This window comes from Paraburkholderia caffeinitolerans (genome assembly GCF_902859945.1).
GTDB lineage: Bacteria > Pseudomonadota > Gammaproteobacteria > Burkholderiales > Burkholderiaceae > Paraburkholderia > Paraburkholderia caffeinitolerans.
In genome coordinates this window covers 115344-162383 of sequence record NZ_CADIKL010000015.1, presented here as the reverse complement: position 1 = coordinate 162383, position 47040 = coordinate 115344, and the positions used below count along the sequence as shown (strand labels likewise).

Sequence of the window (47040 nt, the reverse complement as noted above, 5' to 3'; positions counted from 1 at the left end):
CGCCCGCCGCGCCGCGCGCGGCGCCGCCGACTCGTTCACCGCCGCCCACGGCCGGACCGGCAGGCGGCGGTGGCGCGGCCGCCACGTGGGTGGGATCGATGCCGGTATGGCTCTTGGCCCACGAGTAACACGCGCCTTGATCCTTCTGCTGCTGCGCCTGGCTCTGGCCCTTCGCCGGGTAGATGATCGGCGCGGCGCTCACCACGCCGGCAGGCAGCAGTCCCGCGACAAAGACCACACGGATGAGGCGTTTCATACACAGGCTCACGATGCCTCCCCGGTCGAATACCAGGTAGAACGAACTATGATCGGACGAAAAAGACGGCGCTCGCGGGTATCGCCGCTGGCGCATGCCCGGCTATCTCGCCGCGACGGCCCGCCATGCGCGGCGGGTGCGACACCCGCTGTGTCCTCAGCATGGGATGGCCGCCTGACCGGAGCAATCGGACCAAAGTCCTATTGGCGCACGCGCCTGCGCCGCTCAGAGGGCCGGAGGGCCAGACCTGTCCCGATCAGAATGCGTGGCGCATCCCCGCCGCCACCGCCACCTGGGTCTGCGTCGACGACGGCGAGAGCGTGTTGATCATCGCGTGCGACAGCACCGAACCTTGCGGCGCGCCGTGCACGTTCTGATAAACGCCTTCGACATAGAAGTCGGTGCGCTTGCTGATGGCGTATGCGGTTTGCAGCATCGCCGTGTTCCAGCCCGGGGCCGAGCCGTTATAAGCGCCGTGCGTGTACGTATAGGCGCCCGAGACCGTCCATGCCGGTGTAAGCGCATATTTCAGATTGGCTTCGTAGTTGTCCAGACGCAGCGAACCGCCAAGCGTTCCCGCCGACGCATCGCCCGCGCCCAGATACGTGCCCGAGCCGAACGCGAACACGCCTGCCGCGTTGTCGATCTGCGTGTGGCTCCACACAAGGCCGGCCGTGACCGGGCCATAGGTATAGTTGCCGCCCAGCGACCAGATGCGCTGGCGCTGCGCGATGAAGTCCGCGCTCGTGTCGCCCGTGGTGATCGCGCCACTGCCGTTGCCGGGGCCGTTGGCCTGCAGGTAGCCCGCCGCGAGATTGACCGGCCCTTGCGCATACGACACCGCAAAGCCGTACGCCCGGTTGTTGGCGAAGTTGCCGGCCTTGTTGCTGAACGCGTACATGGTCTCGAACGTGAGGCCGTTCCACGTCGGGCTCGCATATTTGACGGTGTTGTTGAAGACCACCGAGTTGGCCGAGAGATTGTCGTTTTCGAACGGATGGCCGGCCAGGCTCCCGCCCCACGTGTTCCATTCCGCCGTGAGCGGGCCCACGAGGTCGTTCATCACGTCGAACTGGCGGCCGAACGTGAGCGTGCCGTACGGGTCGCTTTGCAGGCCCACCCATGCCTGTGAACCGAACATGCTGCCGGCAAACGCCTGGGCGCCGTTATTGATCATGAAGCTCTGCTCGATCTTGAACAGTGCATGGAGACCGCCGCCGAGGTCTTCCGAGCCCTTGAGGCCGAACACCGAGTTCTGCGTCGGGCTGCTGCTGAGCTGCCAGCTGCTGTGGCCGAGCTGGTTATTGGTGTAGACGAGGCCTGCGTCGATCAGGCCATAGAGCGTCACGCTGCTTTGCGCATGCGCCGCTCCCGCAAATGCGCCGGTCAGTGCAAGGGCGATTAGCGATTTCTTCATGTTCGATGTACTTGTGGTCTAAAAAATAGACCGCGCATCATACGGGGTGGCGGATAGAAATTGCGCTCAAATTGAAGGCGGCGTTGCGCGGAAAGAACACCGCGCAACGCGCGCAAGCTCATCGCCCTGCGTCACAGCACTGAGTCACAGCACGGCGTCACAGCACCGCGACCACCTTCACGTCGCTGCGATCCGCCGAAGCCACCACCTTGCCATCCACACGCCGGAACGTGAGCGTCACCGCGGCGTTGCCCACGCGCAGATCGCCCACTTCGAGCCAGTCGATGCCTTCTGGCAGCATGGGCTGCTCGACGCGCACTTCGTGGCGCGCCGCGTCGATGCTCACGCCGAGGCACGCTTCGAGCATCATGAACGGCGATCCCGCGGCCCAGGCCTGCGGCAGACACGCCACCGGATACGCGGTGGGCGGCTCGCCGCGGCGTTGCGGGAAGCCGCAGAACAGCTCGGGCAAGCGCATATCGAACGTGACAGCGGCTTCGAACAGCGCCTGCAACAGGCGCACGGCCGCTTCCTTGCGGCCGTAGCGCGCGAGCCCGCGCGCGCACAGCGCGTTATCGTGCGGCCAGACCGAGCCGTTGTGATATGCCATCGGATTGAAGCGCGCCTGGCCCGCCGCCAGCGTGCGCACGCCCCACCCCGTGTGAAACAGCGCCGATTCGAGCACGCCGGCCACGGCGCGCCCGCGTTCGTACTCGGGCAGGCCGAAGGCGAGCAGATGCCCCGCGTTCGACGCGAGCACGCGGCACAGCTCGCCGTGGCCGTCGAGCGCGATGCCGTAGAACTCGGACTCCGCCATCCAGTACTTGTCTTCCACGCAACGGCGAATTTTGTTGGCGCGGCCCGCATAGCGCACGGCGTCTTCAACGAGGCCGCGATGGGTGGCGAACTTCGACATCGTCTCGAAGGCTGCGCTCGCGTAGGCCTGCACTTCGACCAGCGCGATCGGGCCGTCGGGGAAGCGGCCGTCCGCATGGAACACCGAGTCGTGACTGTCCTTCCAGCCCTGGTTCGCGAGGCCGCCCTCCGACTCGCGCTTGTAATCGAGCAGACCGAGCGGATTGCGCTCGCATACGCCCGCGACCCAGGCCGCCGCGCGTTCGAGCGCGGGCCAGAGCTCGTCGATGAGCGCCATGTCGCCGGTGCGCTCCGCATAGGCGCCCGCCAGCACGACGAACAGCGGTGTGGAATCCACGCCGCCGTAATAGAGCGCGAACGGCACTTCGCCCGTGGCGGCCATTTCGCTCTTGCGCATCTCGTGCATGATCTTGCCGACTGACGCATCGCGAAACGCCGAGTCCTCCAGCGCCTGATGCGCCGCGAGGAAGCGCAGCACGCCGCTCGCGAGCGCGGGCGTGAGCCAGAGCGTCTGCAGCGAAGTGATGATCGCGTCGCGGCCGAACGGCGTGGAGAACCACGGAATGCCCGCATAGGGATACGGGCCCGTGGGCAGATCGGTGGTGAGCAGGCCGAGGTCGGCGATCGAGCGGTTGATCCACGCATTGAAGAGCGGATTGCTCGAACGCACATGCGCCGCCGCGCGGCGGCGCTCGCGCATCACGATGTGCGCGTCGACCAGCGCGGCGCGCACGGCTGCGCGGCCCACGCGCATTTCCTTGGAATCGGCGAGGCAATTCGGCGTCTGGATGATGCCCGCGCTCAGTGCACTGGGCGCGGCGCCGGCGAGCGGCTCCACTTCGATGGCCACCGAGAGGTAGACCGACACGCAAGCCTGCGCGGGCAGCGCCACGGTGAAGTCGGCACGGTCGGCGAACAGCTTGTCGGGCGTGGGCGAGAATTCGATGCGCACGCGCCGCGCGACTTTATCGAGGCCGATATATTCGAGCCGCACCTCGCCGTCTTCCACGCGCGGCGGCGCGATCGTGCCCTGCCGCTCGCGCTTCAGCCCGCGCACTTCGAACATGTCGCGGAAGTCGCTCGCGAACGAGATCGACAACGGCACGACCGCTTCTTCGGTCCCGTAGTTCGTGAGCTCGATGGCCTCGGTCATCATCGTGCCCGAGAGCACGCGCTCGCGCTCGACGTGAATCACGCCCTCGGGCGTGGTCGAGCCGCCGAGCGGCGGCAGCGGGCGGTTGGTCAGATGCGCGGTGAATGCGGTGTTGTCGCTGCTCACGCTGCCCGAGAGCAGCGAGGGCCTGCGCCCGCCGAAGGTGAGACGCAGCGACGACAGCACGCGCGTATCGTTGACGAAGAGACCATCGTCCACGCCCGTGATGTCGCCTTGCGGGTCGTTGACGATGAAGGTGTCGCCCGACTTGAGCACGTGCTGGTCCGCACTTGCGATCTCGGGTGTTTCAGGCGCGATAAATGCGCCATCGCTTTCTTGAACGGGATGGTCCACGCCGCCCTCGCGGGTGACGCCGCCGAGTGATTCGGGATCCTGCATCGCGTGCCTCCTGGTCGGTTCGCGCTTGCTCGATTGGCATGATTGGCTCGATTGTAGTAGCTCGAGCAGTAATCGTACGAAAGCTTTGTCCGACCAGAAGTCCGACCAGAACGCCGCGGGTTCACCGCGGCATTACGCAAGAATCTGCAAAAATCAGCAAAAATCAGCGCGTGGCGATCGGCGTGGCCTCGCGCGAGGTTTCGCCCACGAAGAGCTGACGCGGACGGCCGATCTTCTGCTCGGGGTCGGCGATCATTTCGTTCCACTGCGCAATCCAGCCTACCGTGCGCGCCATCGCGAAGATGCAGGTGAACATCGCGGTGGGAATGCCCAGTGCGCGCTGCACGATGCCCGAGTAGAAGTCGACATTCGGGTACAGCTTGCGCGACACGAAGTATTCGTCTTCCAGCGCGATCTTTTCGAGCGCCATGGCGAGCTTGAACAGCGGATCGTCGTGCAGGCCGAGCTCGTTGAGCACTTCGTGGCACGTTTCGCGCATGAGCTTCGCGCGCGGATCGTAGTTCTTGTAGACGCGGTGGCCGAAGCCCATCAGCTTCACGCCCGAGTTCTTGTCCTTCACCTTCGCGATGAATTCGGGGATGTTGTCGACCGAGCCGATCTCTTCGAGCATGTTCAGCGCGGCTTCGTTCGCGCCGCCGTGCGCGGGGCCCCACAGACACGCGATACCCGCCGCGATGCACGCGAACGGGTTCGCGCCCGACGAGCCCGCGAGACGCACCGTCGAGGTCGAGGCATTCTGCTCGTGGTCCGCGTGCAGGATCAGGATGCGGTCGAGCGCGCGCACGAGCACGTCGTTGACCTTGTATTCCTCGGCCGGGTTCGCGAACATCATGTGCATGAAGTTCGCGCTGTACGAAAGCTCGTTGCGCGGGTACACGAACGGCTGGCCGATCGTGTACTTGTACGCCATGGCGACGAGCGTCGGCAGCTTCGCGATCATGCGGATCGCCGACACGTCACGGTGCTTCGGGTCGTTGATGTCGAGCGAGTCGTGATAGAACGCGGACAGCGCGCCCACCGCCGCCACCAGAATCGCCATCGGATGCGCGTCGCGGCGGAAGCCGCGGAAAAAGAAGTGCATCTGCTCATGAACCATCGTGTGGTTCGTGACCATCGCAACGAATTCGTCTTTTTGCTGTTGCGTGGGCAGTTCGCCCTTGTACAGCAGGTAGCAGGTTTCGAGGAAGTCGGCGTTCTGCGCGAGGTTGTCGATCGGGTAGCCGCGATAGAGCAGCTCGCCCTTGTCGCCGTCGATGTACGTGATGGCCGAGTTGCACGCCGCCGTCGACATGAAGCCCGGGTCATACGTGAACATGCCGGTCTGAGCGTAGAGCTTGCGGATGTCGATCACGTCCGGGCCCGTCGTGCCCTTGTAGACCGGCAGTTCGACGCCTTCTGCGTGGCCGGGGATCGTGAGTGTGGCGTGGGTCGTTGCATCGATCATGACTTGTCCTTGCTTTGGGTATTTCCGGTCGCTCATTGACAAAACTCGCTGCGACCGCATGCCGCATTTTACGGCGCAGCGCAGCATTGATTGATAGCGACACCAGCAACAATGCCTCTCCAGCTCAGCAATATTGCAGGCTTTCAACAGGCTTAACATCGATTATTGCAACAATATTTTGCCTGTGCAGCGCAACATGGGCCCGTTCCGCTCTGAGATACTGCCTCGCATGCCGCGGCCTCTCCGGTCGATACGCACAACATGATGAGGAAGGAACAGATGAACATTTCGGTCGACACCCTGTTCGCGGAAGACGAGCTTGCAGAAGACGCCGCCGTCACCGCGCTCAATCACCAGGACATCGTGGTCGCGCTCTCAGCGGCGCTTGCATCCGAACGCGTGGCGGTGCTCCACATGCTCTACCCGCGCACCGACGCGCGCACGCACCGCAGCCTCGACGCCCTCGTCGACGTCCTGCACGGCCACGGCCTGCATGAGGTCGCGAAACTCGTTGCGCAGGAAGCGCACTACCTCGTGTTCAAGGATCCGGTGAAGGCATGGAAGGCCTTTCACGAGATCCGCAACGACTCGCTCGCCATTGGCGTGCATCTCTACTACGCGGGTCTCGTGGGCGAAGCGGCCGAGCATAAGCTCGACGCGCATGCGCACGGCCGCGACTAAGTTCGGACTGCCATATTTCCGGAAATTCGCTGATAAGGCCGCGCTGGGACCACCCTGCGCGGCCTGGCTCGCAAGCGAAGTCAAGCGAAGCGCTAACGCTATCCCAGCGCCCGCACCAGCGCGTCGCGCCCGAGCATCGCGCCTTGCGGCGTAATCGTGTGGCCCACGCCCGGCAGCGCGAACGCCGCCACGGCAAAGCCCGCGTCGCTGAATGCGATGGCGGCGCGCTCCAGTTCCATCACCGGGATCACTTCATCGTCCTCGCCGTGCACGAGCGTGAGCGGCGTGCGGCTCTTCGCGACCACCGGCGTGGCAAGACGTCCCGCGTAGGCGACCACGGCCGCCGCTCCCTCGGGCTGCGTCGCCGCGTGGTAGAGCGACATAATCGACCCTTGCGAGAAACCGACCAGCGCGAGGCGCTCGAAACCGAGCCCCCAGTGCGCGAGCTCGTTGGCGAGGCGCTGTTCCAGCACCGGCGCCGCCGCCTCCACCCGCGCGGCGCGGTTGGTCTCGTTCACGTCGCGCAACGTGAACCACTGCCGTCCGCCAAAGCCGCCGTCGAACGGCTCGTGGCCGTCGAACGAGGCGAACGCGACGCCGGGCAGCGCGTCGCGCCAGGCGTCGGCTAGCGGCATCAGATCGCGCGCATTGCTGCCCACGCCGTGCAGCAGCACGACGATCGCGCGCGCCGCGCCTTCGGCCGGCGCGAGACGCCAGCCGCCATCGAATGGTTCCCAGCTCATTGTCTTGCTCCCCTCTGGTCTTACCGCCTTTTTGCCAACGCTCCCGCCAGCGCACTTGCCAATAGACCGGCTTGACGCCAGCATACGCCGCCCTTGCGACCCGCGTATGTCCGCCCGCGGGACCGCCCATCAAACGAAAGGCAAGTGTAATGGCACTAGCGGTAGCGCGGCCGGACGATGTCCCTGCGCCGTCTGGGGATGCTTCCACGCCCGCCCATGCCGTGGCGCGATTGCAGGTATCCTTGCCGCAAATCCGGTCCGCCGCGCGAGTTACGCGCGGCCCCGCTGCCCTTGAATTCGCGGAGAAAAAGCTTGAGCCAGCCCGCCGCTCCATCGTCCTCGCCGCCACCCGCGCCGCCGCCCCTCGAAGGCGGCAAGCTGATCCTCGCGACCATCGCCGTCGCGCTCGCGACCTTCATGAACGTGCTGGACAGCTCGATCGCCAACGTGGCCATCCCGACCATCTCGGGCAACCTGGGCGTCTCGGTGGACGAAGGCACCTGGGTTATCACGGTGTTCGCGGCGGCCAACGCGGTTTCGATTCCGCTCACGGGCTGGCTCACGCAGCGCTTCGGCCAGGTGCGCCTGTTCGTGGCGTCGATCCTCGCGTTCGTGGTCGCTTCGTGGCTGTGCGGCGTCGCGCCCACGCTGCCGATCCTGCTGGTCGCACGCGTGCTGCAGGGCGCGGTGGCGGGACCGCTGATTCCGCTCTCACAAGCCATCCTGCTCGGCTCCTGGCCGCGCGATAAATCGGCCACCGCGCTCGCCTTCTGGGCGATGACCACCACAGTGGGCCCGATCGCGGGCCCCGCGCTCGGCGGCTGGATCACCGATAGCTACAACTGGTCGTGGATCTTCTACATCAACATTCCGGTCGGCATATTCGCCGCCTCGGTCACGTGGTCGATCTATCGCCATCGCGAGTCGGCCACGCGCAAGCCGCCCATCGACGTGGTGGGTCTGGGCCTGCTGATCGCGTGGGTCGCCTCGCTGCAAATCCTGCTCGACAAAGGCAAGGACCTCGACTGGTTCGCCTCGCCCGTGATCGTGACGCTCGGGGTGACCGCGCTCGTGAGCTTCGCGTTCTTTCTCGTGTGGGAGCTCACCGCGGAGCATCCGATCGTCGACCTGCGGCTCTTCAAGCAGCGCAACTTCCTGGGCGGGACCATCGCGATCTCGGTGGCCTATGGCGTGTTCTTCGGCAATCTGGTGCTGCTGCCGCAGTGGATGCAGGAATACCTGAATTACCGCTCGGTGGATGCGGGCCTCGTGACCGCGCCGCTCGGCATCTTCGCGCTGCTGCTGTCGCCCGTGGTCGGACGCATCCTGCCGCGCACCGACGCGCGCATGATCGCGACGGCGGCGTTCGTGCTGTTCGCCGTGGTGTTCTTCATGCGCTCGAAGTACGTGATCGAGATCGACACCTGGCATCTCGTGCTGCCCACGCTGCTGCAGGGCGTGCCGATGGCGCTGTTCTTCGTGCCGCTCACGGCGATCATCCTCGCGGGGCAGCCGTCGCAGCGCATTCCCGCCGCCGCCGGGCTGTCGAATTTCGTGCGCGTGTTCTGCGGCGCCGTGGGCACGTCGATCGCGACTAGCGCATGGAACAACCGCACGATCCTGCACCACGCGCGCCTCACCGAGCAGGCTTCGGTCAACAACCCGGTCTTCACGCAGTCAATCGCTCAGACGCAGGCCGCGCTGCATCTGAGCGAGCCCTCGGCGCACGCGCTGTTCGATTTTCAGCTCTCGACCCAAGCCGCGATGATGGGCCTGAACGACATCTTCTATATCTCGGCGATCATTTTTCTCGCGATCATTCCGCTTATCTGGATCACGAAGTCGACGAAGGGTTCTGGGGGTGGCGGCGCGGCAGGCGCGCATTGAACCTGCCGCATTGAGCGTGGCACACTTGCCGCCTGGGTCGCGCTACGCGAACCGCTGCGGCAAATAAGGCCTGGGATCGGTGAAAGGCGTCTCGCCCATGATCTGCTCCGCGACGAGCCGCCCCGACACCGGCCCCAGCGTAAGCCCGTGGTGGTTATGCCCAAACGCGAACCACAGCCCCGCATGACGCGGCGCGGGCCCGAGCAGCGGACGCATATCGGGCGTGCATGGACGCATGCCCATCCACGGCGTATCGTCTAGCCGCTTGCCGAGCCCGAACATGGGCCGCGCCACGCGCTCGGCCGCATCGAGCTGCGCGTAGTTCGGCGGCCGCCCGCGCGCGGCCAGCTCCACACCGGTGGTGAGCCGCAAGCCGCGCTTCATGGGCGCGACCACATAGCCGTTCTCGATATCCACCACAGGACGCGTGAGCGGCGCGTCGGCCTCGCTCGCGTAGTGCATGTGGTAGCCGCGCTTGGGGAGCAACGGCACACGGTAACCGAGCGGCCCCGTCACGAGATCCGACCACGGCCCGAGCGCCACGACAGCCAGTTCCGCCGATAACGGCCCGTTGTCGGTTTGGACTTGCCAGCCGCTGCCCTGCGCGCGCAGCGTGAGCGCATCGCCCTTCGCGAACGTCCCGCCCTCACGCAGGAACAACTGCGCGTAGCCTTTCACGAGCGCACCGGGGTCGGCCACGCTGGCCGGATCCATCCAGTGCAGCCCGCCGGCATAGCCCGCGGCAAGCGACGGCTCCGCCGCGCGCAGACCCGCCGCGTCGAGCGCCGCCATGCGCAGCCCATGCTGCGCAACCACGCGCTGCGCGTCCTCGCGCTCGCGCTCGAACTGTGCGGGCGAACGGTACGCCTCGATCCACCCAACCGGACGCACGAGCGGGCGCAACTCCGTTCTTGCAATCAGCGCGTCATGCTCGGCGACGCTGCGCTCGATGAGCGGCAACATATCGCGCGCCGCGCCCGCCAGCCGCGCCGGCGCCGACTCGCGCCAGAACGTCGCGAGCCAGCGCGCGTACGCGGGCAGCGAGCGCACGTCGTAGCGCAGCATGGTCGAGTCGTTGCGCATGAGCCGCAGCAGCATGCGCCAATCGCGCGGAAAGCCATACGGCACCACCGACGACGCCTCGATCAACCCCGCGTTGCCGAAGCTCGTTTCCTCGCCGGGTTCGCGTCGGTCGACCAGCGTGACGCGCACGCCGCGCGCCTGCAGATGCAGCGCAACGCTCACGCCGACGATGCCCGCGCCCAGCACGATTGCGTCCTTGCTCATGCGGCTCCTCTGGAAGTCCTGGATGGGGTGCTGGCGCGCATCACTTCGCAATGATGTCGCGGCCGAAATACTTCATCGACAATTTGGTAAGGGTGCCGTCCTTGCGCAACGCATCCAGCGCCGCGACCACCTTCGCCTTGAGCGCCGCATCGTTCTTGCGCATGCCGAAGCCGGTGCCCTCGCCGAGCGTGGCGGGGTCCTTGAGCGGCGCGCCCGCGAAATCGAAGTCCTTGCCTTGCGGCTTCGACAGAAAACCGTCGGTGGCAGTCTGCACTTCCTGGACCGCGCCGTCCAGACGGCCCGCGGCCAGATCCGCAAAAATCTGGTCCTGATTCTCATACGTGACGATCGACACGCCCTCGGGCGCCCAGTGCTTGCGCACATAGTCTTCCTGCGTCGACCCTTGCAGCACGCCGATGTGCTTGCCCTTGAGACTCGCCGGCGTGGGCTGCAGCCCCGCGCCGCGCTTCGCGACCATCTGGATCGGCATCACGTAGACGGCCGGCGTGAAGTCGATCTGCTGACGCCGCTTGTCGGTGATGTTCATCGCCGAATTGATGGCGTCGAACTTGCGCGCCTCGAGCGCCGCAATCAGGCCGTCGAAGCTGTTCTCCACCCACACGCACTTCACCTGCATGCGCTGGCAGACCGCGTTGCCGATGTCGATGTCGAAGCCCTGCAACTGGCCCGACGGCGTCTTGCTCTCGAACGGCGGATAGGCCGCCTCCACGCCGAAGCGCAAGGTCTGCGCGCTCTGTGCATACACCGCGCCCGCCGTCATGCCGAGGCCCGCGCCAAGCAAGCCTGCCAGGCCCGCAAGACGGACCGCTCGCGCGTAGCGAATCATCTTCGTGTTCATCGTCGTCACCATAGTCGTCAGGAGGTCGGGCCGAGTCGTTCGTGAAGAAGTCCCGCGCCACGATGCGAATATAGACGAAAAATAAAAATAAAGTCTAGAATGGACAAAAATGTCCACATTCGGAATCGCTGGTGGTCCCCACGCTGGGTCTGCGGCGCAGGTCCCGAATCACTCATGGAGCACAGCATGTCTGAAACGTCCCTTCCCGGCGCGAACGCCGCCGCGCCTATGCTCGCGCCGTTCATCGCCGACGCCGCGCAGGTGCGCGCCGCGCTGCCCGATCTCGACGTGCGCGGCGTGCTCGCGCAGATGTTCGCCGCGCTCGGCCGGGGCGAGGCCGTGCAGCCGCCCCAGACGCTCGCGCCGTTTCCGCAGGACGCGGGCGACTTCATCACCTATCTGGGCGTGCTGGCCCACGCGGGCGTGTTCGGCGCGAAGCTTTCGCCCTACATTGCCGGGGTCGCCGGCGCCCAGGGCGCCAAGCCCATCGTCACGGCCTGGACCGCGCTGATGTCGATGCAGACCGGCCAGCCGTTGATGTGGTGCGACGCTGCGCTGCTCACGACCGAGCGCACGGCGGGCACGACAGCGCTCGCCATCGACCAGCTCGCGCCGCGCGCCGCACGCCGCCTCGCCGTGATCGGCGCGGGCGCGGTGGCGCTCGCGCACATTCGCCACGCCGCGCCGCTGCGCGCGTGGGACAGCATTCGCGTGCACTCGCCGGGCCTCGCCAGCGACACCGACCGCGCCGCGAGCGTGCGCGCCGCCGACGCCCGCGTGAGCCTCGCCGCAACGGCTCGCGAATGTGTCGAAGACGCCGACGTCGTGATGCTCTGCACCTCGTCGGGCAAGCCGGTGCTCGCGCTCGACGCGCTCACGAAGCCCGCGCTCGTCACCTCGATCAGCACCAACGTCGCACAGGCGCACGAGATCGATCCGGCCGCGCTGCCCAAGCTCGACGTGTATTGCGACTACCGCCGCACCACGCCAGCGAGCGCCGGAGAAATGGTGCTGGCCGCGCGCGAGCACGGCTGGTCGCCGGACGCGATCGTGGGCGATCTCGCCGAACTCGCGAACGACGCCTGCCCGCGCCCGGACTACGTGCGCCACGTGTTCTTCCGCTCGATCGGCCTCGGTCTCGAAGACATCGCGATCGCTCACGCGCTCTATACGCACCTGCTCGGAGCAGCACGCTCATGAAGAAGTCGCCCGCCTCCCCGAAAACGCCGCGCGAGCGGCTGCTCGAACGCTACGCGCACGTGGCGGACAGCATCACGACGCTGTTCTTCCCGTTCGCCGAAGTGGTGATCCACGATCTCGCGGACCAGACCGTGGCGTACCTGTCGAACAATCTTTCGAAGCGCGAGATCGGCGACGACTCGGCACTCGAAGACGTCGAGGAAACCACACGCAACAAACTGCTGGGCCCGTACGAAAAAGTGAACTGGGACGGCCGGCGCATGCGCTGCGTGAGCACGGCGCTGTTCGACGACGCCGGGCACGCGATGGGCGTCATGTGCATCAACTTCAACATCGCCGCGTTCGACGACATGCACGCGACGCTCGATCTGTTCCTGCGCGGCTCGGGCGTGATCGCCCAGCCCGAGGAGCTGTTCAAGGACGACTGGCAGGAGCGCATCAACACCTTCCTGCACGGCTGGCTGCGCGAGCGCCAGGTGGCGCTCAACTCGCTCACGCGCGAGCACCGGCGCGAGCTGGTGGAGGCGCTGCATGCCGAGGGCGCGTTCAAGGGCAAGAGCTCGGCGAACTATGTGGCGAAGGTGCTGGGCATGGGACGCGCGACGGTGTACAAGCACTTGCGCGAGATGAAGGGCGAAGGGTCGTAGCGATTTGGATCGCGTCTAACGAGACGCCGGACACGCATGCTGCAAACTGGCTGCGCTATCATCGCCTTCCCTGCTCACGCGCGTCATCCGTCAATGGACAAGCCGGACTATCAAGCGATCCTCGAACAGATCCATCGCGACATCGCGCCATGGCGCACCGCCGGCCGTGTCGCCGACTACATCCCCGAACTCGCCAAGGTGCCCGCCGAGCGTTTCGGCATGGCGATCGTCGCGCTCGACGGCACCGTGTACGCGGTCGGCGACGCGCGCGAGCGCTTCTCCATCCAGAGCATCTCCAAGCTGTTTGCCTGCACGCTCGCCTTCCAGTTGCTCGGCGACGCGCTCTGGGACCGCGTCGGCCGCGAGCCCTCGGGCAATGCGTTCAACTCGCTCGTCCAGCTAGAGACCGAGCGCGGCAAGCCGCGCAATCCGTTCATCAACGCGGGCGCGCTCGTGGTCACCGACGTGCTGTGCCGCCGCTTCGTGGGCGCGGAAACCGCGCTGGTGCAGTTCGTGCGCCGGCTCACGGGCGCCGCCGATCTCGACTACGACCTTCGCGTCGCGAGTTCCGAACTTCAGCATGCCGCACGCAACCGCGCGATGGCGCATTTCATGGCGAGCTTCGGCAACCTGCAAATGCCGCCGGAAACGGTGATCGAAGCGTATTGCCGCCAGTGCGCGATCGAGATGAACTGTGTGGAGCTCGCCACCGCCGCACTCTTTCTCGCCAACGGCGGCGTCGCGCCGGTGTCGGGCGAACACATTCTCGACGCGAGTTCCGCCAAGCGCCTGTCCGCGCTGATGCTGACCTGCGGCACCTATGACGCCGCGGGCGATTTCGTCTATCGCGTGGGGCTGCCGGCGAAAAGCGGCGTGGGCGGCGGCATCCTCGCCGTGCTGCCGGGGGAGATGGCGGTGTGCGTCTGGTCGCCGGGTCTCGATGCGAACGGCAACTCGCTTGCGGGGGTGAAGTCGCTGGAGTGGTTGACCACGCGGACGGGGCAGTCGATTTTTTGAGCGGGCTCGCCCCTCGCTCGCACCAAGTAATGCAATCAACTCACGCACCCTCCACCATGCCTTTTGAAATCCGCCCCGAAACCCCCGCCGACATTCCCGCGATCCACGCGCTCACCGCGGCCGCCTTCCTGCACGCGCCGCACACGAGCCACACCGAGCACTACATCGTCGACGCGCTGCGCGCGGCCGGCGAACTCGCGGTCTCGCTCGTGGCAGTGCAAGGGGATGAACTCGTGGGGCACGTTGCGCTGTCCGCCGTGACGCTTTCGGACGGCAGCGCGGATTGGTTCGGTCTCGGGCCGCTGTCGGTCGCGCCTTCGCACCAGAGGCAAGGCATCGGCGGCCGGCTCGTCGAGCAGGCGCTCGACGCGTTGCGCGCGCGGCACGCGGCGGGCTGCGTGCTGCTTGGCGACCCGCTCTACTACCAGCGCTTCGGCTTCACGCCCGAAGCCGCGCTGGTGCTGCCCGGCGTTCCCGCCGAGTATTTTCAGGCGCTCGCACTGCGCGGCAACGTACCGGCGGCCAGCGTGCGATACAGCGAGGCGTTCGAAGCGAGCGCGTAGCGTTGAAACTGCAGTCGGAATTGCGGCGGCGAATCAAAACCCGCGCTCGTCCCACCGCGTGTCCCGCACCTGGACGATGCCGCCCTCCACGCGCACCGCGAATACCGCGACATCCTCATAGGCCGGCGGCCCGAGGACCTTGCCGGTTCTGATGCAAAAGCGCGCGCCGTGCCGTGGGCAGATCACCTCGTCGCCCTCCACCGCGCCGCCGGTCAGCACGCCGCCGTCATGCGTGCAAACGTCTTCGATCGCGTAGCAGGTTCCGTCGAGATTGAACACCGCGACCTGCGCGCCCTCGACATTCACGCTGCGCACCGCGCCCGGCGGAAATTCGGCGTATGGCGCCACGTCCACCCAGTCGGCCATGTCAAAACATCCCCAATTCCAGACGCGCCGCCTCGGACATCCGCGCTCGCGTCCACGGCGGATCCCACACCAGTTCGACCCGCACCGCGCTCGCCCCCGCCACGTCGAGCACGCTGTCTTCCACGATCGACGGGAATGTTTGCGCAACGGGGCACCCCGGCGCGGTCAAGGTCATGCGGATCGACACCTGCCGGGTTTCGTCGTCGACGTCGAGCCCATAGACGAGCCCCAGATCGTAGATGTTGACGGGTATCTCGGGATCGTAGACCGTGCGCAGCGCATCGATCACGCGCGCGCGAAACTCGCCGCCGCTGCCCTGCGCGTCGTCGCGTTCCTGCATGTCATCAGTGGGCTTCATGGTTCGCCTCGCGTCATTCGGTGGATACCGTGTCGCCCTGGTCGCGCAAGGCGGCGCGCAACGTGTGCCAGGCGAGCGTCGCGCACTTGATGCGCGCCGGAAACTCGCGCACGCCGGCCAGCACCGCGAGTTTGCCGAGCCCGGTCGTGTCATCGAACGGCCGGTCGGCGGGCGCCGTCGCCATCGCGTGAAAGCGCTCGAACAGCGCGTCGACCTCGGCCTCCGTGCGTCCCTTGAGCGCCTCGGTCATCAGCGAGGCCGAAGCGGTCGCAATCGCGCAGCCCGCCCCTTCGAAGCCCACGTCCTTGACGATGCCGTCCTCGACACGCAGATACAGCGTGATGCGGTCGCCGCACAGCGGGTTGTACCCTTCGGCCCGGCGATTCGCATCCGGCAGCGCATGGCAGTTCCGCGGCCGCCGGTAGTGGTCGAAAATCGTTTCCTGGTACAACTCACGAAGGTCGCTCATAGCGGGAACAGCTCCTGCACGCGCGCGAGACCATCGACGAGCGCATCCACGTCGGCGCGCGTGTTGTAGAGCGCGAACGATGCGCGCACCGTAGCCGGTACGCCATAGCGCGCCATCACCGGCATCGCGCAATGATGGCCGGTACGCACCGCCACGCCGCATTGGTCCAGGATCGTGCCGATATCGTGGGCGTGCGCGTGCTCCATTACGAACGATACGATCCCCACCTTCTCCTTTGCCGTGCCGATCATTCTCAAACGCGGCACCGCGCGCAACGCATCGCTCGCATAAACAAGCAGATCGGCCTCGTGCGCTCCCGCGACTTCCACACCGATTGCGCTCACATAATCGAGCGCCGCCGCCAGCGCAACCGCACCCGCGATATTCGGCGTGCCGGCCTCGAAGCGCCACGGAATCGTGTTGTACTCGGTCTTTTCGAAGCTCACGCTGCGGATCATGTCGCCGCCGCCTTGCCACGGCGGCATTGCCTCCAGCAGACTGGCCTTCGCGTAGAGCGCGCCGATGCCGGTCGGCCCGTAGACCTTATGCCCTGAAAACGCGTAGAAGTCGCAATCGAGCGCGGCCACGTCCACAGGCAAATGCGCGATTGCCTGCGCGCCGTCGATCAGCACCGGCGCGCCGTGCACGTGCGCGAGTTCGATCAGCCGTGCGATGGGGTTGATGGTGCCGAGCGCGTTCGACGCGTGCGTGATCGCGACCATGCGCGTGCGCGGGTTCAGCATCCGCGCCCAGGCGTCGATGTCGAGCGTGCCGCTGTCGTCGATGGGCACGACCTTGAGCACCGCGCCGGTCTGGGCGCAGACCATCTGCCACGGCACGATATTCGAGTGGTGCTCCATCGCGCTGATGAGAATCTCGTCGCCGGGCCGCACGCGGGGCCGGACATGGCTCTGCGCCACGAGATTGATCGCCTCGGTGGTGCCGCGCACGTACACGATTTCTTCGGCGCGCGCCGCGTGGATGAACCGCGCGATACGCAGGCGTGCGCCTTCATAGGCATCGGTGGCGCGTTGCGAAAGCAGATGCACGCCGCGATGCACGTTCGCATTCGTCTGTTCGTAAAAGCCGCGCTCCGCTGCGATCACGGCCGCGGGCTTCTGCGTGGTCGCGCCGTTGTCGAGATACACGAGCGGCAGGCCGTGCACGCGTTCGTTCAGAATTGGGAAATCGCGCCGCCAGCGCGCCACCGTTTCCTCGTCTGGAATCCGCACGGGTTCGACAGGTTTCATGCGAGCCCCCGCAGATGCTCGCCGCCGGGTACGCGCGCGAGCAGCAGCTGTGTAAGCCGCGAACGCAGCGCAGCGCTATCCACGCGGTCCACGCAGGCGCGCGCGAACGCCCACACCAGCAGCGCCCGCGCCACGCGCTCTTCAATGCCGCGCGAGCGAAGATAGAACAGCGGAGTCTCGTCGAGCTGGCCAACGGTCGCGCCGTGCGTGCATTTCACGTCGTCGGCGTGAATCTCCAGTTGTGGCTTCGTGTCAATCTGCGCATCGCGCGACAGCAGCAGATTGTCGTTGCCCTGATGTGCGTCGGTCTGCTGCGCGTCCCGATGCACGATCACACGCGCGTCGAACACGCCGTGCGATGCGCCATCGAGCACGCCGCGATAATACTCGCGGCTCGTGCCGCGCGGCTGCTCGTGATCGATGCGCGTGTGATGGTCCACATGCTGTCTCGCGCCCACCAGATAGAGGCCGTTCAAATCGGCGCGAGCGTCGGCCGCGTCGAGCCGCGTCGCGATCTGCGTGCGCGAGAGCGCACTGCCGAACGCAAACGAATGCGAAGTGAAGTGGCTCGCCCGCTGCTGCGCAACGTCCACGTCGGCGATATGGAACGCACTGCGCGCCTCCTGCTGAATACGGCAATGCTGGACGTCGGCTTCGCTGTCCGCGACGATCTCGGTGGCGGTGTTGACGAAATACGGCTCATCGGCGATTCCGGCGAACTGCTCGACGATCGCGCAGCGCGCGCCCCGCTCCGTCAACACCACATTGAACGGGTGCATCGCGAGGCCTGCTTCGTCGGCGAAAAAGAGCACGTGAAGCGGCGCGTTCATCACACCGTGTTCCGGCAGCATGACCACGTAGCCGTCGCTGAGGAATGCGCCGTTCAGCGCCGCGAAGCCGTCGCGAAACTCGCGCCGCGCCATCACCGCATGGAGCCGCCCCGGCATGTCGCGTATCGCCTGGCGCAGGCTGCCCACATAGGCGCCCTCGGGCACATCGGCAAGCCGGGAAAACGTCGGCACGCAGCGGCCGTTCACGAACACAAGACGGTTCGCGGCTTCATCCGGCACGAGATCGCTCACCAGCCCGGCAATGCCGCCCGGGTCCGCGGGCGCGGGATGTGCAGGCGCGAAATGCCAACATGGCTGTGCGATCGGCGTTACGTTGGTGTACTTCCACGCTTCGAGTTGCGTGCCCGGAAAGCCCAGCGTCTCGAACCGCTCGAACGCGCGGCGCCGGGCGCTGCGCAGCCACGGCAACTCGACGCCCGGCAGCGTCTTCACCGTCGCGCGGAACGCGTCGCGGTAGTAGTCGCGCAGCGCTTCGCTCATGACTGCTCCTCGCGTGCTTCGCCGCTGAGCCAGCCGTAACCCTTGCGCTCCAGTTCGAGCGCAAGCTCATGCGTGCCCGAACGCACGATGCGCCCCTCGGCAAGCACGTGGACATGATCCGGCACCACGTAATCGAGCAGGCGCTGATAATGCGTCACCAGCACGATCGCGCGGTTCGGGTCGCGCATCTGGTTGATGCCGCGCGCGACCACCTGCAACGCGTCGATGTCGAGGCCCGAATCGGTTTCGTCGAGAATCGCCAGGCGTGGCGCGAGCACGGACATTTGCAGCACCTCGTTGCGCTTTTTCTCGCCGCCCGAGAATCCCTCGTTGACGCCACGCGAGAGCAGACCTTCGTCCATCTGCATGTCCGCGAGCTTCTGTTTGATGAGCGCGAGAAATTCCATGGCGTCCAGTTCCGGCTCGCCGCGCGCCTTGCGCTGGGCATTGAGCGCGGCCTTCAGCAAATACGCGTTGCTGACGCCGGGAATTTCCACCGGGTACTGGAAGGCGAGAAAGACGCCCCGGCGCGCGCGTTCATCTGGCGCGAGCGCGAGCAGGTCTTCGCCGTCGTAGCTCACGCTGCCGCCTGTCACCACACAGGGCGCGCGCCCGGTCAGCACGTGCGCGAGCGTGCTCTTGCCCGAACCGTTCGGGCCCATGATCGCGTGCACCTCGCCGGCATTCACGCGCAGATCGACGCCGCGCAGAATCGGCTTGCCTTCCACTTCGACACTCAAGTTGCGGATATCGAGCATCTCGTTCGCCCTCTCAGCCCATGCACCCTTCGAGACTTACGCCCAGCAGCTTCTGCGCCTCCACGGCGAATTCCATGGGCAGCTCTCTGAATACGTCCTTGCAAAAACCGTTGACGATCATCGACACCGCGTCTTCTTCCGAGAGCCCGCGCTGCATGCAATAGAACAACTGGTCTTCGCCGATGCGCGAGGTCGACGCCTCGTGCTCGACCTTCGCGCTCGCATTCTTCACCTCAATGTACGGAAACGTAAAAGCGCTGCACCGGTCGCCAAGCAGCAGCGAATCGCAGCGGCTGAAATTGCGCGCGTCCTGCGCCGAGCGGCCCATTTTCACGAGCCCGCGATACGCGTTTCTGCCGCGCCCGGCGGAAATGCCCTTCGACAGAATCGTGCTGCGCGTATTGCGCCCGAGGTGAATCATCTTCGTGCCGGTGTCGGCCTGCTGGTAATGATTGGTGAGCGCCACCGAATAGAACTCGCCAATCGAATTGTCGCCGCGCAGGATCACGCTCGGGTATTTCCATGTGATAGCGGAGCCGGTTTCTACCTGCGTCCACGAAATTCTTGCGTTGGCTTCGCGGCAGTCGCCGCGCTTGGTCACGAAGTTGTAGATGCCGCCGCGTCCCTGTTCGTCGCCTGGATACCAGTTCTGCACGGTCGAATAGCGGATCTGCGCGCCTTCCAGCGCCACCAGTTCCACCACGGCCGCGTGCAACTGGTTTTCGTCGCGCATCGGCGCGGTGCAGCCCTCCAGATAGCTCACGTACGCGCCCTTGTCGGCCACGATCAGCGTGCGTTCGAATTGCCCGGTGTTGCGCGCGTTGATGCGGAAATACGTGGACAACTCCATGGGGCAGCGCACACCAGGCGGGATATAGCAGAACGAGCCGTCGCTGAATACCGCTGAATTCAGCGTGGCGAAGAAGTTGTCGGTGTACGGCACCACCGAGCCGAGATACTGCCGCACAAGCTCCGGATGTTCCTGCACCGCTTCCGAGAACGAGCAGAACACAATGCCGAGTTCGCCGAGCTGCTTGCGGAACGTCGTGGCCACCGAGACGCTGTCGAATACCGCATCCACGGCCACGCCGGCCAGCACCTCGCGCTCGCGCAGCGGCACGCCGAGCTTTTCATAGGTGCGCAGCAATTCCGGATCGACTTCGTCCAGGCTCTTCGGCCGCTCGCCTTGCGTGTGCGGCGCCGAATAGTACGCGATGGACTGCCAGTCGATAGGCGGATGCTCGACCGTGGCCCAATGCGGCTCGCTCATCGTGAGCCAGTGCCGGTACGCTGCCAGCCGCCATTCGAGCATGAATTCCGGCTCGTGCTTGCGCGCTGAAATCAGCCGGATTACGTCTTCGGAGAGCCCGCTCGGAAAGGTGTCGGACTGCACGTCGGAGACGAATCCATGCTGGTATTTGCGCTGAACCCATTGTTCCATTCCGGTCGCGCTTTGACTCATCTGGACCTCCGCATGGCGCGGAAACCGCTCGCGAAGCCGCGCGCCCATGACGACCGGCGGCATCGCGATTATTACGGTCTCCTGTTTACTCTCACCAACCATTGTAGAGCCGCACCCAAGACCCTGGCGGACTCAGGGTCTCCACACGGACGTCGGATCAGACGACCTGGAGACTCGACCTGGCCCTCATCGATCACCTGATGCACCTATGGGGAAACATCAAAGTTTTCGGGAAGGCCCTCCGAAAGAGCATCCGACGCCGGCATGGCAAAGGGACAAATCGAAGATTCACTGCATCGCAGCAGATGCCCTTCATACCACCACGTTGACAGGCTCGGCGCAGACGAAGCGGTAAATGTTTGTCCATCAACTGATCCGCGAGGCTTTGCTGCGCCTCGTCTGAGGCCCATGCCACGTGCGGCGTCACAATCACATTCGGCCGGCCGGCGATTTTCATCAGCGGATTGTTCTCGGCGGGCGGCTCGCCCGATAGCTCGTCGAAGCCAATGCCGCTGATCCATCCTTCATCGAGCGCGCGCACGAGCGCTTCCTCATCGACCAGCCCGCCGTGCGCCTTATTGATGATGAGCGGCTTGCGCTTCATCGCGCGAAACTCGGGCAGCGCGAGCATGCCGCGCGTCTGCGGCGTCAAGGGGCTGTGTATCGCGATGACGTCGCTGCTTGCCAGCACCTCGTCCCACGGCGTGTAAAGCGGCCCGAGTCCCTCGCGCCCCTTGTGCGCCGCGAAGAGCACACGCATGCCGAAGGCCTTCGCAATCTCGGCCACGCGCTGCCCCAACACGCCCTCGCCGATCATGCCCAGCGTCATGCCGCCCAGATCGCGTATCGCATGGTTGAAGGAACAGAATTGGCCGGCGGATTCAACCGGTCGATGCAACGATTTGGTTAAATCGCGTGCGGATCTGCCGAAGCTCAAGAGCTTTCAGGATTGGCTGTTCAACGAACTCGGGGCGGGTTGAGCGCCGCGGCCGCACTTACCGTTTAAAGGACGCCCGCAGGTCAGGGCGTCGGATGTGAACACGACGTGAAAAAACCATCCTGACCCGGTGCCCGGCGCCCTGCTAGACTATAAGTTCCCCCGAAAACCATGGAGGGAAACATGAGAACCGTCTACGTGGTGAAGACCGGTAGGCAGTTCCTCTGCTGCGCAGAGGACGGCGACATTGGCATGGCGCCAGAGATCGAAGGGGCCAAGTCCTTTACCTCGTATGAGGACGCGGAAAAAGCGGCGAACGAAAACGCCGACCCCGGATACGAAATCGTGGCCGTCAGCGTTACGACACACTGACGCTGTTCTGCATCCGCTTACTGGAAAGCGCCATCTTCCAGTACGGAGTTCGCCCGCCCTCCACTCGCGCAACAACGCACAGGAAATCGGCGGGCGCATCCCAATCGACGCAAGAGCGATCGTGCGCGTGCAGACGCTGATCGTTTCATGCCGGCCAGCCGCGTTCGTCCTAGAATCAACACGAGGGGGCGAGGCGACATGAATCGCAAAGTGGTCACTGGGCTACTGTGCGGCGCACTACTCGCCGGTTGCGTGACAGCCGGTGTCGACGTGAGGCCAGAACAGATGGCGAACTTCAGGCACGGCGTGACGACACTGCAAGACGTGATAAGCGCGCTCGGCCCGGCGTCCGTCGAGACCGCGCTGGACGACGGCTCGACGCTGCTCGTCTACACCTACGTGACATCGCGTCCGCACCCGGAAAGCTATATCCCGCTCATCGGTTCGCTCGTCGCTGGCGCCGACACACACTCGTCCGCGGCCGTGTTTCTGTTCGATTCGCACGGACTCCTCAAGAGTGCGAACACCACGAGCTCGAACGTCGGCACGGGCATGACCGCCGCCCATACCGCGCCGCCCAGAGCAACGGCGCCAGTCACAGAGGCGCCCGTTGTGATCAAAAGCGTCCCGCCTCCCGCCGTTCAAACCGAACAGCCGACGCCGGAGCAAGACGTCGCGCCCGCGACGCAAGTGCCCAGCGAACCCCAACTGGAACTTAACGTTCAGCCGGCTCCCGTCGAATAGGCATCCGAGACCGCTTGCCTGCCAGGGGTAATCGACGGCCGGTTTGTGGCGCGCTGGGACGCCCGCCTGCAGGTCTTCGCTGCAACGCCCATACTGCGATCACAGGACTTCGGCGATGCGCCGTGAGCTATCAGTGGTTCTATCAGGTCACGCGCCCATTCTCCTAGTCAGTTATCCTGATCATTGTCGAGCCGATGGCTGAGTGTCGCGCGGCGGACTACCGTTAATTTGCGACCAGAATGAAAGCCGAGGGCGCATTCTGGCGAAAAGCGAGCAAGCTGGCTGAAGTGGCGCGAATGTACTGAAGAAGACAGGCTGTAGCGGACCAGACGCGGCGAAAGCGAGAATGACGGAACGCTCGAAGCGGCGTGTCATTCAATACTGGGCGCAACGCCACAACTGAAGAACAATGCACCGCGCTATTAAAAAAGTTGGAAACTGCTAACAAATTTAGTTGTACGAGCGAGCGAAGCTTTCCCCGAAAACTCTATGTAGAACACGGCGATTAAGATAAGCGCGTTTATCGTGACGAGCGAAAGAATCGAGGAGTCGTGAACCCAGGCGAACAACGATGTCGCGCCATCCTCTGCCGACTGCCGTAAAAAGCCGCGGCGACTGCACGCTTGTCTACCGACAGTCGAATGTCGAATTGCCGATATCGGCCAACATGCGACGGTCGCGAGAGATGCTGGCCGGTCATTCGAGCGGCAGCGGCATCTCCATAGCGGCCATCCATCTGATCTCTCAAGATTGGCGGGCGGTTACCTTCCGTGTGTCGCGAGCTTTGCCAGTAAGTAGCTGGCGACTGTGCCAACAGACTCTATCGCTGCTTTGGCCTCGGCGTCGGTGAGTGTCGGTAGCCACGGGCGGCCGTGGCCAGAGCCATGCTTGTTCCGGACGCGGTTAACACCGAGCGCGGTGGCGAACAGGCCCCGCTCCATAATGCGGACAGGCGACTCACCCTGAACTTCCGGTATCTCCGGCACCGCAAGATCCAGCGCAATGAAGGCCATGCCCAACAAGGCTTGAAAATTAGCTCCCGCGGGATAGCTGCCCCGTATTGTCATAAGCACGTGGGCAGCAGTGGCCTCAAGCAGGTCCTTGCCCGTTCCAGCCACAAGGGCTGCGTCCTCGGCGCCTCGCTGTGCGCGCCGCGCGTAGCCCAGCAGTGCATCGGTCAGCTCTGGGCCACGAAGAGCTGTGAGCACTTTCGGCGAAAGCGTCCCGTCGTCTGTGAGGACAAAGCCAACGCTGTCGCAGGCCGACTTGGCGTTCGCAATCGCCTCGGAGCCAACGAAATTTGGTGCGCCAGCGCGGAAGCCGCCACACGCACGAATCTTTCCCAGGAGACCCATGGCGAACCGCGAGGCGGCGGTGGGATTGGCCGTCATCGCCTCGTACAGCACAGATCTGACCCGCTTGGCCTTTCCGATCAGCTGCCCCTGTTGCTTGGGATCGAAGGTCGCCAGCCCGGACGTATTGATTTGAAATTCGATGTCCGAATGCGATGGCTCTCGATAGCTTCCGCTATTACCCGAGTCGTCTACCAACTGGGAAAATGCGTGTACGACCATGTCAGTAACAGGAATGTTCGCCATCACTTCCCTTTCTTTAGTTGATCGGAGCGCATCAGCGTGAATGAAAGGCGCGAGGTATTCGCCAGCTAGCGCAATCTCTGGTTGATTTTCGCTTCAGTATCCTCCCGAACAGCTTCCCGCTCGTAGGTCTCTGTCAGCTTCATGAGCAGCTCGGAAGCCACGTACGGCGACGACATCCGGATCTGTTGCGCCCACTTTCTGTATTTGTCGGCCAGTTGGCGTTCCTGGTCCCCGCCGGGACCTCGCGTATGCGCCCCTCGCGAGTTGTACACGCCGGTATGCGCTCCGCGCATCACGTCCTCGGACTGGATATCTTCCATCACAGTCCTCACCGCTTCACAAGGCCAGGCGCCGTCCGTGCCGATTGGTGCCGAGGAAAGCAGTTCTCCGATGACGATGTCGGCGATTTCGATGCGCGACAGCTCGGCGCAGGACTTTCGTACGGTTTCGGTCCACTTCGCCAAGCGCTCGGGATCAACGCCCCCGTGTTCGTCGCTTCCAGGAATCCTTTTCAGTGCTTGTATGAGCTTGAATCCCCGTTCAGCCATGGGTTTAGCCTTTTCTGCTTCAACTCTGAATTCAGGAGGGTCTTCAGCTCGGTCCTTGCGCTTGTACGTCCAGACAATGGCTTGGACCAGTACTTCAGGGTGGTTCTCGATGTAGCGCTCGAGGTTCGGGATTGCGGACTCGGCGCGCCGGTCCCATGCACGGTCAAGCACGTCTAGATACGCGAATTCGAGGCCGGCCTTCTGTTCGAGCGACAGTTCGGAAGTCCTATTGATGCATTCGAAGGCCCTTTCGACGTAGTAGTGTTCGAGCAGGTATTCACCCGCCTTGTCGTCGCCGTCCTGTGCCATGACCGTTAGAAGTTGGAACAACGTGCGGACCGGCAGTTTTTCGGGTTGATCCTTGACGAGCGCGAACGCGGCGCGTGGGCGCCGGGCCCTCATGAGCATGTCGACCGCCTTCGCCATCTCCGCAGGGACGTCCCGCAGCCACCCGGGAGCGACCTCCTTCCAGTACCGCGCTTCAACCTCCTCTCCGTATGAGAACACCAGCGACCAAATGGCTTCGCCGAAAGGCGCGAGCGCCAGGAAGTGAGCCGCGTTCTCGGGGCCTATCGCGGCAATGGAAGACCTTAGGAATGCTTCGCGGTTTTGGTCGCTGGACACCACTCCTAAAATGCCTTGGATCAGCCATTCCGACGCACGGGCCGCAGGCTCGCTCTCATCCCTTTTCTGAAAGGCCAAGGTGACGAGCGCGAGCAGTTCTTGCTCGTCGAGCACACGCTCGGCCGCAACGGCGCCGATGGTTCCCGATGCTCCGCTACCGATTGCCGTGTCGAGTAAGCCAGCGATGCCATACTGTCCGTGGATTTCTTTCAGCGCATCGGCCCGCTGTTTGCGGATCCGCGTCTCGCGCGCTTCATAGTCAATATTCTGGATGTCTTCGAGTTCGTCGGCAGACTCGTCGATCCAGGTGCCCTTGAAAAGCCACGCGTGCTTGTCGAGGAGGTTGCTCGGTTCGAGCGCGGCATAGATGTGCTTTGCTGCGGCTGCTACGCGGGATTTCTTACCGCTTTTCTTCGCGCGCAGCGTTGCGACACGGGATAACGTCGAGACTCGAATCTTCTCGCGTAACGCAATCTTGTCGTTGTCGCTTGCGGTCTTCGCCCATGACTCGACCAGCGCCCATACGCGATCCTGGTCGGGATCCGTCAGGTCAGGGAGGCGGTCGATCAGGTCGGACAGCATCGAAACGGAGTAGTGTGCCTGGGATAAGGCTAACTCGATCATTGTGCCCGCGAACTCTAATATCGGCCCCCACGTCGGAAACGGCTCACCATGGCCGTATCCGTCCGGGCGCCACGTCGGCTTGTGGCTATAGTCCCCGACCTGATGATGATTGCCGAACTGCGCGACGCAAAGAGTCCAGGCGACGTCCGGGAACCTGTCGAACAGGACCTTCACCAATGCCAAGCGCTCTTCATTATTGGCTGCGGTTTGGGGCATCCAGGATCGGAATATCGCTGCTAGCGAATGCGCCGGCTTGTTGACCCAGTTGTCGTTGATCTCGATCTGCGCGAGACGTGCGAGGATCATCACCGTACGGGGAAGCGTCTCCGGATTCCATGCAAGCCCTTCCAGCGCCCAGAGCAGTCCGGTGCGGCTGGGGCTTCCGAACATGCCGGACCCGGCAGGGCGAAGGAGGCCGAAAACTGCCGGACTGCTCGTCTTCAGGTCGCGCTCAATGATCGAGAGGAACTCGGTCGGCGCCGCTTCGGCGTAGAGCGGCAGGTCTCTGTCGTTGGCTTCAAGGATGCGCGTGGTGAGGGGATCGTTGTTAAGCAGGTCGCACACTACCAAGGCCGCCTCGGCCTCCGTGTCGATCCCCAGCCGAGCCTTGAAAAGGCCCGCGCCGTGAACGGCCAGTAGGACGAGCGTTTCCGAAATACCTTGACGGAATGCTGGGGAGAATTCCCGGGTTTTTCCGTGGATGGATGCGGCCCATCGCTGCTCTTCGGCGAGATCCAGGGATGGATCGTCCTCGCTCAGCACCATCCGGGCGACGTCGAAGTACCTCTTCAGGTCATCGCGGGTCACATACCGAGCGATGGCGTAGAGCAGGTCGATCTTCGAAACGACCCCGCGATATGTCCCGATGGACCAGAGCGGTGAGTCGTTCAGTTGGATCAGGCGTTGACAATCCTTTTCCAGCGCTTCGTACGTGCGGTCGCCTGCCAGAAGGGACAGCCCTGCTTTGTCGGTTTCGTTGAGCGCGTGCCACGCGCCTACCAGCATGAAGGCGATTAGGTTCTCCGGGGCGTGTTGCTGCGTTGCCCAAACCGGCACTCGCACTGCCTCGAGGGTCGCGAGACGGCGGCGCAGAACGGTCAGCGAGCATCCCGACTCGTTTGCGAGACTCTTGACCTCGTCCCGCTTCTTGCCGATGCCTTTAAGCGCGGAATCGAATGTTTCGAAACTGACGGGTTCGAGAACGATGTCTGGTTCTGCGTTAACAGAGTTCCTAGGGTACACCACGATGGAGTGCATCTGTTCAGCGTACGGCGCGAGTTCAACTTCGACCTCGCGCGAGTGCACTACTGGAATGAACGGCCTCGTCCCGCCTGCAAGTTTCGGCAAGACACCGGCTTTATCGAAAACCAGTATCTGGTACCGATATGGTTCCAGTTCGGCACTTCCTTCGGGGCCAAAGCACTGGGCAACGAAGGCCAGCGCTTCGTCGGTGGAGTCTGCTGCGACCACGATTGGACGTGTGGGCGCCTTTGCGAGGCGGGAAACGAGCTTGCGCTTCGCGTCCTCGATTGCCGAACTGAACAGCGAGCCGGGCAGCGGCGGAGTCGCCACGTTCGCCCAGTCTATCCAGCACTTGTCGAGCGAGCGTACATCCTGCGCAGGGGAGCCAGTCTCGTTGGCAAACCATGCCTGTCCGGGCAGCGACTGTTCCACCCACTGTTCCAGGTCGCTGGAGTCGTAGGCCCGGACATCCCTCCAGGAACCATCTCTCTTCTTTTCAGCAACCCAAGCGTTCTTGCCGGCCCATCTGCGGGGAGTGACGAAAACGAATTCCATTGATGCCCTGTCGTTTGCATCAGTTGCGGCTACGCATTTCTTGTAATCCTTGTCCGCCTTCGCCTTTGGATCCTCGTTGGTGCCGAACTCCCAACCCGAGTAGCCAGCTGGCACCCAAGGAGTTCCCTCATTCGCCACGATTCGACCGTCCCAGCCGGCGCGCTGGGAGTCGTCGTTACCAGGGAAATCCACTTCCGTAAGCCCGCTGCCTGTCGAATGGACCAAGGTCCTCAGGAATACAGCAAACCTGCTGCGAGCGGCGATGTTGTGCAAAGCCCAGTTCTCAATGTCATTCGCCTTGATTGCCAGGAACGGGGGGGCATACGTTTTCGCGTTCGTCGGAACGCTCTTCTGCTTAGCCTTGAAAGCGTCGTACCGAGCCTGCATTTCGAGCAGATCTTTCCTGGGGAATCCGAATGCCTTCTCGATGCGAATCGCCATATCGGCAGTGAGGGACGCTTTCCCGTTGAGCAGATTGGAAAGAGCTGGACGTCCGACGCCAATTAGCTCAGCGGCTTTTGTCACGGACATTTTCGCCGGGAAAATCTCTGTCTTGATGCGCTCGCCAGGATGGCGGACTTCGCTGGTGTCCATATGCTTTCCACGGCTAATTGTTGCCTGTTGGCCAATGACTGCAACCATATCGTATTGTGTAGCGCTACACAATACGATTCATGGTGCTGTTTTGCGTTGGGGCCAACCAGCGATGGGTGAGCAACTTGGCCGGATAATCGGTCAGCGAGCATGACCCAATCAGTGGCTGCCGCTAATCGCGAGGCGGACCCGCCTGCCAGAGTTTGTGGACGTCCACTTAGGCCGATCAGCACTCATTCAGCCTCGATACTGTACGGCCGCTGCACCCAGAAGCCTGCCGCAGAGCACCCAGATGTCGAACGTCTCATGTGGGTCGCTACGGAAGTTCGCCGGTCAAGGCGATCCCGTTGCGCGCGCTTCCGATGGACTCCCAGGTTCGGCCATTGAGCGTCATCGGTTCTCATCGTCGCCCGAACACCCAGAGGCCGGCTCACCCCGGTAAAGCGCCGTGGCATTTCGCGAAGATTCGAGGACACTGGCTTCGGGCCGCCGCGAACGGTTGCGTCGCGGTTGCGCGCTGATCGCGATAATCGTCCCGGTATCTTCGGGGATTCTCCGGTTGTCCTCCACAACGCCTACTACGGGAAGGTCAGGTCACGCGGCGTTCCAGGTTACGGAACACTGGGCCTGATGCTCAGTTATCCGCTTGGTCCGCATTTGAGTCTTCTCTTGCTGGACGACGTTTGTTATCGCGTGAAGCGAGCCCGCCGGTTTAAATCCAGCCCTACATTAAGGACACGCGATGTAGCTGGTCCTGTGATCGGCGTGAACCGTATCTGTGCGTCATTGCAACGCACTGCGAACGCTATAAAAATCGTCGTCCGATAGGGAATCGCCTGAAAAATTGTGCACCGCACACCAAATTTCCGCATTCCCGCAGACCTTAGCGTGCGCCCATGCCACCCAAAATTTTTCTTTGACAAACACTCTTAAGATATATATCTTACGACATGTTTTAAGATACTCAGAGAAGGAGGCCTCATGCGCCACCATCACGCTTTCGGCTATTTCTGGCGTCACGGCTCCGCCGGCCGCGCCTGTTTCGACCCTTTCGCAGACGACGATCGCTCCGGCGTCCGCTTCGCCATGCGCCATCCCATGCACGCGCTGCGCTACGCCATGGGCCGCCATCGCGGCGGCGGCCCCGGTGATTTCGGCGAAGGCTTTGGCCGGGGTTTCGGCGGCTTCGGTGAAAATGGCGACGGCTTTGGCCGCGGTCGCAAGTTCACGTCAGAGGATTTGCAGTTGATGCTGCTCGTGCTGCTCGCCGAGCGCCCGAGCCACGGCTATGAACTCATCAAGGCGCTCGATGCGCGTTCGAACGGCTTCTACAGCCCGAGCCCCGGCATGGTCTACCCGGCGCTCACCTACCTCGAAGAACTCGGCTACGTTAGCGTCACGCTCGAAGGCAATCGTAAGCGCTACGAACTATCGGAAGAAGGCCGTGCGTACCTGGATGCCAATCGCGAACGCGCCGACCTGATCCTCGCGAAGCTCACGCATTTCGGCCGCAAGATGGAAGTCATGCGCCGCGCGCTCGCGGGCGAGGATCCCGCCGAAGGCACCGGCTGGGTGCGCGAGCTGATCGAAGCGCGCCGCGCGCTCAAGCACGCGCTGCTGCGCCGCACGGACGTCTCGCCCGACGAGCAGCGCCGCATCGCGGCCATCCTCGCGCGCGCCACCCGCGAAATCGAAAACGGCGAGGAAGGCGGCGACGCTTGAGCCCGGCTCATCGCCCGTCACCCCATCGCCCTATCGCACCATCGGAGTCACTGATGCAAAACCCAAGCCCCCTTGAAGTCGTCCGCGTGCGACATCCGTTGAAGTTTCGCCTGCTGCGCGTCGCGCGCGTCACGGCGTTGTCGCCCGCGCTGGTGCGCGTGACGCTCACCGGCGATCTGAGCGACTTCGTGTCGGCGTCGTTCGACGATCACCTGAAAGTGTTTTTCCCGCCAGAGGGCGCCGAAACACCCGTACTGCCGAGTGCCGGACCCGACGGCATCGCCTTTCCCGAAGGCGTCGAGCGCCCGGCCGCGCGCGATTACACGCCGCGCCGCTTCGACACCGCCGCCGGCGAACTCGACCTCGAGTTCGCGCTGCACGAAGCAGGCCCGGCCACGGCATGGGCAGCGCAGGCGCAGCCCGGCCAGTACCTGGGCGTGGGCGGTCCGCGCGGCTCGATGGTGATCCCCACGGGCTACGACTGGCATCTCCTGATTGGCGACGAGACAGCGCTGCCGGCGATTCAGCGCCGCCTGACCGAGTTGCCCGCTGGTGCGCGCGTGGCAGTCATCGTGGCGGTGGAGAACCGCGCGGCGCGCATCGCCCTGCCGACCGAAGCCGATCTTTATGCCGTCTGGTGCTATCGTGAGGAATCCGAATCGGATCAGCCGCTCGTCGATGCCGTGCGCGAAGTCTGGCTGCCGCCTGGCGACGGCTACGTGTGGGCGGCCGGCGAAGCCTCGGAAATTCGCGCCGTGCGCGCGCATCTGTGCAACGAACGCGGAGTCGACAAGAAGCGCATTCGCGCGTCAGCGTACTGGCGGCGCGGGGCGCAAGCGACGCATGAAGCGATTGAGGATTGAGTGATTTTCGGGGCCCGAAACAACAACGCGCGACGAACCTCCCAGTCCGCCGCGCGTCGCCCATTCAAATCCGCTGGCTCTAACGAGCCAAACACAACCCTCGCAAACTCACCCCACCCGCTTCCCCCTGCGCGAGCGCACCGCCTGCGCTAGCGACTCCAGCACCGGCTGCGTCTGCGCCCAGCTAATGCATGCATCGGTAATCGACACCCCGCGCTTGAGCGGCACGCCCGGCTCGAGGTCCTGGCGCCCTTCTTCCAGATGGCTCTCGATCATCACGCCCACGATGCGCGAATCGCCGCCCGCCAGCTGCGCGCCGATATCGCGCGCCACCTCGATCTGGCGCTGGTGCTGCTTGCTCGAATTCGCGTGCGAGCAATCGATCATGACCTGCTCGCGCAGCCCGGCCTTCGCGAGCGCCGCCGCGCACGCCGCCACCGACGCCGCGTCGTAGTTCGGCCCGCTCTTGCCGCCGCGCAGAATCACGTGGCAATCGTTGTTGCCGCGCGTCTCGAAGATCGCGGCCATGCCCATTTTCGTCATGCCCATGAACGCGTGGCTCGCGCGCGCCGCGACGATGGCGTCCGCGGCAATCTGCACGCCGCCGTCCGTGCCGTTCTTGAAGCCGATCGGGCAGGACAGCCCCGAAGCCAGTTGCCGATGGCTCTGGCTTTCCGTCGTGCGCGCGCCAATCGCGCCCCACGCTACGAGGTCGGCAATGTATTGCGGGCTCAGCAGGTCGAGAAATTCGGTGCCGGTGGGCAGCCCGAGCGCGTTGATGTCGAGCAGCAACTGGCGCGCGGCGCGCAGCCCTTCGTTGATGCGGAAGCTGCCGTCGAGGCGCGGGTCGTTGATATAGCCCTTCCAGCCCACCGTCGTGCGCGGCTTCTCGAAGTACACGCGCATGACCACCAGCAGATCGTCCTTGAGGCGGTCGGCTTCTTCCTTTAGCAGCTTCGCGTACTCGATGGCCTGGTCGTGGTCATGAATCGAGCAGGGCCCGACCACCACCACCACGCGGTCGTCGCGCTGCGCAAGCACTTCGCCGATCTGCGCGCGGCTGGTTTCCACGAGCGTCTGCGTGGCCTGCGGCACGGGCAGTTCGTCGAGCAGCAGCGCGGGAGAGATGAGCGGGCGCACCGCGCCGATGCGGGTGTCGTCAATGCGGGTGGTGTCTTCGGTGGCGTCGGCGAAACCGACTTCCTGGTCGTGCTGCGGATTGTCGATGCGGCTCAAGATTTTCTCCGGCATACATAGGCGCGCGGCTCAGGCGCCGCGCGAAGGACAAGCCGCGATTATCGCACTGGCCGCGCAAACAGCCGGCATCCTGGAATGAATCCGCCGGGCCGAGCGGCCCGGCGCGGCCTCAATGCGCCTGCCCGCCCATCGGATAGCCCTTGCCGGCAAGCCGCCGGGCGATGCGCACGAGCGCGAGCCACTGCTGGGCGATCAGTCCTTCGCCGTAGTTCAGCCCACGCCCTTGCGGTGCGGGCAATTGCTCGCGGATGCCCGTGGGTTCGAGCGCCTTGTTCCACGAGGCGGTGCGGAACATCATGTCCCACCACGGAAACAGCACGCCGAAATTGCAGCCATAGCGCGTGCCCTCATGGCCATAGCCCACCGCATGATGGCGGCGATGGAATGCCGGGCTCACGAGAATGCGCTCCACCAGCCAGCCAAATTCGAGCCGCGCGTTCACGTGCTGCACGCTTTGCAGGAAGTTGCTCACGGCGATCAGTACGACGAATTGCGCGGGCGGCACGCCGATGAACAGCGAAATGCCCGCGAAGAACGCAGCCTGCACGATGTCGTCGATGAAATGATTGCGATCGTCGCACCAGAGCGACATCTGCTGCTGGCTGTGGTGCACTGCGTGCAACTCCCACCACACGCCGAAGCGATGCTGCCAGCGGTGATACCAGTAGCCCGCGAAATCGAGCGCGACCAGATAGATCAGGAACGATACGAACGGCTTGTCGGTCACGCCGGGCCAGAGGCTGTCCACGTCGATGTTCGGCACGTTGTGGATCGCCATCAGGCTCTGCCAGTGATTGAACAGCGGCGTGAGCATGAAGAAGAACGCGATGTTCAAAATGCCGAGCTTGGCGATCCACGTGTACCAGACGTCGGCGCGCAGCGCCTTGCGGTCGCCCCACGCCTCCGCCGGGCGCAGCGCTTCGAGCGGACGCAGCAGCAGATACGACGCGCAAATCTGCAGCACGCCCACGATCACCCAGTAGAGCGCGTCGTAGGTGTCCTCGTCGTAGCCCATCAGGCCGACCTTGTAGAAGAGCGGCTGCACCACGTCCACGAACACGAGCGTCTGCAGCGTCGACACGAGGTTGTCGGCTTGCGCCAGCAGCGTATCAAGCATCTCGGAAGACCTCGCTCGTCAATCGGGGTTCGGCGCGTACACGGGCGCGCTGTTCGCGAAGTAGATGCCGTGCGGCGAGCGGCCCACGGGAATCGTGTCGATCAGCTTGTTCGTCGTGAGGTCGATGATGCCGACGTGCTTCGCGAAGCGGAACGTGACCCACAAATAACGCTTGTCGGCGGACAGCTGCATGTCGTCGGGGCCGGGACGCAGGCCCGTGATGTCGGCGACCTTGGTAAGCGTGGTGTAGTCGAGAATGCTGATAGTGCTTTCCACGCGGTTCGACACGGCCACGTGCTTGCCGTCGTCGAGATTGCGGAAGTTGTGCGCGCCGCGCCCCGTTTGAATCCGCTTCACGACCGCGCGGTTGCGCCAGTCCACCACGGCCACGTCGTCCTCGCCCGTCATGCCGACCAGCAGGTATTTGTCGCCGGGCGTCATCCACAGGCCGGCGGGCGTTTTGCCCACGGGCAGCTTCCACAGCACGCTCTGCGTCGCCAGGTCGATCGCGGCCACTTCTCCGGTGTCCTGCAGCGTCACGAACGCAATCTTGCTGTCCGAGGTGAAGTTGATGTGGCTGGGCGTCTTCGCGAGCGGAATGCGCTTTACGAGCATGACGTCATGGCCGTTGTAGCCGTAGATGTCCACGCGGTCGAGACGCAGGCCCGCCGTGACGAACCACTTGTGATCGGGCGAGAAGCCGAGCTGGTACGGGTCTTCGATGCCCTCCACGCGACGCTGCACCTTGCCGGTGTGGGGGTCGAGGAACATCAGGTCGTTCGAGACCGAATCGGCCACGATGAGCGACTGGCCATCGGGCGTGATCATCAGGTGATGCGGTTCCTTGCCGGTGGGCTCGGTGCCGACCACAGTGCGGCTATTCTGGTCGATGAGCGAGAGCTTCGCTTCGCCCGAGTCGAGCACGATGACTTTGTCGTTGCTGCTAGCGGCGCCGCCTGCATGTGCGAGTGCGCTGAAGGCGAGCGAGCCAAGGAACACCGCCGCTGCAACGCGGTTCCTGGTAGGGGTAAAAATCGGGAAGTGAGGCATTTCGTAAGGAAGTAAGCCGGCAGGATTAAACCGGTGAAAGCACGCGCGGCGCCGGTTTGTGCTGAGATAGATGCTGGCGCGCCGCAAAGCGGGCGAAAGCCAGTTGAAATCCCGATCGAATCCACACAAACCAGCGGGCAGCGAAACCGGCGCACAGGACATTACCTTAACGCACCAGGGTGGCTTTGCGATGACGCGCGCGGGCCCCAAAACGGCTTTTTTAAGCGCTATTTGCCGGCTGCGCGCTGCTTCGGCCCCTGCTTTGGCCCCTGAACGACGGGCCCTTCACCCTCGACGAGGTGTTCATGCTCCATCGCACCCGCGAAGACAGCCTGCATGAACCGCCGGGCGGACTCTCCGAGCGCACGGCGCGCAAGGTGCGCGAGGCGCTCGAAGGACGCCGGCGCGGCGCCGCGCTGCTGCTGCCGCTCGCGGGGCCGGCCGTGATCGTCTCCGTGGCCTACATGGACCCCGGCAACTTCGCGACCAATATCCAGGCGGGCGCGCGCTACGGCTATGCGCTGCTGTGGGTCGTGCTGCTCGCGAATCTCGTCGCCATGCTGTTCCAGGCGCTCTCCGCGAAGCTCGGCATCGTCACCGGCTGCAATCTCGCGCAACTGTGCCGCGCGCACCTTCCCGCGCCGCTCGTCTGGCTCATGTGGATCGTGAGCGAGATCGCCGCCATGGCCACCGACCTCGCCGAATTCCTCGGCGGTGCGATCGGGCTCGCGCTCCTGCTACATCTGCCGCTCATCGCGGGCATGGCCATCACCGCGCTCGTCACCTATGCGCTGCTGTTCTTCGAGCGCGCGGGCTTTCGCCCGCTCGAACTCGTGATCGGCGCGCTCGTGGGCGTGATCGGCTTGTGCTATCTGCTCGAGCTTTTCATCGCGCCCGTCGACTGGCGCGGCGTGTTCGGGCACCTGGCCACGCCGCGCCTGCCCGACGCGCAAGCCGTAACGATCGCCGTGGGCATCGTGGGCGCGACGGTCATGCCGCACGCGCTGTTTCTGCACTCCGGCCTCACCCAGGCACGCGTGCGCCCCCGCGACGCGCACGAATGCACGCGCCTGTTGCGCTTCTCGAACATCGAGGTCTTGATCGCACTGTCGTTTGCCGGGCTGATCAACATGGCGATGGTCATCATGGCCGCGGCGGCATTCCACCTGGGCCACGCCGACGTCGCCGAAATCGGCACCGCCTGGCACACGCTCGCGCCGCTCTTCGGCATGGCGGCGGCCAGTATTTTTCTCGTATCGCTGATCGCCTCGGGTCTGTCGAGTTCGGTGGTGGGCACGCTCGCGGGCCAGATGATCATGCAGGGTTTCGTGGGCTTCCAGATTCCGCTGTGGCTGCGCCGCGTGGTGACGATGGCGCCGAGCTTCGTGGTGGTGGGCCTCGGCGTGAACGCCACCGAGGCGCTCGTGGCGAGCCAGGTCGTGCTGAGTTTCGCGCTGCCGTTCCCGATGGCCGCGCTGGTCTGGTTCACGAGCCGGCGCGACATCATGGGCGCGTGGCGCAGCGGCCCGGCGCTCGCGTGGCTCGCGGTGCTGGGCGCGGCGGCCGTGCTCGCGCTCAATGCGCTGCTGCTGGCGCAGACCTTCGGCGTGAAAGTGCCTGGGCTGGCGTGATGCAACGCCTCGCGTAAAGCGTCGAGCAGGCATCGCACCTGCGCGTGCGAACCGTTCGCCGACCGCGCGGTCGGTCTGCCAATGCTTGCGCAAAAGTCCGCATCGAACGTGCAAACTCGCGCGAAACGATGCAACATTAGCCTTTTTCACCGCGCCACAACCAAGCGACCCGCCATGACGAATCAGCCTGCCCAAGCCGTGCCCGAACTGCCCGTCGACATGATCATCTTCGGCGGCGGAGGCGACCTGGCCGCGCGCAAACTGCTCCCCGCGCTCTACATGGCGCACCTGCACGGCAACCTGCCGCCCGAGACGCGCATCATCGCGGTGGGCCGCAAGAACTGGTCCATCGACGACTATCGCGCATTCATGGAAGAGCAGTCGCGTCCGTTCATCGACGCCAAGGCCTTCGATGAACAGGCATGGGGCCGCTACCTGGACCTGTTCCAGTACGTGATCATCGACGTGAACGATCCCGGCGATTACGAACGCCTCGCCCAGACCTCTCGCAAGCACGCGCTGCGCGTGTTCTATCTCTCGACGTCGCCTGAACTGTTCATGACGATCTGCGACAACCTCGCGGCCGCGCATCTGCTCGACAAGCACTCGCGCGTCGTGCTGGAAAAGCCGCTCGGCCACGATCTGGCTTCGGCCAAGGAGATCAATGCGTCGGTGGGCCGCCACTTCGCGGAGTCGCAGATCTACCGGATCGACCACTATCTGGGCAAGGAGACGGTGCAGAACCTGATGGTGCTGCGCTTCGGCAATCCGATCTTCGGGCCGCTGTGGCAGGCGCCGTATATCCGCAGCGTGCAGATCACGGTGGCGGAAACGGTGGGCGTGGGCAGCCGCGCGGGCTTCTACGACCACACCGGCGCGCTGCGCGACATGGTGCAGAACCATTTGCTGCAACTGCTGTGCTTCGTGGCGATGGAGCCGCCCGTCTCGCTCAACCCCGATGCGGTGCGCGACGAAAAGCTCAAGGTGTTGCGCTCGCTGCGGCCGATGTCGGTGGCCGACATCGCGCGCGACACGGTGCGCGGGCAGTACGCGGCGGGCGCCGTGGACGGCCAGCCTGTGAAGGGCTACCTCGAAGAAGACAACGTGCCGGCAGGCAGCAAGGCCGAAACTTTCGTGGCACTGCGCGCGCACATCAACAACTGGCGCTGGGCCAACGTGCCGTTTTTCCTGCGCACGGGCAAGCGCATGCAAAAGCGCCAGTCGGAGATCGTGATCGAATTCGCGGACCTGCCCTTCTCGATCTTCCCGAGCGGGCCGCGCAACTACGGCAACCGTCTCGTGATCCAGCTTCAGCCCGAGGAGTCGATCCAGTTGCAGATGCTCGCGAAGGAGCCGGGCAGCGGTATGAACATGCTGCCGGTGAGCCTGAATCTGGATTTGCAGCAGGCCATTCCGGAGCGCCGCGCGGAAGCGTACGAGCGCCTGCTCGTCGATGTGATTCGCGGACGCCTCACGCACTTCATGCGCCGCGACGAACTGGAAGCCGCGTGGGGCTGGGTGGAGCCGATTCTCGATGGCTGGAAGGAACTCAACGACCGGCCGCGCATTTATACGGCGGGGACGTTCGGGCCGGCGGCTTCGTCGGCGCTGCTGGCGCGCGAGGGGATGTCTTGGGCTGAGGAGGCTTGAGCGGGTCACTGACCGACGCGCGGCGCGGTGTGGCGCGGCATCACCCCCGCCCGCGCCGCTCCCCACCATCACGCGCTTGCGCACTCTGCGCGCCCGCGCGGTCGGGGCGGAACAGATCGAGCCCCGCAAAAACCAGCACGCCACTGAGCGCCATCATCGGCACCGAATGCCGGCCCAGATACAGAATCGCGGCAGCGAGCCACGTCGAAGCAAAAAAAGCAGCCATGCGCCGCATGCTGAAACTCCCAAACCCATGATGCGCGAGGCAGCCGCGCCAATGCCCGGTTAACCGAGCGTCGCGCGCACCGTGCGCAACCGGCTCACGGTATCCACGAATGCCTCGCCGCCCAGCGAGCGCTTGATGCGCCCAGTAACCTGCGCGCTCGCGTGATTGAGCGCCTCGCGTATCGAGGTCGCCTGCGCAGTGGGCACGATCGCCACCTCGCGCTGGTCCCCGGCCGTGCGCTGGCGCGCCACGTAGCCGCGCGCCTCGAGCCCGTCGAGCACGCGCGTGGCCGTGGGCCGCGCTATCGAGAGCAGATCCGCTAGCTCGCGCTGCAGCGAGCCGGGCCGATCGAGCACCGCGCGCAGCATGAAACCTTGCGGCGGCGTCAGGCCAAAAGGCTCGAACGCCCCTGTCCACTCGCGCTCGAGCCGCCGTGCGAGCGCCGACGTATTGAAGTAAAGACACTGATCGAACATGACGACAGGATAAACGTCTATCGTTAGCCATGCAATCAATCCGGCACGATAAGTCCCTGATTCAAGCCATTTTCGAACGCTTCCGATGCGAGGTTCGGCTTCGACCGCATCGCCCTTCGCGTCGCAATTAATCCGTTGTACGAATCTTTTAACCTCCCATCCACACGGACCTGACGACCTCATCACAAGTAAACGAACGATCGGACGAATTTCTCGCGAATCCGCTATGATGGGAGCCAATCGACATCGCCTAACCGCCTCACACCACTCCAACGGAGACATCGATGCAGATGCGTTGTTATTGCGTGACCCACCACGGCCAGCCGCTCGAACTCGTCCAGCGCGAGGCGCCGCAACCCACGGGCACCGAAGTGCTCGTGCGCGTGAAAGCGGCGGGACTCTGCCATTCCGACCTGCACATCTGGGAGGGCTATAACGACCTGGGCGGCGGCAAGAAGCTCTCGCTCGCCGACCGCGGCATCAAGCTGCCGCTGACGATGAGCCATGAAATATGCGGCGAAGTGGTCAGCGCGGGTCCCGAGGCCGGCGACGTGAAGGCCGGCACGATGGCGGTGGTGCATCCGTGGATCGGCTGCGGACAATGCGTGGCCTGCCTGCGCGGCGAGGAAAACATCTGCACGAAGCCGCAATCGCTCGGCGTGATGCGCGACGGCGGCTTTGGCGACTATGTGATCGTGCCGCATCCGCGCTATCTGGTCGATCTCGGCGGCCTCGATCCGGTGAAGGCCGCGCCGCTCGCGTGCGCGGGCGTGACCACCTACTCGGCGATCAAGAAGTTCGGCACGCGCATTCATGACGAACCGGTCGTGATCATCGGCGCGGGCGGCCTCGGCATGATGGCCATCGAAGTGCTGAAGGCGCTGGGCGCGAAAGGCGCGATCGTGGTGGACGTGGACGCCGCCAAGCGCGAGGCCGCGCTCAAGGAAGGCGCGCTGGCCGCCATCGACGCGCGCGCCCCCGACGCCGTCGAGCAAGTCGTCAAGGCCACCGGCGGCGGCGCGCGCGCCGTGCTCGATCTCGTGGGCGCGACGCCCACGGTGAGACTCGCGCTCGATGCGTGCACGCGCGGCGGGCATGTGGTGATCGTCGGACTGATGGGCGGCGACATCACGCTCTCGCTGCCGATCATCCCCATGCGGCCACTGAAAATCGAGGGCAGCTATGTGGGCACGCTGCCCGAATTGCGCGAACTGGTCGCGCTGATGCGCGAGGGCAAGATGCAGCCATCGCCGGTGTCGAGCCGGCCGCTCGGCGAAATCAACGCGGCGCTCGAAGCGCTCGCGCGGGGCTTGGTGGTGGGGCGTCAGGTGCTGATACCCTGAAGGCCGCCCGGACGGTTTGCAATAACGAAGTAAGGGGCGCACCAAGCGCCCCGTCTCTCTTCCTGCGATTTATTTCGGATCACCAATCAATTATGGATTAACGCGCGGCATCGCCCAGACGATACGCGGCGCTCGCCTCATCGAGTTGCGTCTTCAGCGCGGGATCGAGCGCGAGGCCGGCGGCGGCGATCGATGCGTCGAGTTGCTCGGGACGGCTCGCGCCAATCAGCACCGATGTCACGAGCGGATTGGCCAGCACCCACGCCACCGACGCGGTCGTGAGCGATTGCCCGGCCTGCCCGACGATGCCGCGCAGCGCTTCGATGGTCTCGAACTCGCGCGCGTGCCAGTAGCGGTCGTGATACATCTTCCCGGCCACACCCACGCTTTGCGTGAAGCGGCCTTCGGCGGGCGCGCTGTTGTGCTGATACTTGCCGGTCAGGAGGCCGCCCGCGAGCGGGTTGTACGGAATCACGGCGAGCCCCTCCTCGCCCGCGAGCGGCAGCAACTCGCGTTCGATCTGGCGGAACAGCAGGTTGTAGCGCGGCTGCACCGAGACGAAACGCGCGCAGCGCAAGACATCGGCGCGGCCAAGCGCGCGGGCGAGGCGGTAAGCGAGGAAATTCGACACGCCGATATAGCGCGCCTTGCCCGCCCGCACAATCGTATCTAACGCTTCGAGCGTTTCGTCGAGCGGCGTGTTCTGGTCGTCGGAGTGTAGCTGGTAGAGATCGACATAGTCGGTGCCGAGCCGGCGCAGCGAGGCGTCGATGGCATCGAGCAGATGCTTGCGCGACGCGCCCTGATCCCACGGCGACGGCCCGACCTTGCCCACCGCCTTGGTCGCCACGATGAAGCGCCCGCGCCGTCCCTTGAGCCAGTGTCCGACGATTTCCTCGGTCCGCCCGGCGTGCGTTTCGCCGCCGCCGAGCGGGTAGACATCGGCGGTATCGATGAAGTTGATCCCCGCGTCGGCGGCCTTGTCGAGAATGAGACGGGACACGTCCTCCCCAGTCTGCAAGCCGAAGGTCATCGTGCCGAGACACAGACGCGAAACAGAAAGGCCGGTTTGGCCAAAACGGCGGTATTCCATCGAATGCTCCTCTTTCTCTCTGGCGGTGCGGTGCGTTGCGATTCGCACCATGCCGGGAAGCATAGCGCGATCGGTCGCAAGCAATCACAAGCGCTAGCGATTCCCCGAATAAGCGGGCCAGGCATGCTCTAATCGCGCCGTTGCCCGCCCGCGGCCTGCCTTAAGCTCGGAGCATCCCATTCTGTTTCTCAGCCCAACGTGCCCCCGACGCCCACCGACGCGCCCCTCCACCCCGACCGCCAGCAGGAAGCAAGCGCACTGAGCGCGCAAGGCCGCTTCGCCGAAGCGCTCGCCGTGCTAGCGCCGCTCGTCGGCGACCACGCGCGCGCGGACGACGCCGCTCTCGCCGACACGCTCCATCTCGCGGCACTGTGCGCACTGGGCGCCGGCACGACGGATATCGCGCAGGCGCTATGGCGGCGCTGCATCGACGCGAATCCCGCGTTCGTGGATGCCTGGCAGGGCCTCGCCGCGACGCTCACCGCGCTCGGCCAGTGGGCCGCCGCCGAGACGCACTGGCGGCAATTGATCGCCATGGCACCCGCTCAAGCGGATGCGCATAGCAACCTCGGCATCGTGCTGCATCGGCTCGGGCGCTTGCAGGAAGCGGAGCTCGCCTGCCGCATGGCGCTCGCCCGCGAGCCGGGACACGTGGATGCGCATTACAACCTCGGCGTGGTTCTGCACGAGGCGGGCCGCCGCGACGAGGCCGAAGCGGCCTGGCGCGCGGCGCTCGCGCACAACCCGCGCCACGCGCGCGCGCACAACAATCTCGGCACACTGCTGCGCGAGCGCGGACAACTCGACGCCGCCGAAGAAGCCTGGCGTCAGGCGCTGCTCGCCGAGCCGCAATACCCCGAGGCGCTGAACAATTACGGCGCGCTGCTCAAGTCGCTCGGCCGGCTTGTCGAGGCGGAACTGGCGTGCCGCCTCGCGATCCAGATACGGCCCGACTATGTCGACGCGCTCAACAATCTCGGCTGCGTGCTCACGGAACTGAAGCGCCAGCCCGAAGCCGAGCGGCTTTTCCGGCAGGCGCTCGCCTTGCGCCCCGACCATGTCGAAGCGCATTACAACCTCGGCGTCGCGCTGCAACAGCTCGAACGCTACCCAGAAGCCGAAACGGCCTGGCGCACGGCCCTGCGGCTCGCCCCGGGGCACGCGCAAACGCTCAACAATCTCGGCTGCATGCTGGGCACGCTAGGCCGCCTGCCTGAAGCGCTCGCGACGCTCCAGCAAGCGCTCGAATGCGACGCTCATCTCGCGCAGGCCCATTTCAACCTCGGCGGCGTATTGAAGGAATTGGGCGCGCTGGACCAAGCCGAAGCCGCGTACCGACGCGCAATCGCGCTCGCGCCCGCTTATGGCGACGCCGTGTTTCGCCTCGCCACGCTGCTGATCGCGATGGGCCGCTACGAGGAAGGCTGGCGCCTCTACGAGCGGCGCTACGAAAACACCGGCTTCGTGCATTTCGCCTCGCGCGCGATGCTGAACTGTGCGCATTGGCAAGGCGAGCCGCTGGCAGGGAAATCGCTGCTGCTATGGCAGGAAGACGGTCTCGGCGACATGCTCCAGTTCGCCCGCTACGCACGCCTCGTCAAGGCGGCGGGCGCGACGCGGGTGGCGTTCGGCTGCGTCGCCGCCCTGCACCGCGTGCTCGCTGGCGTCGAAGGCATCGACACGGTGCTCACCCATGCCGAAGCCGTCGCGCGCGCCGCCGAATTCGACTATTGGGCGAGCCCGCTGAGCATGCCGCTGCATCTCGCCACCACGGTCGACACGACACCGCCGCCAACCCGCTTCGCGCCCGACGCCGAGCGCAAGCACCAATGGGGCGCACGCCTCGCGACGCTGGGCGCCGGCCCGCGCATCGGGCTCGTGTGGAAAGGCAATCCGCAGCATCACAACGACGCCCATCGCTCGATTCCCTCGCTCGCAGCGCTCGCGCCGCTGTGGAGCGTGCCGGGCGTGAAATTCGTGAGTCTGCAAAAAGGCGCGGGAGAAAGCGAAGCGGAAGAGATGCAGGCCGCAGACACTGAAGCACAGCAGCCGATCCTGCATCTGGGCGGAGAAATTACCGATTTCGTGGATACGGCGGCCATCGTCTCACAGCTGGATCTCCTGATCTGCGTGGACACCTCGACGGCCCATCTGGCGGCCTCGCTAGGCACGCCCTGCTGGGTGATGCTGCCGCGCCGCGACGTGGACTGGCGCTGGCTCCATGCGCGCGAGGATTCGCCGTGGTATCCGCACACGGTGCGGCTGTTCCGGCAGGCCATCGACGAAACATGGGGAGCGCCGATCGAGCGCGTGCGGCAGGCGTGCGTGGAGCGGTTCGGCCGATAGCGCCACCCGGGCCCGGCGCGCGCGGGTCAATCCCAGAATCAGTCCCAAATATTGCGGAACGCCACGGCCGCGATCACCGGCACGCACAGCACGAGCGGGATCGCGAAGTAAGGCATCTCCCGGTCGACCTCCCAGCTGTAGATCAGCCAACCCACGCCCGCCGCGAGCGTGAGCAGCCCAACGAGCACGGTTAGCGTATTGAGCAGCCAGGTGGGCGGCTGTTTGCGCTTGTTCGGGTCTTGCGCGGGAGGCGATTTCATCGGGGCTTGAATGCTGCGTTGAGCGCTTGAGTGTCCCGGTCGGGACACCGATAAGGCAATTTTACGCTCGAAGCCTGGCCGCAAGGGAATGGGGACAGGTTCAGACCGGGCGCGCGCGTGAGGCATTTGCGACGCCGGAAAAGAAAAAGCCCGCCTGAGTGGGCGGGCTAAATCCATATCAGGAGGAGACATGGAGGAGACGAAACCATTCTAGGGTTTTCCCTAGGCATTTGCAAGCACTTTTTTGCATTACCCCTGAGGTAATCGATTCGCCTCGTCCTCGGCCCTATCCTCGCTGGCAGTTCCCACCCGTTTGCTACCCGTTTGCTACCCATTTGCCACCGCCCGCGAGGACAGCCATGACAACCTACGCCATCGCCCATCTGCACGAGACTGAACTGTGCGCCGATATCGTCGAGTATCTGGAGAGAATCGACGCCACGCTCGCCCCGTTCGGCGGGCGCTTCATCATCCATGGCGGTCCCGTGGAGCGGCTCGAAGGGAAGTTCAGGGGCAACCTGATCGTGATCGAATTCGACGACCGCAAGCGCGCACGCGCGTGGTACTGCTCGAAGGCCTATCAGGCCATCTTGCCGCTGCGCACGCGGCACGCGAGCGGCGACGTGTTCCTCATCGATCAGGTGGCGCAGCCGCACCGCGCCACCGACGTGCTTGCGGGCGCTCCTATGCCCGCAACCGGCGTCGCCCCTTGATTGCCTGCCGGGGCGATGCGGTCTACGCGACCCGGTCTATCGCGACCCGGTCTACGCGCCCCGGCCCGAACACAAACGCCTGCGTGACTTAGTGCGGGGGCGCATTAACCACCACGTATTGCACGGTAGTACCTGAATATTGCGGCTGATACCACGACGAGCCGCATTGCTGATACGTCACGCCATTGACGGTCATGGCCGAGCAGCTAGGCGGCAAGGTATGGACGATGGAACCGATCACGGCCGCCGTCCCGACCACCGCCGTGGTTACGGCAGCTGCCGTTGCAACCGGGTGGTCGTTGTACCAGTTGTTGTTATTGTTGTTGTAGTTATTGACGGCATTGGTCCGGTTATTGCTGACGTTGTTCGCGACATTCGCACGGTTGTTGCTGATGTTCGTGGCTGCGTTGGCCCGGTTCGCACTGGTTTGCTGCATGGTTTGCTGGCGATCGGATGTGCGTGCGGTGCGGCCGGCTTGCCGCGCCTCGACATTGGCCGGATTCGCGCCCTGGCGGTTAGCAGCGCTCACCGAGGTCTGCGCGCCGCCCCGAGTCTGAAATGCGCCGGCGGTCGTTGCCACTCCCGCCGCTAACAGCGCGGCGACCGCTGTCATCAAGAATTTTTTCGAGTGCATGGTGATCCCTGTATATAGAAATATTATTGGGCGTCGCTGGATTGCACAAATTTGATCTGATGTGCATTTTCAGGAGGCGTGAATTTAAATGTCGTCGGCGTGATCTCGGGCTTGAGATTCCAGTGATACACGGCCGTGTATTGGGGCCGTTCCTTGTCCGCCGACGTCACGATATTCAGCTTGCATGGCAGCGGCTGATCGCCTTTCTGAATCCAGATTTGCCAATCGATATGCTTTTCATGATAAGCATAGTGCGAACATGTATTTCCGCTTACAACTTCGTCGCCTACATAGACCGCCGAAATCACCCGGCTAAAGGCAGCCGGATCCGCGCCCAGCGAAAAGATGTCGTTCAGCGGCAACTCAACCCCATACTTGGACTCGAGATCGCTGATCAGCTCCTTGATCGTCGACGGCGCGGGAACCGTCGCGTAGTAATTGGCCGGCTCCGTATAGAGCGTGAAGGTCTTGCCGTCATAAACCGCGTGGCGGCTGTTTCCCGGCGCGCCGCCGACAATATCCGCCTTCAGCGAGTCGGGGCGGCTCACCGTCATCTTCGTGTTGTGCGACATCTGAATCAGTTGCGTCGTCGAACCATCGACCATGATCTGATCGGTCGTCGAATCGACATCGAGATCGAATTGCTTGACGGTTTGTAAGTAACTGTTCATTTTGACCAGGGCGTCGATCGCCGCTGGATCAGGCTTATGCGCGGCAGACGGTGCGGCTGCCTTCGATGCCGCCATTGCGGCACCTCCCGAAGCACATAATGCGCCAGCAATCGTGGCGGCAAGTGCCAATTTGGTAAACTTTTGCGTCACTCTTCTTCTCCTCTAATTGGCCTCGCAGGCCGATTTCGCAACGTTGAACTTCAATCCCTGAATAGTCGTTTGTGTCGCGGAACAGCAATGTAACCTTACGTCTGTTTCATGAATTTCATCACCGATAGATTCAGGCAAGTTTCAGGAAGGCAAACACGTATTTAATTGAGGCTACTGTAAAGATTCGGGTTCGAACAGCAAATCCACAAATGCACCAATGCGCAAATAGGGATGCCGGCCGCAAGCATAGCGCTTGGGTCATCTCGCAGGTTTGCGTCGACTCAAATGAAGTGGTGACCAGGCAAAGCCCGCTATTGCTCCCGTCATGCTGTCGAGCTAGCGCCCAGCCGAACCCGTCCGGGCCGGGGAGGCACGAGCCTGCAGAATGCGCGCGGCGATGGCAGAATGGACGGCTCTCAGGCAGTTCCCGGCCACGGCGCCTCCCGCGTTGCCGCGCGCGGCGCCCGCTTCCCCACCGTTGCACCGTTGAAGAGGATTGTTCGATCATGAGTTCCAGCGTGAAGCCCTATCCGGATACCCAGATTTACGTCGATGGCGCATGGCGCGCCGGCGCGAAGACGATCGCCGTGATCGACCCCGCCACCGAGGCGGAGATCGGCCGCCTGAGCCTCGCCAGCGAGCAGGACCTCTCGGACGCCGCTTCCGCCGCCGCACGAGCCTTCAGCACATGGCGCAAAGTCTCGCCGCTCGAACGCAGCAAGCTGATGCGCCGCGCCGCCGACATCTTGCGCGAGCGCGCCGCCGACATCGCCGCGATCATGACGCGCGAGCAAGGCAAGCCGCTGGGCGAGGCGAAGGGCGAGACGCTCGCGGGCGCCGACGTCATCGACTGGTTCGCCGAAGAAGGCCGCCGCACCTATGGACGCGTGGTGCCCTCGCGTACCGACGCGGTCCGCCAGATCGTCACGCGCGAGCCCGTGGGCCCGGTCGCCTGCTTCACGCCCTGGAACTTCCCGCTCAATCAAGCGGTGCGCAAGGTATCAGCGGCGCTCGCATCGGGCTGCACCGTCGTGCTCAAGGGACCGGAAGAAACGCCCGCGAGCTGCGCGGCGCTGGTGCAAGTGTTCATCGACGCGGGCCTGCCCCAGGGCGCGCTCAATCTCGTGTTCGGCGTGCCTTCGGAAGTGTCGTCGTATCTGATCGCGCATCCGGCCATCCGCAAGATCTCGTTCACCGGCTCCACGCCAGTGGGCAAGCTGCTGGCCTCCAAGGCCGGCGAACACATGAAGCGCGCGACGATGGAGCTTGGCGGCCATGCGCCCGCCATCGTGTTCGCCGACGCGGATATCCCGCGCGCCGCGAAGCTGCTCGCCGGCGCGAAGTTCCGCAATGCGGGCCAGGTGTGCATTTCGCCCACGCGCTTCATGATTGAAGACGCCGCGTACGACGAATTCCTCGAGCACTTCGTGGCGGCCACCAAGGCCATCAAGGTGGGCAACGGCCTGGCCGTTGGCGTGCAGATGGGCCCGCTCGCGAACGACCGGCGCCTTGCCGCCATGGAACGCCTCGTGGCCGACGCACGCGAGCACGGCGCA

Annotated in this window: 41 protein-coding genes and 1 pseudogene (1 of these 42 cut by a window edge); 16 read left to right on the top strand and 26 right to left on the bottom strand. The window is 64.5% G+C overall.

The genetic code is table 11. From position 1 onward, the window contains the following. From HV773_RS17185 to gltA, 4 genes and pseudogenes are all read right to left on the bottom strand, one after another. Positions 1-256: pseudogene (locus HV773_RS17185) on the bottom strand (hypothetical protein); the annotation flags it as partial. Positions 257-512: 256 nt separating this feature from the next. Further along, a complete protein-coding gene (locus HV773_RS17180; RefSeq protein WP_175195794.1) occupies positions 513-1673 on the bottom strand; it encodes a porin in 1161 nt (386 codons plus the stop codon). Positions 1674-1830: 157 nt separating this feature from the next. Continuing rightward, entirely contained in the window at positions 1831-4101 is a 2271-nt protein-coding gene (locus tag HV773_RS17175) for an amylo-alpha-1,6-glucosidase (RefSeq protein ID WP_175195792.1), read from the bottom strand. A 163-nt stretch (positions 4102-4264) separates the two neighbouring features. After that, complete coding sequence (gltA, locus tag HV773_RS17170) at positions 4265-5566, bottom strand: citrate synthase (RefSeq protein WP_175195790.1); 1302 nt, start codon at positions 5564-5566, stop codon at positions 4265-4267. A gap of 279 nt (positions 5567-5845) precedes the next feature. Here gltA and HV773_RS17165 point away from each other — a divergent pair, with 279 nt between their 5' ends. Continuing rightward, on the top strand, positions 5846-6247 hold the full coding sequence (locus HV773_RS17165; protein WP_175195788.1) for a hypothetical protein: 402 nt from the start codon (positions 5846-5848) through the stop codon (positions 6245-6247). Between the two features lie 98 nt (positions 6248-6345). Here HV773_RS17165 and HV773_RS17160 read toward each other — a convergent pair whose 3' ends face one another. Beyond that, positions 6346-6990: an alpha/beta hydrolase gene (locus tag HV773_RS17160; protein ID WP_175195786.1), complete on the bottom strand. Its 645-nt coding sequence runs from the start codon at positions 6988-6990 to the stop codon at positions 6346-6348. Between the two features lie 312 nt (positions 6991-7302). Here HV773_RS17160 and HV773_RS17155 point away from each other — a divergent pair, with 312 nt between their 5' ends. Next, positions 7303-8877, top strand: a complete 1575-nt coding sequence (locus HV773_RS17155; protein WP_246282307.1) for a DHA2 family efflux MFS transporter permease subunit — start codon at positions 7303-7305, stop codon at positions 8875-8877. Positions 8878-8919: 42 nt separating this feature from the next. On the opposite strand, the gene HV773_RS17150 is transcribed toward HV773_RS17155, so the two are convergent. Both HV773_RS17150 and HV773_RS17145 read right to left on the bottom strand, forming a co-directional pair. Then, positions 8920-10164 (bottom strand): NAD(P)/FAD-dependent oxidoreductase, encoded by a 1245-nt coding sequence (locus HV773_RS17150; RefSeq protein ID WP_175195785.1) that lies wholly within the window; start codon positions 10162-10164, stop codon positions 8920-8922. A 40-nt stretch (positions 10165-10204) separates the two neighbouring features. Beyond that, positions 10205-10945: an ABC transporter substrate-binding protein gene (locus HV773_RS17145; RefSeq protein WP_377730226.1), complete on the bottom strand. Its 741-nt coding sequence runs from the start codon at positions 10943-10945 to the stop codon at positions 10205-10207. A gap of 264 nt (positions 10946-11209) precedes the next feature. On the opposite strand from HV773_RS17145, the gene HV773_RS17140 reads away from it, so the two are divergent. From HV773_RS17140 to HV773_RS17125, 4 genes are all read left to right on the top strand, one after another. Continuing rightward, complete coding sequence (locus HV773_RS17140; protein WP_377730200.1) at positions 11210-12223, top strand: ornithine cyclodeaminase family protein; 1014 nt, start codon at positions 11210-11212, stop codon at positions 12221-12223. Next, the gene (locus tag HV773_RS17135) at positions 12220-12870 is read left to right on the top strand and encodes a helix-turn-helix transcriptional regulator (protein WP_175195781.1); all 651 of its coding nucleotides are present in this window, start codon (positions 12220-12222) and stop codon (positions 12868-12870) included. Before HV773_RS17140 ends, HV773_RS17135 begins: the two co-directional genes overlap by 4 nt. Positions 12871-12963: 93 nt before the next feature. Then, on the top strand, positions 12964-13887 hold the full coding sequence (locus tag HV773_RS17130; RefSeq protein ID WP_175195779.1) for a glutaminase: 924 nt from the start codon (positions 12964-12966) through the stop codon (positions 13885-13887). Between the two features lie 56 nt (positions 13888-13943). Beyond that, positions 13944-14450, top strand: coding sequence for a GNAT family N-acetyltransferase (locus tag HV773_RS17125; RefSeq protein ID WP_175195777.1), 507 nt, complete (start codon positions 13944-13946; stop codon positions 14448-14450). A gap of 33 nt (positions 14451-14483) precedes the next feature. Here the strand turns inward: HV773_RS17125 and HV773_RS17120 are convergent, their stop codons facing one another. The 8 genes from HV773_RS17120 to HV773_RS17085 all read right to left on the bottom strand — a co-directional run bounded on the left by HV773_RS17120 (position 14484) and on the right by HV773_RS17085 (position 21381). Then, positions 14484-14816, bottom strand: a complete 333-nt coding sequence (locus HV773_RS17120) for a non-heme iron oxygenase ferredoxin subunit (RefSeq protein ID WP_175195775.1) — start codon at positions 14814-14816, stop codon at positions 14484-14486. A gap of 1 nt (position 14817) precedes the next feature. Next, on the bottom strand, positions 14818-15156 hold the full coding sequence (locus HV773_RS17115; RefSeq protein WP_246282313.1) for an SUF system Fe-S cluster assembly protein: 339 nt from the start codon (positions 15154-15156) through the stop codon (positions 14818-14820). Between the two features lie 31 nt (positions 15157-15187). After that, entirely contained in the window at positions 15188-15643 is a 456-nt protein-coding gene (sufU, locus tag HV773_RS17110) for a Fe-S cluster assembly sulfur transfer protein SufU (RefSeq protein WP_175195771.1), read from the bottom strand. Next, complete coding sequence (locus tag HV773_RS17105; RefSeq protein WP_175195769.1) at positions 15640-16893, bottom strand: cysteine desulfurase; 1254 nt, start codon at positions 16891-16893, stop codon at positions 15640-15642. Before HV773_RS17105 ends, sufU begins: the two co-directional genes overlap by 4 nt. Further along, the gene (sufD, locus tag HV773_RS17100; protein ID WP_175195766.1) at positions 16890-18224 is read right to left on the bottom strand and encodes a Fe-S cluster assembly protein SufD; all 1335 of its coding nucleotides are present in this window, start codon (positions 18222-18224) and stop codon (positions 16890-16892) included. Before sufD ends, HV773_RS17105 begins: the two co-directional genes overlap by 4 nt. Continuing rightward, entirely contained in the window at positions 18221-18982 is a 762-nt protein-coding gene (sufC, locus tag HV773_RS17095) for a Fe-S cluster assembly ATPase SufC (protein ID WP_175195764.1), read from the bottom strand. Before sufC ends, sufD begins: the two co-directional genes overlap by 4 nt. Positions 18983-18995: 13 nt before the next feature. Next, the gene (sufB, locus tag HV773_RS17090) at positions 18996-20444 is read right to left on the bottom strand and encodes a Fe-S cluster assembly protein SufB (protein WP_175195762.1); all 1449 of its coding nucleotides are present in this window, start codon (positions 20442-20444) and stop codon (positions 18996-18998) included. A 193-nt stretch (positions 20445-20637) separates the two neighbouring features. Continuing rightward, positions 20638-21381, bottom strand: a complete 744-nt coding sequence (locus HV773_RS17085; protein WP_246282306.1) for an NAD(P)-dependent oxidoreductase — start codon at positions 21379-21381, stop codon at positions 20638-20640. Positions 21382-21564: 183 nt separating this feature from the next. On the opposite strand from HV773_RS17085, the gene HV773_RS17080 reads away from it, so the two are divergent. Both HV773_RS17080 and HV773_RS17075 read left to right on the top strand, forming a co-directional pair. Beyond that, entirely contained in the window at positions 21565-21753 is a 189-nt protein-coding gene (locus HV773_RS17080) for a hypothetical protein (RefSeq protein ID WP_175195760.1), read from the top strand. Between the two features lie 198 nt (positions 21754-21951). Further along, on the top strand, positions 21952-22497 hold the full coding sequence (locus HV773_RS17075) for a hypothetical protein (RefSeq protein ID WP_175195758.1): 546 nt from the start codon (positions 21952-21954) through the stop codon (positions 22495-22497). Between the two features lie 761 nt (positions 22498-23258). Here the strand turns inward: HV773_RS17075 and HV773_RS17070 are convergent. Together HV773_RS17070 and HV773_RS17065 are read right to left on the bottom strand one after the other, a co-directional pair. After that, positions 23259-24095 carry an abortive infection family protein gene (locus tag HV773_RS17070; protein WP_175195756.1) on the bottom strand — a complete coding sequence of 279 codons (837 nt, stop codon included), beginning with the start codon at positions 24093-24095 and terminating at the stop codon, positions 23259-23261. A gap of 65 nt (positions 24096-24160) precedes the next feature. After that, positions 24161-28282, bottom strand: a complete 4122-nt coding sequence (locus HV773_RS17065; protein ID WP_175195754.1) for a HigA family addiction module antitoxin — start codon at positions 28280-28282, stop codon at positions 24161-24163. A gap of 981 nt (positions 28283-29263) precedes the next feature. On the opposite strand from HV773_RS17065, the gene HV773_RS17060 reads away from it, so the two are divergent. After that, on the top strand, positions 29264-30004 hold the full coding sequence (locus HV773_RS17060; RefSeq protein WP_175195752.1) for a PadR family transcriptional regulator: 741 nt from the start codon (positions 29264-29266) through the stop codon (positions 30002-30004). A 53-nt stretch (positions 30005-30057) separates the two neighbouring features. Further along, positions 30058-30867 carry a siderophore-interacting protein gene (locus tag HV773_RS17055; protein ID WP_175195750.1) on the top strand — a complete coding sequence of 270 codons (810 nt, stop codon included), beginning with the start codon at positions 30058-30060 and terminating at the stop codon, positions 30865-30867. A 108-nt stretch (positions 30868-30975) separates the two neighbouring features. Here the strand turns inward: HV773_RS17055 and HV773_RS17050 are convergent, their stop codons facing one another. From HV773_RS17050 to HV773_RS17040, 3 genes are all read right to left on the bottom strand, one after another. Next, on the bottom strand, positions 30976-32103 hold the full coding sequence (locus tag HV773_RS17050) for a 3-deoxy-7-phosphoheptulonate synthase (protein WP_246282305.1): 1128 nt from the start codon (positions 32101-32103) through the stop codon (positions 30976-30978). 130 nt (positions 32104-32233) lie between these two features. Continuing rightward, complete coding sequence (locus tag HV773_RS17045) at positions 32234-33241, bottom strand: sterol desaturase family protein (RefSeq protein ID WP_175195746.1); 1008 nt, start codon at positions 33239-33241, stop codon at positions 32234-32236. Positions 33242-33259: 18 nt separating this feature from the next. Beyond that, positions 33260-34240, bottom strand: a complete 981-nt coding sequence (locus HV773_RS17040) for a YVTN family beta-propeller repeat protein (protein WP_246282304.1) — start codon at positions 34238-34240, stop codon at positions 33260-33262. A gap of 356 nt (positions 34241-34596) precedes the next feature. Here HV773_RS17040 and HV773_RS17035 point away from each other — a divergent pair, with 356 nt between their 5' ends. Both HV773_RS17035 and zwf read left to right on the top strand, forming a co-directional pair. Then, complete coding sequence (locus tag HV773_RS17035; protein WP_175195742.1) at positions 34597-35922, top strand: Nramp family divalent metal transporter; 1326 nt, start codon at positions 34597-34599, stop codon at positions 35920-35922. A 174-nt stretch (positions 35923-36096) separates the two neighbouring features. Then, the gene (zwf, locus tag HV773_RS17030) at positions 36097-37572 is read left to right on the top strand and encodes a glucose-6-phosphate dehydrogenase (protein WP_175195741.1); all 1476 of its coding nucleotides are present in this window, start codon (positions 36097-36099) and stop codon (positions 37570-37572) included. Positions 37573-37612: 40 nt separating this feature from the next. On the opposite strand, the gene HV773_RS17025 is transcribed toward zwf, so the two are convergent. Together HV773_RS17025 and HV773_RS17020 are read right to left on the bottom strand one after the other, a co-directional pair. Next, complete coding sequence (locus tag HV773_RS17025; RefSeq protein ID WP_175195601.1) at positions 37613-37798, bottom strand: hypothetical protein; 186 nt, start codon at positions 37796-37798, stop codon at positions 37613-37615. A gap of 59 nt (positions 37799-37857) precedes the next feature. Continuing rightward, positions 37858-38274, bottom strand: a complete 417-nt coding sequence (locus HV773_RS17020) for a MarR family winged helix-turn-helix transcriptional regulator (protein WP_175195739.1) — start codon at positions 38272-38274, stop codon at positions 37858-37860. Positions 38275-38564: 290 nt separating this feature from the next. Between HV773_RS17020 and HV773_RS17015 the strand changes: the two genes are divergently transcribed. Then, positions 38565-39617 (top strand): alcohol dehydrogenase, encoded by a 1053-nt coding sequence (locus HV773_RS17015; protein WP_175195823.1) that lies wholly within the window; start codon positions 38565-38567, stop codon positions 39615-39617. A 97-nt stretch (positions 39618-39714) separates the two neighbouring features. On the opposite strand, the gene HV773_RS17010 is transcribed toward HV773_RS17015, so the two are convergent. Continuing rightward, complete coding sequence (locus HV773_RS17010; RefSeq protein ID WP_175195737.1) at positions 39715-40710, bottom strand: aldo/keto reductase; 996 nt, start codon at positions 40708-40710, stop codon at positions 39715-39717. 198 nt (positions 40711-40908) lie between these two features. Between HV773_RS17010 and HV773_RS17005 the strand changes: the two genes are divergently transcribed. Beyond that, positions 40909-43056, top strand: coding sequence for a tetratricopeptide repeat protein (locus HV773_RS17005; RefSeq protein WP_175195735.1), 2148 nt, complete (start codon positions 40909-40911; stop codon positions 43054-43056). Between the two features lie 38 nt (positions 43057-43094). On the opposite strand, the gene HV773_RS17000 is transcribed toward HV773_RS17005, so the two are convergent. Beyond that, positions 43095-43316 (bottom strand): hypothetical protein, encoded by a 222-nt coding sequence (locus tag HV773_RS17000; protein WP_175195733.1) that lies wholly within the window; start codon positions 43314-43316, stop codon positions 43095-43097. Between the two features lie 359 nt (positions 43317-43675). Here HV773_RS17000 and HV773_RS16995 point away from each other — a divergent pair, with 359 nt between their 5' ends. Further along, positions 43676-44029 (top strand): DUF1330 domain-containing protein, encoded by a 354-nt coding sequence (locus HV773_RS16995; protein ID WP_175195731.1) that lies wholly within the window; start codon positions 43676-43678, stop codon positions 44027-44029. Positions 44030-44117: 88 nt separating this feature from the next. On the opposite strand, the gene HV773_RS16990 is transcribed toward HV773_RS16995, so the two are convergent. Beyond that, a complete protein-coding gene (locus tag HV773_RS16990) occupies positions 44118-44642 on the bottom strand; it encodes a hypothetical protein (RefSeq protein WP_175195821.1) in 525 nt (174 codons plus the stop codon). A gap of 44 nt (positions 44643-44686) precedes the next feature. Further along, on the bottom strand, positions 44687-45484 hold the full coding sequence (locus HV773_RS16985) for a DUF2092 domain-containing protein (protein WP_246282303.1): 798 nt from the start codon (positions 45482-45484) through the stop codon (positions 44687-44689). Positions 45485-45990: 506 nt separating this feature from the next. On the opposite strand from HV773_RS16985, the gene HV773_RS16980 reads away from it, so the two are divergent. Then, on the top strand, positions 45991-47040 hold the 5' portion of the coding sequence (locus HV773_RS16980) for an NAD-dependent succinate-semialdehyde dehydrogenase (protein ID WP_175195729.1). 393 nt of this gene lie beyond the right edge of the window; only the first 1050 of its 1443 coding nucleotides appear in the window; its start codon is at positions 45991-45993; the stop codon falls past the right edge of the window.

Excerpts from the sequence above, each read along its gene's own strand:
- HV773_RS16995 (WP_175195731.1), top strand. The coding sequence starts at position 43,676 with ATGACAACCTACGCCATCGCCCATCTGCACGAGACTGAACTGTGCGCC.
- sufU (WP_175195771.1), bottom strand. The coding sequence starts at position 15,643 with ATGAGCGACCTTCGTGAGTTGTACCAGGAAACGATTTTCGACCACTAC.
- HV773_RS16990 (WP_175195821.1), bottom strand. The coding sequence starts at position 44,642 with ATGACAGCGGTCGCCGCGCTGTTAGCGGCGGGAGTGGCAACGACCGCC.
- HV773_RS17130 (WP_175195779.1), top strand. The coding sequence starts at position 12,964 with ATGGACAAGCCGGACTATCAAGCGATCCTCGAACAGATCCATCGCGAC.
- HV773_RS17180 (WP_175195794.1), bottom strand. The coding sequence starts at position 1,673 with ATGAAGAAATCGCTAATCGCCCTTGCACTGACCGGCGCATTTGCGGGA.
- HV773_RS17150 (WP_175195785.1), bottom strand. The coding sequence starts at position 10,164 with ATGAGCAAGGACGCAATCGTGCTGGGCGCGGGCATCGTCGGCGTGAGC.
- HV773_RS17165 (WP_175195788.1), top strand. The coding sequence starts at position 5,846 with ATGAACATTTCGGTCGACACCCTGTTCGCGGAAGACGAGCTTGCAGAA.
- HV773_RS17075 (WP_175195758.1), top strand. The coding sequence starts at position 21,952 with ATGAATCGCAAAGTGGTCACTGGGCTACTGTGCGGCGCACTACTCGCC.
- HV773_RS17080 (WP_175195760.1), top strand. The coding sequence starts at position 21,565 with ATGAGAACCGTCTACGTGGTGAAGACCGGTAGGCAGTTCCTCTGCTGC.
- HV773_RS17025 (WP_175195601.1), bottom strand. The coding sequence starts at position 37,798 with ATGGCTGCTTTTTTTGCTTCGACGTGGCTCGCTGCCGCGATTCTGTAT.
- sufB (WP_175195762.1), bottom strand. The coding sequence starts at position 20,444 with ATGAGTCAAAGCGCGACCGGAATGGAACAATGGGTTCAGCGCAAATAC.
- sufD (WP_175195766.1), bottom strand. The coding sequence starts at position 18,224 with ATGAGCGAAGCGCTGCGCGACTACTACCGCGACGCGTTCCGCGCGACG.
- HV773_RS17020 (WP_175195739.1), bottom strand. The coding sequence starts at position 38,274 with ATGTTCGATCAGTGTCTTTACTTCAATACGTCGGCGCTCGCACGGCGG.
- gltA (WP_175195790.1), bottom strand. The coding sequence starts at position 5,566 with ATGATCGATGCAACGACCCACGCCACACTCACGATCCCCGGCCACGCA.
- HV773_RS17035 (WP_175195742.1), top strand. The coding sequence starts at position 34,597 with ATGCTCCATCGCACCCGCGAAGACAGCCTGCATGAACCGCCGGGCGGA.
- HV773_RS17000 (WP_175195733.1), bottom strand. The coding sequence starts at position 43,316 with ATGAAATCGCCTCCCGCGCAAGACCCGAACAAGCGCAAACAGCCGCCC.
- HV773_RS17010 (WP_175195737.1), bottom strand. The coding sequence starts at position 40,710 with ATGGAATACCGCCGTTTTGGCCAAACCGGCCTTTCTGTTTCGCGTCTG.
- HV773_RS17060 (WP_175195752.1), top strand. The coding sequence starts at position 29,264 with ATGCGCCACCATCACGCTTTCGGCTATTTCTGGCGTCACGGCTCCGCC.
- HV773_RS17115 (WP_246282313.1), bottom strand. The coding sequence starts at position 15,156 with ATGCAGGAACGCGACGACGCGCAGGGCAGCGGCGGCGAGTTTCGCGCG.
- HV773_RS17105 (WP_175195769.1), bottom strand. The coding sequence starts at position 16,893 with ATGAAACCTGTCGAACCCGTGCGGATTCCAGACGAGGAAACGGTGGCG.
- HV773_RS17065 (WP_175195754.1), bottom strand. The coding sequence starts at position 28,282 with ATGGACACCAGCGAAGTCCGCCATCCTGGCGAGCGCATCAAGACAGAG.
- zwf (WP_175195741.1), top strand. The coding sequence starts at position 36,097 with ATGACGAATCAGCCTGCCCAAGCCGTGCCCGAACTGCCCGTCGACATG.
- HV773_RS17175 (WP_175195792.1), bottom strand. The coding sequence starts at position 4,101 with ATGCAGGATCCCGAATCACTCGGCGGCGTCACCCGCGAGGGCGGCGTG.
- HV773_RS17070 (WP_175195756.1), bottom strand. The coding sequence starts at position 24,095 with ATGGCGAACATTCCTGTTACTGACATGGTCGTACACGCATTTTCCCAG.
- HV773_RS17045 (WP_175195746.1), bottom strand. The coding sequence starts at position 33,241 with ATGCTTGATACGCTGCTGGCGCAAGCCGACAACCTCGTGTCGACGCTG.
- HV773_RS17120 (WP_175195775.1), bottom strand. The coding sequence starts at position 14,816 with ATGGCCGACTGGGTGGACGTGGCGCCATACGCCGAATTTCCGCCGGGC.
- HV773_RS17125 (WP_175195777.1), top strand. The coding sequence starts at position 13,944 with ATGCCTTTTGAAATCCGCCCCGAAACCCCCGCCGACATTCCCGCGATC.
- HV773_RS17055 (WP_175195750.1), top strand. The coding sequence starts at position 30,058 with ATGCAAAACCCAAGCCCCCTTGAAGTCGTCCGCGTGCGACATCCGTTG.
- HV773_RS17145 (WP_377730226.1), bottom strand. The coding sequence starts at position 10,945 with ATGACGGCGGGCGCGGTGTATGCACAGAGCGCGCAGACCTTGCGCTTC.
- HV773_RS17135 (WP_175195781.1), top strand. The coding sequence starts at position 12,220 with ATGAAGAAGTCGCCCGCCTCCCCGAAAACGCCGCGCGAGCGGCTGCTC.
- HV773_RS17015 (WP_175195823.1), top strand. The coding sequence starts at position 38,565 with ATGCGTTGTTATTGCGTGACCCACCACGGCCAGCCGCTCGAACTCGTC.
- HV773_RS17160 (WP_175195786.1), bottom strand. The coding sequence starts at position 6,990 with ATGAGCTGGGAACCATTCGATGGCGGCTGGCGTCTCGCGCCGGCCGAA.
- sufC (WP_175195764.1), bottom strand. The coding sequence starts at position 18,982 with ATGCTCGATATCCGCAACTTGAGTGTCGAAGTGGAAGGCAAGCCGATT.
- HV773_RS17140 (WP_377730200.1), top strand. The coding sequence starts at position 11,210 with ATGTCTGAAACGTCCCTTCCCGGCGCGAACGCCGCCGCGCCTATGCTC.